The organism is Plantactinospora endophytica (genome assembly GCF_016862915.1).
In the GTDB taxonomy this organism is placed as follows: Bacteria; Actinomycetota; Actinomycetes; order Mycobacteriales; family Micromonosporaceae; genus Plantactinospora; species Plantactinospora endophytica.
The window spans coordinates 459,917-517,587 of sequence record NZ_BONW01000021.1 but is presented as its reverse complement, the minus strand read 5'-3'; the positions used below and the strand labels follow the sequence as shown (position 1 = coordinate 517,587).

At 73.2% G+C, this 57,671-nt stretch carries 47 protein-coding genes and 2 pseudogenes (1 of these 49 cut by a window edge); 29 read left to right on the top strand and 20 right to left on the bottom strand.

The features are described 5' to 3' along the window. Positions 1-303, top strand: the 3' end of a protein-coding gene (locus Pen02_RS23360) for a branched-chain amino acid ABC transporter permease (protein ID WP_203868279.1). Its footprint begins 831 nt before the window's first position; the window shows 303 of its 1,134 coding nt (coding positions 832-1,134); the start codon falls outside the window, past its left edge; the stop codon is at positions 301-303. A 44-nt stretch (positions 304-347) separates the two neighbouring features. On the opposite strand, the gene Pen02_RS23355 is transcribed toward Pen02_RS23360, so the two are convergent. Continuing rightward, entirely contained in the window at positions 348-602 is a 255-nt protein-coding gene (locus Pen02_RS23355) for a putative endonuclease domain-containing protein (RefSeq protein WP_203868183.1), read from the bottom strand. 789 nt (positions 603-1,391) lie between these two features. Further along, a complete protein-coding gene (locus Pen02_RS23350) occupies positions 1,392-2,813 on the bottom strand; it encodes a DHA2 family efflux MFS transporter permease subunit (protein ID WP_203868182.1) in 1,422 nt (473 codons plus the stop codon). Positions 2,814-2,988: 175 nt separating this feature from the next. On the opposite strand from Pen02_RS23350, the gene Pen02_RS23345 reads away from it, so the two are divergent. Together Pen02_RS23345 and Pen02_RS23340 are read left to right on the top strand one after the other, a co-directional pair. Further along, complete coding sequence (locus tag Pen02_RS23345; RefSeq protein ID WP_203868181.1) at positions 2,989-3,558, top strand: TetR/AcrR family transcriptional regulator; 570 nt, start codon at positions 2,989-2,991, stop codon at positions 3,556-3,558. Positions 3,559-3,669: 111 nt separating this feature from the next. Then, entirely contained in the window at positions 3,670-4,416 is a 747-nt protein-coding gene (locus Pen02_RS23340; RefSeq protein ID WP_203868180.1) for an SDR family NAD(P)-dependent oxidoreductase, read from the top strand. 223 nt (positions 4,417-4,639) lie between these two features. Here Pen02_RS23340 and Pen02_RS23335 read toward each other — a convergent pair whose 3' ends face one another. Then, entirely contained in the window at positions 4,640-5,440 is an 801-nt protein-coding gene (locus tag Pen02_RS23335) for a hypothetical protein (protein WP_203868179.1), read from the bottom strand. Positions 5,441-5,615: 175 nt separating this feature from the next. On the opposite strand from Pen02_RS23335, the gene Pen02_RS23330 reads away from it, so the two are divergent. Then, positions 5,616-7,751, top strand: a complete 2,136-nt coding sequence (locus Pen02_RS23330; RefSeq protein WP_239141119.1) for a BTAD domain-containing putative transcriptional regulator — start codon at positions 5,616-5,618, stop codon at positions 7,749-7,751. Here the strand turns inward: Pen02_RS23330 and Pen02_RS23325 are convergent. Then, on the bottom strand, positions 7,739-10,453 hold the full coding sequence (locus Pen02_RS23325; protein ID WP_203868177.1) for a type 1 periplasmic-binding domain-containing protein: 2,715 nt from the start codon (positions 10,451-10,453) through the stop codon (positions 7,739-7,741). The two genes, Pen02_RS23330 and Pen02_RS23325, sit on opposite strands and share 13 nt — an antisense overlap. A gap of 298 nt (positions 10,454-10,751) precedes the next feature. On the opposite strand from Pen02_RS23325, the gene Pen02_RS41930 reads away from it, so the two are divergent. Continuing rightward, on the top strand, positions 10,752-13,037 hold the full coding sequence (locus Pen02_RS41930) for a RecQ family ATP-dependent DNA helicase (RefSeq protein WP_239141156.1): 2,286 nt from the start codon (positions 10,752-10,754) through the stop codon (positions 13,035-13,037). A gap of 70 nt (positions 13,038-13,107) precedes the next feature. Here Pen02_RS41930 and Pen02_RS23310 read toward each other — a convergent pair whose 3' ends face one another. Further along, a complete protein-coding gene (locus tag Pen02_RS23310) occupies positions 13,108-14,079 on the bottom strand; it encodes a C40 family peptidase (RefSeq protein WP_203868176.1) in 972 nt (323 codons plus the stop codon). Between the two features lie 138 nt (positions 14,080-14,217). On the opposite strand from Pen02_RS23310, the gene Pen02_RS23305 reads away from it, so the two are divergent. After that, the gene (locus tag Pen02_RS23305) at positions 14,218-15,294 is read left to right on the top strand and encodes a DUF8832 domain-containing protein (RefSeq protein WP_239141117.1); all 1,077 of its coding nucleotides are present in this window, start codon (positions 14,218-14,220) and stop codon (positions 15,292-15,294) included. A 41-nt stretch (positions 15,295-15,335) separates the two neighbouring features. Here the strand turns inward: Pen02_RS23305 and Pen02_RS23300 are convergent, their stop codons facing one another. The 3 genes from Pen02_RS23300 to Pen02_RS23290 all read right to left on the bottom strand — a co-directional run bounded on the left by Pen02_RS23300 (position 15,336) and on the right by Pen02_RS23290 (position 18,812). Continuing rightward, complete coding sequence (locus tag Pen02_RS23300) at positions 15,336-15,758, bottom strand: helix-turn-helix domain-containing protein (RefSeq protein WP_203868277.1); 423 nt, start codon at positions 15,756-15,758, stop codon at positions 15,336-15,338. Between the two features lie 229 nt (positions 15,759-15,987). Beyond that, entirely contained in the window at positions 15,988-17,133 is a 1,146-nt protein-coding gene (locus Pen02_RS23295; RefSeq protein WP_203868175.1) for a class I SAM-dependent methyltransferase, read from the bottom strand. Further along, on the bottom strand, positions 17,133-18,812 hold the full coding sequence (locus tag Pen02_RS23290; RefSeq protein WP_203868174.1) for a DEAD/DEAH box helicase: 1,680 nt from the start codon (positions 18,810-18,812) through the stop codon (positions 17,133-17,135). Before Pen02_RS23290 ends, Pen02_RS23295 begins: the two co-directional genes overlap by 1 nt. A gap of 395 nt (positions 18,813-19,207) precedes the next feature. On the opposite strand from Pen02_RS23290, the gene Pen02_RS23285 reads away from it, so the two are divergent. Further along, complete coding sequence (locus tag Pen02_RS23285; protein ID WP_203868173.1) at positions 19,208-19,921, top strand: ferritin-like fold-containing protein; 714 nt, start codon at positions 19,208-19,210, stop codon at positions 19,919-19,921. A gap of 184 nt (positions 19,922-20,105) precedes the next feature. On the opposite strand, the gene Pen02_RS23280 is transcribed toward Pen02_RS23285, so the two are convergent. Then, entirely contained in the window at positions 20,106-20,333 is a 228-nt protein-coding gene (locus tag Pen02_RS23280; RefSeq protein ID WP_203868172.1) for a DUF3107 domain-containing protein, read from the bottom strand. A 66-nt stretch (positions 20,334-20,399) separates the two neighbouring features. Beyond that, positions 20,400-21,038, bottom strand: a complete 639-nt coding sequence (locus Pen02_RS23275; RefSeq protein ID WP_203868171.1) for a TetR/AcrR family transcriptional regulator — start codon at positions 21,036-21,038, stop codon at positions 20,400-20,402. Between the two features lie 1,933 nt (positions 21,039-22,971). On the opposite strand from Pen02_RS23275, the pseudogene Pen02_RS43225 reads away from it, so the two are divergent. The 8 genes and pseudogenes from Pen02_RS43225 to Pen02_RS23235 form a co-directional block, all read left to right on the top strand. Further along, positions 22,972-24,270 (top strand): annotated as a pseudogene (locus Pen02_RS43225) (hypothetical protein); the annotation flags it as partial. Positions 24,271-24,417: 147 nt separating this feature from the next. Then, the gene (locus Pen02_RS23265; RefSeq protein WP_203868169.1) at positions 24,418-25,383 is read left to right on the top strand and encodes an alpha/beta fold hydrolase; all 966 of its coding nucleotides are present in this window, start codon (positions 24,418-24,420) and stop codon (positions 25,381-25,383) included. Positions 25,384-25,668: 285 nt separating this feature from the next. Then, positions 25,669-26,568, top strand: coding sequence for a DUF3152 domain-containing protein (locus Pen02_RS23260; protein WP_239141113.1), 900 nt, complete (start codon positions 25,669-25,671; stop codon positions 26,566-26,568). A 100-nt stretch (positions 26,569-26,668) separates the two neighbouring features. Then, a complete protein-coding gene (locus tag Pen02_RS23255; protein ID WP_203868168.1) occupies positions 26,669-27,523 on the top strand; it encodes a DUF3152 domain-containing protein in 855 nt (284 codons plus the stop codon). 174 nt (positions 27,524-27,697) lie between these two features. Further along, positions 27,698-28,900: an adenylyltransferase/sulfurtransferase MoeZ gene (gene moeZ, locus Pen02_RS23250; RefSeq protein ID WP_203868275.1), complete on the top strand. Its 1,203-nt coding sequence runs from the start codon at positions 27,698-27,700 to the stop codon at positions 28,898-28,900. A gap of 212 nt (positions 28,901-29,112) precedes the next feature. Further along, on the top strand, positions 29,113-30,084 hold the full coding sequence (locus Pen02_RS23245; RefSeq protein WP_372445646.1) for an ABC transporter ATP-binding protein: 972 nt from the start codon (positions 29,113-29,115) through the stop codon (positions 30,082-30,084). Next, positions 30,081-30,932, top strand: coding sequence for an ABC transporter permease (locus Pen02_RS23240; RefSeq protein WP_203868167.1), 852 nt, complete (start codon positions 30,081-30,083; stop codon positions 30,930-30,932). Before Pen02_RS23245 ends, Pen02_RS23240 begins: the two co-directional genes overlap by 4 nt. Beyond that, positions 30,932-31,174 carry a helix-turn-helix transcriptional regulator gene (locus Pen02_RS23235; protein ID WP_203868166.1) on the top strand — a complete coding sequence of 81 codons (243 nt, stop codon included), beginning with the start codon at positions 30,932-30,934 and terminating at the stop codon, positions 31,172-31,174. Before Pen02_RS23240 ends, Pen02_RS23235 begins: the two co-directional genes overlap by 1 nt. 137 nt (positions 31,175-31,311) lie before the next feature. Here Pen02_RS23235 and proB read toward each other — a convergent pair whose 3' ends face one another. Then, complete coding sequence (gene proB / locus Pen02_RS23230) at positions 31,312-32,502, bottom strand: glutamate 5-kinase (protein ID WP_203868165.1); 1,191 nt, start codon at positions 32,500-32,502, stop codon at positions 31,312-31,314. Positions 32,503-32,571: 69 nt separating this feature from the next. Here proB and Pen02_RS23225 point away from each other — a divergent pair, with 69 nt between their 5' ends. Then, the gene (locus tag Pen02_RS23225; protein ID WP_203868164.1) at positions 32,572-32,880 is read left to right on the top strand and encodes an MGMT family protein; all 309 of its coding nucleotides are present in this window, start codon (positions 32,572-32,574) and stop codon (positions 32,878-32,880) included. A 65-nt stretch (positions 32,881-32,945) separates the two neighbouring features. On the opposite strand, the gene Pen02_RS23220 is transcribed toward Pen02_RS23225, so the two are convergent. Further along, complete coding sequence (locus tag Pen02_RS23220; protein WP_239141109.1) at positions 32,946-33,593, bottom strand: hypothetical protein; 648 nt, start codon at positions 33,591-33,593, stop codon at positions 32,946-32,948. Positions 33,594-33,727: 134 nt separating this feature from the next. Between Pen02_RS23220 and Pen02_RS23215 the strand changes: the two genes are divergently transcribed. Next, on the top strand, positions 33,728-34,708 hold the full coding sequence (locus tag Pen02_RS23215) for a TAXI family TRAP transporter solute-binding subunit (RefSeq protein WP_239141108.1): 981 nt from the start codon (positions 33,728-33,730) through the stop codon (positions 34,706-34,708). A 51-nt stretch (positions 34,709-34,759) separates the two neighbouring features. Here the strand turns inward: Pen02_RS23215 and Pen02_RS23210 are convergent, their stop codons facing one another. Further along, positions 34,760-36,136, bottom strand: coding sequence for a sensor histidine kinase (locus Pen02_RS23210; protein ID WP_203868163.1), 1,377 nt, complete (start codon positions 36,134-36,136; stop codon positions 34,760-34,762). A gap of 12 nt (positions 36,137-36,148) precedes the next feature. Further along, a complete protein-coding gene (locus tag Pen02_RS23205; protein ID WP_203868162.1) occupies positions 36,149-36,805 on the bottom strand; it encodes a response regulator transcription factor in 657 nt (218 codons plus the stop codon). 226 nt (positions 36,806-37,031) lie between these two features. Between Pen02_RS23205 and Pen02_RS23200 the strand changes: the two genes are divergently transcribed. The 4 genes from Pen02_RS23200 (at position 37,032) to Pen02_RS23185 (ending at position 43,028) form a co-directional block, all read left to right on the top strand. Then, a complete protein-coding gene (locus Pen02_RS23200) occupies positions 37,032-39,626 on the top strand; it encodes a M14 family metallopeptidase (protein ID WP_203868161.1) in 2,595 nt (864 codons plus the stop codon). 70 nt (positions 39,627-39,696) lie between these two features. Then, complete coding sequence (locus Pen02_RS23195; protein WP_203868160.1) at positions 39,697-41,088, top strand: MFS transporter; 1,392 nt, start codon at positions 39,697-39,699, stop codon at positions 41,086-41,088. A 77-nt stretch (positions 41,089-41,165) separates the two neighbouring features. Next, positions 41,166-41,432 carry a winged helix-turn-helix domain-containing protein gene (locus tag Pen02_RS23190; protein ID WP_203868159.1) on the top strand — a complete coding sequence of 89 codons (267 nt, stop codon included), beginning with the start codon at positions 41,166-41,168 and terminating at the stop codon, positions 41,430-41,432. A 126-nt stretch (positions 41,433-41,558) separates the two neighbouring features. Beyond that, positions 41,559-43,028: a pyridoxal phosphate-dependent decarboxylase family protein gene (locus Pen02_RS23185; protein WP_203868158.1), complete on the top strand. Its 1,470-nt coding sequence runs from the start codon at positions 41,559-41,561 to the stop codon at positions 43,026-43,028. Between the two features lie 85 nt (positions 43,029-43,113). On the opposite strand, the gene Pen02_RS23180 is transcribed toward Pen02_RS23185, so the two are convergent. The 3 genes from Pen02_RS23180 to Pen02_RS23170 all read right to left on the bottom strand — a co-directional run bounded on the left by Pen02_RS23180 (position 43,114) and on the right by Pen02_RS23170 (position 45,617). Then, positions 43,114-43,995, bottom strand: coding sequence for a hypothetical protein (locus Pen02_RS23180; protein ID WP_203868157.1), 882 nt, complete (start codon positions 43,993-43,995; stop codon positions 43,114-43,116). Position 43,996: 1 nt separating this feature from the next. Continuing rightward, a complete protein-coding gene (locus Pen02_RS23175) occupies positions 43,997-44,551 on the bottom strand; it encodes a SigE family RNA polymerase sigma factor (protein ID WP_239141106.1) in 555 nt (184 codons plus the stop codon). A 112-nt stretch (positions 44,552-44,663) separates the two neighbouring features. Continuing rightward, positions 44,664-45,617, bottom strand: a complete 954-nt coding sequence (locus tag Pen02_RS23170) for a hypothetical protein (protein WP_203868155.1) — start codon at positions 45,615-45,617, stop codon at positions 44,664-44,666. 268 nt (positions 45,618-45,885) lie between these two features. On the opposite strand from Pen02_RS23170, the gene Pen02_RS23165 reads away from it, so the two are divergent. The 6 genes from Pen02_RS23165 to Pen02_RS23140 all read left to right on the top strand — a co-directional run bounded on the left by Pen02_RS23165 (position 45,886) and on the right by Pen02_RS23140 (position 53,830). After that, positions 45,886-46,632 carry a lytic polysaccharide monooxygenase gene (locus Pen02_RS23165; RefSeq protein ID WP_203868154.1) on the top strand — a complete coding sequence of 249 codons (747 nt, stop codon included), beginning with the start codon at positions 45,886-45,888 and terminating at the stop codon, positions 46,630-46,632. A 103-nt stretch (positions 46,633-46,735) separates the two neighbouring features. Next, positions 46,736-47,368 (top strand): DUF305 domain-containing protein, encoded by a 633-nt coding sequence (locus Pen02_RS23160; protein WP_203868153.1) that lies wholly within the window; start codon positions 46,736-46,738, stop codon positions 47,366-47,368. A gap of 89 nt (positions 47,369-47,457) precedes the next feature. Beyond that, on the top strand, positions 47,458-48,036 hold the full coding sequence (locus Pen02_RS23155; RefSeq protein WP_203868152.1) for an NADH-quinone oxidoreductase subunit B: 579 nt from the start codon (positions 47,458-47,460) through the stop codon (positions 48,034-48,036). 142 nt (positions 48,037-48,178) lie between these two features. Continuing rightward, on the top strand, positions 48,179-50,038 hold the full coding sequence (locus Pen02_RS23150) for a carboxypeptidase-like regulatory domain-containing protein (RefSeq protein WP_203868151.1): 1,860 nt from the start codon (positions 48,179-48,181) through the stop codon (positions 50,036-50,038). 181 nt (positions 50,039-50,219) lie between these two features. After that, complete coding sequence (locus tag Pen02_RS23145) at positions 50,220-51,536, top strand: DUF2252 domain-containing protein (RefSeq protein WP_203868150.1); 1,317 nt, start codon at positions 50,220-50,222, stop codon at positions 51,534-51,536. Positions 51,537-51,640: 104 nt separating this feature from the next. After that, positions 51,641-53,830, top strand: coding sequence for an amino acid adenylation domain-containing protein (locus Pen02_RS23140; protein WP_203868149.1), 2,190 nt, complete (start codon positions 51,641-51,643; stop codon positions 53,828-53,830). Between the two features lie 72 nt (positions 53,831-53,902). Here the strand turns inward: Pen02_RS23140 and Pen02_RS23135 are convergent, their stop codons facing one another. Further along, positions 53,903-54,949: a glucose 1-dehydrogenase gene (locus tag Pen02_RS23135; protein ID WP_203868148.1), complete on the bottom strand. Its 1,047-nt coding sequence runs from the start codon at positions 54,947-54,949 to the stop codon at positions 53,903-53,905. A 102-nt stretch (positions 54,950-55,051) separates the two neighbouring features. On the opposite strand from Pen02_RS23135, the pseudogene Pen02_RS23130 reads away from it, so the two are divergent. Together Pen02_RS23130 and nuoH are read left to right on the top strand one after the other, a co-directional pair. Beyond that, positions 55,052-55,657: pseudogene (locus tag Pen02_RS23130) on the top strand (NADH-quinone oxidoreductase subunit C); the annotation flags it as partial. A 284-nt stretch (positions 55,658-55,941) separates the two neighbouring features. Beyond that, positions 55,942-56,907 carry an NADH-quinone oxidoreductase subunit NuoH gene (gene nuoH / locus Pen02_RS23125; protein WP_203868146.1) on the top strand — a complete coding sequence of 322 codons (966 nt, stop codon included), beginning with the start codon at positions 55,942-55,944 and terminating at the stop codon, positions 56,905-56,907. A gap of 152 nt (positions 56,908-57,059) precedes the next feature. On the opposite strand, the gene Pen02_RS23120 is transcribed toward nuoH, so the two are convergent. Together Pen02_RS23120 and Pen02_RS23115 are read right to left on the bottom strand one after the other, a co-directional pair. Then, positions 57,060-57,347, bottom strand: coding sequence for a hypothetical protein (locus tag Pen02_RS23120; RefSeq protein WP_203868145.1), 288 nt, complete (start codon positions 57,345-57,347; stop codon positions 57,060-57,062). Continuing rightward, positions 57,320-57,496 (bottom strand): hypothetical protein, encoded by a 177-nt coding sequence (locus Pen02_RS23115; RefSeq protein WP_203868144.1) that lies wholly within the window; start codon positions 57,494-57,496, stop codon positions 57,320-57,322. The genes Pen02_RS23120 and Pen02_RS23115 overlap by 28 nt, the downstream gene beginning before the upstream one ends. Positions 57,497-57,671: the final 175 nt, after the last annotated feature.

The following is a 57,671-nucleotide window of genomic DNA, read 5'->3' as shown; positions in this document are numbered from 1 at the left end:
GTGACCTCGTCCGAGTTGACGCTGTCGCTGCTGGTCATGGTGGTGCTGGGCGGGCCGGGTACCCGCTGGGGGCCGGTACTCGGCGGCGTGCTCTACATGTATCTCGACCACCGGTTGACCGCGTTCGGCACCTCGTCGGCGGTGGAGTCGCTGCCCGGCGTGCTGAGTGGGCCGCTGTCGCAGCCGCTCTTCGTGCTCGGCACGGTCTTCATCCTGGCGGTCTACTTCTTCCCCGGCGGCCTGACCAGCCTCTCCACCCGCCTAACCCCCTTCCGCCGCCTCCGCACAGACCGCTCTTCCTGATCACGTAGCGTCCGGCCGGCCAGGGCGAGCCGGACGCTACGTGATCACGGGTCGGTGAGCCGGCAGGTGGGGCCGCAGGGGTGGGGGGAGGCTCGCCAGCCGTTGTGGCGGAGGACGTTGGCGATCTGGCGGGCGACGTGGCAGGGGTTCTCGGTGGTGTCCGTCCAGCCGTACCGGAGGGTGGTCTCGCCGTCGACCGCCGCCGCGTTGTCCCGCTGTGCGTCCCGCCAGCGCCGCTCGGCCGGATGCGCGGCCCGGCCGTCCAACTCCACCCGGACGCGGTAGCCGGGATAGCGCACGTCGTCGTACCATCGGCCGCCGCGACGGGCGCGGGCAACCTGCCGGACGCCGGCCGGCAGGCCGTGGGCCCGTTCGACGTACCGCAGGTAGCGCAGTTCCAGCAGCGAGTGGCAGCCGTCCGCGACGTCGGCGAGCGCCGCCTCGCCCGCCGCCGCATCGCCCCGGCGATCAGGTGCGGCCGGGTCAGCCGGCGTCCGATCGCCCGGGCCAGCCAGCCCAGTGCCTCGTCCAGGCTGCCGGCCTGCTGAGTCAGGTCCAGCACCGTCTCCTCGACCCGGGTCTGCGGGAGCGACCGGGTCGGATGCCGGGCCGCCTCCGCCGTGCTGCTCAGGTGTACGACCACGCCGGCGATCCGCCGTATCCGCCGGTCGACCGGGAGAGTGAGGTGCACGGCGGGATGGCGCTGGTCGGTCAGGCCCTGCAACTCGGCTGCGGTCTGGTGGCTCAGCATCGCGTCCCGGCCGGCGCGCAGGAGTGCGGCCCAGAGCACGGCCGCCCGGGGTGGAGGGCCGGAGAAGGTGGCGAAGACCCGGCCGGCCATCGGCCGCCAGCGACCGGTACGCACCCGGTGCTCGACCTGCGCCTTCGTCAGCCCGCACGCGTACGCCTGCTGCCGGCTCAGCACCCCGTGCTGCCGACGAACCAACTCCTCGAACATGCCCACCGACCCTGCCCACCCACCACCACCCCCGCCACCCCCGCACACCCCCCTGTGGAAAACCCCCAGAGGGTCTTCCGGCATCGCGTAGCGTCCGGCCGGCCAGGGCGAGCCGGACGCTACGCGATCATCAGGGTCGGCGCCGGGGGAGGAGGAGGGCGATGAGGGCGCCGACGGCCACGACCACCGCGCCGACCAGGACGGCCGGGGTGAGACCGTCCACGAAGGACGTACGGCTGGTGTAGTCGCCGTTGGCGGCGAAGACCGAGGCGAGTACGGCCACCCCGACGGCCACCCCGAGTTCCCGGACGGTGTTGTTGGTGCCGGAGGCGACCCCACGGGATTCCTCGGGCACGCTGGCCATGGTGGCGGTGCTCATCGGTGCGAAGGTCAGGCCCATGCCGACCCCGGCCAGCGCCAGCGGTACGGCCAGCGCGGCGTAGTCGACGTCGGCGGTGCTGACCAGCGCGAGCCAGCCGAGTGCGACGGCCAGCATCGCCTGCCCGGCGACGACCAGGGTACGCACGCCGAGCCGGCCGACCAGCAGTCCGGCCAGCGGGGCGACCACCATCGGCGCCATGGTCCACGGCATCGTCCGGATGCCGGCGTCGAGCGGGCTGTGCCCCTGGGCCACCTGGAAGAACTGTGCCAGCAGGAAGACCGAGCCGAAGACGCCGACGGAGAAGGTGAACGCCACCACGTTCACCACGCTGAAGGCGCGGGACCGGAACAGTCGAAGCGGAAGCATCGGCTGCGGGGTCCGGCTCTCCCAGCCGAGGAACGCGCCGAGCAGCACACCGCCACCGATCAGCGCGGCCAGCACCCGGCCGGAGGTCCAGCCGTGCTCCTGCCCGTGCACGACTCCCCAGACCAGCGCGAGTACCCCGGTGGTGGAGAGGACCAGCCCGACCGGGTCCAGCCGGGACGCCGGCCCGTGCGACTCCCGCAGCACGGTCGCGGCCAGTACCAGGGCGAGCAGTCCGACCGGCACGTTCAGCCAGAAGATCCAGGTCCAGTCGAGTCCCTCGACGACCGCGCCGCCGACCACCGGGCCGACCGCGACGCCGAGTCCGCTGATCCCGCCCCAGATGCCGATCGCGGCGTCGCGGAGCCGGTCGGGTACGGCGGCGGCGAGCAGGGTGAGCGACAGCGGCATCACGGCCGCGCCGGCCATGCCCTGTACCGCTCGGGCGGCGGTGAGCATCCACGGCTCGGTGGCCAGGGCGCAGGCGGCGGAGGCGAGGGTGAACAGCGCGATCCCGGCGAGGAAGAGCCGGCGCCGGCCGACCCGGTCGCCGAGCGCGGCGGCGGTGAGCAGCAGCGCGGCGAACGGCAGCGTGTAGGCGTTGACGAACCATTGCAGGTCGGTCAGGGAGGCGCCGAGTTCGGTCCTGATCACCGGCAGCGCCGTGGTCACCACCAGGTTGTCCAGGGTGACCATGAACATCGGGATGCCGACCGCCGCGAGTACGGCAGCCAGTGGGCGGCCGGTGCCGGCCGGGCGTTCCGGCGCGGGTGGCCCGGCACCGTCGAGCACGGGTGCGCTGGTCATTGCGCGACTCCTTAGTTGTTATCCACTGATAACTTCACCGCTCCCAAGGTAGTTATCGACTGATAACATGTCAACGGCCGACCGCGAGGTCGACTGCTGACCACCAGGTCGACGGTTGAGCATCAGCGGGGAACGGCTGACCGGCAGCGGGGGATGGGAAGGAGTGGTACCGACCATGACCAGGACCCGGCTGACCGCCGCCGAGCGCGGCGAACAGCTTGTCGCCGCCGCCGTCAAGGCGTTCGCCGTCTCCGGCTACACCGGCACCTCCACCGACGACGTGGCCCGGCTGGCCGGCGTGTCGCAGCCGTACGTCATCCGGCTGTTCGGTGGAAAGCAACGGCTCTTCATCGCGGCGGTCGAGCACGCCGCAGCCCGGATCGAGCAGGTGTTCCGGGACGCCGCCGAGCGCTCACCCGACCTGGACAGCCTCGGCCAGGCGTACGACGAGCTGCTCGCCGAGCGGGACCTGCTCACCCTGCTCCTGCACGGCTTCGCGGCCAGCGCGGACCCGACGATCGGCGGCGCCGTACGCGAGTGTTTCGGAAGGATCTACCGGCTGGTCCGGGAACTCACCGGAGCCGACGCCGAGGAGGCCCGGGACTTCCTGGCCAGCGGGATGCTGCTCACCGTACTGGCCTCGATGCAGGTGCTCGGCCCCGGCGCGGTACCGCCCGAGCCGTGGATGGCGGAGCTGGCTGGATCGATCCACAAGTCGTGTGCGGAGCCGGAACCCGGCGGGTAGCGTGGCTCGCCGGCCCGGGCGGAGGACACCGGGCCGGCGGCGACCGGCGCCGGTCGGCGACGACCGACAGGGCGGCCGGAGCCGTGGGCGCGAGGGAAGCGGGGAGAACGGATGCCGGAACGACTCGCGGTGGTCAGTGGCGGCGCGACCGGAATCGGCGCGGCCGTCGCCGCAGGGCTGGCCGAGGACGGGTACGACATCATCGTGGTCGGCCGCCGCGCCGACCTGCTGGCGAAGGCGGCCGACCGGATCGGCGCGGAGTGCGGTCGGCCGGGCTCGGTCGAGGCGGTGCCGGCGGACCTGGCCGACCCGGCGCAACTGGGCCGGGTCGTCGAGGCGGTCGGCGGGCGCACCGTCGACGTGGTGGTGAACAACGCGGGCGGCTACCTGGGCGGCGACTCGTCCACACTGCACGGGGTGGCCGCGCAGTGGCGGGCCAACCTGGACAGCAACGTGCTCACCGCCGTACTGCTGACCGAGGCGCTCCGGCCGGCGCTGCGCCGCCCCGGCGGCCGGGTACTGCTGCTCAGCTCGATCGCCGCGCAGCGGGGCGGCGGAGGTCCCTACTCGGCGGCCAAGGCGGCGCTGCACGGCTGGGCGTACCACCTGGCCCAGGAACTCGGTCCGGAGCAGATCACGGTCAACGTGGTGAGTCCGGGGTACGTCGCCGACACCGAGTTCTTCGACGGCCGGATGACGCCGGAGGGGCACCAGCGGCGGGTCGACGCGACCCTGGTGGGCCGGGCCGGCGAGCCGGCCGACATCGCGGCGGCGGTCCGATACCTGGCCAGCCCGGCCGCCGGCTACGTGACCGGGCAGGTACTCGGCGTCAACGGCGGCTCGGTGTTCGGCCGCTGACCGGTCGGGAGCCGCCTGTGCCCAGCACGACGACGGCGTCAGCCGCTGAGCGGTCGGCGCCGCCCGTGCCCTGGCACGGCGACGTCAGGATCCGCGTCAGGATCTCCCTCCCCGCCGACACGGTAACCGGCCCGGGCACCGCGAGGCGGTGACCCGGGCCGGACGCGCGAGCGGGCCGGGTGGCGGTCCCCCGTGGCCCACCACCCGGCCCGCAGCCTCACCCTCAGCCGTTGAGCAACTCGTACGCCAGGGCCGGCGCGTTCTGTGCCTGCGTACCCGACGGCGCGGCGAGCTTCGGAGTGCTGCCGAAGTCCTGGTAGTTCACGACGTACTGGAACGCCTTGGCGCTGCCGGCCGCCGGCACGTCGAGGGTGAGCGAGGTCAGCCGCTCGTCGCCGTCGACCACCGCGTTGAACGGCACCTGCTTGGCCGCCTCGCCGAGCGCGGACATCTGCTCCGCCTCCAGCACCTTCGCCGCCTCACCCGAGGTGAGGTCGATGGTGCCGGAGTACTTGCCGGCGCCGTCCTCGTTGACCGTGGTCGCCGCCTGCACCAGCGGGCCGGCGTTGCCCGGATCGGTCCCCTCGTACGTCGGCACGTTCCCGGCGTCGGCGAGCTTCGTACGGTCCAGCTTCAGCCACTTGTTCGGCAGCTTGGGCAGCCCGGTCAGCCCCTCGGTACCGGTGAAGGAGATCTTCGTCCAGACGTCCTCGCCGACCACCCGGAACGCGATGTTCGTGGTGAAGCCGTGCTCCGGATCCTTGATCGCGGTGGTCAGCTCCAGCCCCTTCGCCGTCGGGTCCACCGAGCCGGAGACGTCCCCCGTGACGTCCTTGCCGGTGAACCGGAACGGTCCCTCGGTACCGTCCGGCACCGACTCCAGCAGCGTCTGCTTGGCCGTGACGGTGGCGACCTCGTCCTTCAACTGTCCGCAGCCGCCCAGCACGACCGCGACGCCGAGCAGTGCGGCCACCGGGCCGGCCGTGTGCCGGGCCCACCGTGCGGTGCGGGTATCTCTTCTCATTGCTTTCCCTTCTCGGGGTACTGCTGTTCGACGTCGGCAATGCTGCCGACCCGCACTGCCGCCGTACTGACCATCGGCTGCGCACCTGGGTCCGGCCACTGCCGATATGCTGCCGTCGGACTGCCGTGCGCTGGTCCGGGAGCTGTCGGGGGGTGAGGGGCGCATGGTGGAGGCGGTGCGTTTCGAGATCCTCGGGCCGCTGCGCGCCTGGCACGCCGACCGCGAACTCGACCTCGGTCCGGGCAAACAGCGGGCGGTACTCACCGTCCTGCTGTTGCAGGCGGGCCGGCCGGTGGGTACGGGTCGGATCGTCGACGCGGTCTGGGCCGAGGACCCTCCGGCGAACGGGCCCAACGTGGTGCAGAAGTACGTCGCCGGGCTCCGTCGGGTGCTGGAGCCGGACCGGTCGCCGCGTAGCCCGGGTCAGATGCTGCGCCTCACCGACGCCGGTTACCTGTTGCGGGTCGGCCGGGACGACGTCGACGCGCTGCGGTTCGAGCACGCGGTCCGGCAGGCGTCGGTGGCCCGGGACGCCGGCCGGCGGCCGGAGGCGGTGGCCGAGCTGCGGGCCGCACTCGACCTCTGGCGGGGTGAGCCGTTTCCCGGCCTGACCGGGCCGTTCTTCGACTCCGCCCGGCACCGGTTGGTGGAGATGCGTACCGGCGCCCTGGAGGTCTGGGCCGAACTCGAACTGCACCTGGGCCACCACCACGAGCTGGTCGGGGAGCTGGCCCGGCTGGTCGCGCAGTTTCCGGTACGGGAGCGGCTGCGCGGGCTGCTGATGCTGGCGCTGTACCGCGACGGCCGGCAGGCGGAGGCCCTCAACACGTTCCGTGAGGTACGCGCGCTGCTCCGCGACGACCACGGGCTGGAGCCCGGTGAGCAGCTCCAGGAGCTGCACCGTCGGATTCTCCGCTCGGATCCGACGCTGGTCGTCCCGGACCAGGGTTCGGGACCCGACGTCACGACGGCCGGCACCCCCGACCCGTCACCGTTGACGGTCCCGGTGTCCACGGACGGCCGCCAGGACACGATCCCGAACGCGCCGGACCCGACACCCGAGCCCTCGCCCCAGCCCTCGTCCGGGCCGCCGTCCCAGCCTTCGCCCCGGCCCTCGTCTGGGCCGCCGTCCACGCCGCCAGCTCCTGCCCCGACCACGCCGGCCCCACCGCCTGCACCTGTTACGCCGCCTGAACCTATTGCGCCGGCTGCACCTGTTACGCCGGCTGCACCGGCCCCGCTGGCTGCACCGGCCCCGCTCGGTGCGCCGGTTCCGCTCGGTGCGCCGGCTCTGCCGGGTGCGCCGATTACGCCGGCTGCGATGAGTGCGCCGCTGCCGCCGCCGGTGCTGCTTCCGCCGCCGTTGGTGCCGATCCCGCCGCCTCCGGCGGCCGGCCGGCGGGCGAGCGGCGAGCCGCACTGGACCAGCACCCTCGGCACGGTGCTCGGCGTGGTCGGCATCCTGCTCACCTTCGGCGTCCTCACCCCGCTGGTCGTCTACGTCTACGCGTGGCGGCGCCGGAGCTGGTGGCTGGCGGGAGCCGGCACCGGCTACGCCGGGATGATCGCCGGCTTCATCCTCGGAATGGAGAGCGGCGACCCGGACCCGGCCGCTCCGGCGACCACCGGGCAGGTGTTCGCGGTCCTCGGCCTCTTCCTGATCAACTGGCTGGGCGGCATCCTGCACGTGATCCTGATAAATCGCGGTGTCCAGCTCGTGCTCGGCGGCGGGCAGCGCCGACGCGTACCGGTTGTGCCACGCGATCCCGCCGAGCAGCGGGTACGCCGCGAGCACGCCCGGTACCTGCTCTACCACTATCCGGCGGCCCGGACCGGGCTGCGGATCGGCCGGCCCGACCTGCCACGCAACTTCGACGACGGCGGTCTGATCGACATCAACGCCGTCGCCGAACACGTCGTACTGGGGCTGCCCGGCCCGTCCCCGGAGCAGTGCCGGCACATCCTGGTCGACCGCTGGGTACGCGGACCGTACGCCTCGATCGAGGAACTTGTCGCACGGTGCCTGCTGCCGATGGACGTGGCCGACTCGCTCCGCGAGGTGCTGGTCTTCCTGCCGCCACTCGGCGGGCCGGGTCCCACCGGCCCGGTCCCACCGGCAGCGACTCCGCCAGCGGCGACTCCGCAAGGGCAGCAGGCGCACACCCCGCCGAGCCAGCCGGAGGCGCACGCCCCGCCTGCCCAGCCGCAGGCGCACACTCCGCCGGGCCAGCCGGGCACGCACACCCCGCCTGCCCAGCCGGAGGCGCACGCCCCGCCGGACGGGCAGCCGTCGCGGGCTCAGCCGACCTGACCGGTACGACCTGCCGGCTGGCAGCGCTGCTCGGCCGGGGCGTCGGCCGAGCCGCAGTGGAAGACCTCGACCGGCTCGGTGTCGACGTCGGTCACCCGGTCGACCCGGACCAGCGAGAGCCGCTTCGTCACCGGTTCGCCCGATTCGGCCGCGAACCGGATCAGGCCGCTGACCCCTGGATAGCCCTTCTCGGCGTTCTGCCGCAGCACCTCGGTGTGCACGCCGACCGGGTTGACAGCCCGGGGATTCCACGCGCCGCGCGGATTGCCGTGCCGCAGCCGGGCGGCCAGGCTCTCCACCGCGCGCACCACCATCGTCGCGGCGTCGTAGGCGAGGCTGACCCGTTCGCCGACCTGCGCGGCGGGGCCGCCGTCGTCCCGGCACCGGGGCGGGTCGAGCAGGTCGTCGGCCTGGATCCAGGCGAGGAAACTGGCGCGTACGTCGTCGCGTTGGTCCCGGGCGGTACGCAGCGCCGCGCAGGTGGCCAGGGCGGCCTTCGACACGTACGTGACCGGCAGGTTGCCCGGTGCACTGGCCCGCAACCCCGGATTGGCCATGTAGCGGTTGACCGAGTCGTCGCCGACCAGGTGTCGGGGTGGATTCGGCCCGCACTCCTTGAGCGCTCGGAGGAAGCCGTCGAACTCGGACCACCGGCCGGCGAAGATCAACACTCCGGGGTAGCCGCACTCCTGGGTCATCCGCTGGCCGGTACGCCACTCCTCGACCCGCGTCAGCCGGTTGCCGAACCGTTCGCGCAGGTCGCTGACGAGGGTGCCGACGTACAGGTCCTGTTCGAGGGAGCTGTTCTCGCCGGTCGTGTAGTAGGCGTGCGCGTCGCCGACCCGGAGCACCTGGCGGGCGTACTCGTCCATCAGCGCGGCCTGGTCCTGGTTGGGTGCGGAGATCTGGAGGTAGAGCTTGGAGTTCTGGTACATGCCGTCGGCGGAGAGCGTCGGCGCCAGTGCCGGCAGGCCGATCCGGTTCAGTTCGCGCAGCGCGGCGGCGGTGCTGGTGCGGCTCTCCACCAGCCCGACCACACCGAGTACCGTCGGATCGTCCCGGACCAGTCCTTCGAGCATCGCCACCGCCCGCCCGGCGTACCGCATCTGCTGTCCGGCGTTGGCGACCACCACCCGGAGCAGCGCCGCCCCGTCGGCAGCGGCCGACTCCTGGAGCAGCGCGTACTGCGCGGTCGCCATCCCCTCCAGCTCCTCGCGCTCGGAGACGTACGACTCCTCGTCGGCCCGGGTCCGGTTGCCGGTCAGGATGCCCAGGTAGACCAGGGTGACCAGTGGACGGCGCTGCGCGCTGCGCTGCCAGACCTGCTCGGCGGCGGCGTTCTGCCGGAAGATCCGGCGCTGCACGGCGCGGAGCCGGTCCTGCCCCGGGTCGCGGTTGAAGACGTGCCCCTCGGTGTCGCTGTAGCCGATGCACTCGCCGCCGACCAGTTCCACCGCGACCGCGCCGCCGAACGGCCGGGGATGGCAGTCCAGGTTCCACCGCGAGTTCACCCACACCCCCGTCCCGACGAGCAGCAGCAGGACGAGTGCGGTGGGCAGGAAGCGGCGGCTCCACCACGGCGGGCCCGGTGGGGTGAAGTTGAGCAGCCCGCCCCTCGGTTCCGAGCCGGCGCTCGGGTCGCCGAGCAGCAGGGCGATCAGCCAGGCAGCCGGCCGGCGCAGCCGCCGGGTCTCCGGCAGCACGTCCACCCACTCGTCGTACGCCTCCTCCGCGTCGACCAGGGCGTACGGCTCGGGCAGTTCCGGCGGGGGCTCGGCGCCGGCCGCCACCACCAGCAGCGGGTCGTTGCGCCCGGTCTCGTTGCGTACGTCGTTGACCAGCCGGACCAGGATGTGCCCCGGGCCACCGACGGTCACGCCGTCGAGGAGCAACACCGGATAGGCCGTCCGCCGCCAGCTCGACGGCCGCCAGAACCGCCGCCGGTACGCCTGCCGCAGGTCCTCCAAAAATGCGTGTACGAGCAGCTTGTTCACCTGGTCTGGCTGCTCGCCGTCCCGCCAGCCGGCGGTCAGCCGCTCGGCGAAGCCGAGGAAGGTCACCGACTGCCGGGGCGCGAGATACTGCTGGCGCATGAACCACCGGTAGTGCGGCCCGAGCAGCGGTACCCGGCCGGAGACCGCGACCCGGAAGACGGCACTCGGAATCGCCCGCCGGACCAGCCAGAACGCGAGCTGGTACGCGGTGGCGAAGAGGTCCCCGTCGCCGTTGCCGCCACCGGCCGGATCGTCGCCCGGCCGGGTGCCGCGCCGGTCCCGGAGCTGCCGGGCCAGCGCCGGACGGCGGTCCTCGCCCGCCTCCGCCGGCTCCGCCACGGGCCGGCTCAGCAGCCAGTCGGCCAGCGGATAGTGCCGGAAGCGCAGCCGCTCGCCGCCGAACGCCTCCAGCGAGAGCTGCCGGTGCACCTCCCGCAGCTCGGCGGCGATGTCGGTGCCGGGCGGCTCGGTCAGGTCGAGGACGGCGTGCGGGATGCGACGCTGCTGGCCCCGGCCCAGCACCCGGCGGAGCAGGGCGATCAGGTCCGGCGAGGCGGCCGAGCGGACCAGCCAGATCAGCGGCAGCCGCCGGTCGCCACGGCGTGGCCGGCGCAGCAGCCGGGCCAGCAGGGCGAGAAACTCGGAGCCGCCGGACGGCAGGCGTTCCCGTCCCGAGGTCGGCTGCCCCTGGGTCGCCACTCCGCGCATGCCCACCTCCGGCGGTTGCTTTGCGTGGCCCACAGATCACCACAGTGTCGTGGCAGGGACAAGAGTGCGCGTGCCGCGCCTCGGTAACGGTGCGACGGGTCCGGAGCACCCGGTCGGCGCCCGCTGGTAGAAAGGCCGAATGGGTGCTGACCGGAAGCCGGACGACGATCACGAGCCGGACGACGCTCGAATGCCGGACAACGCTCGAATGCCGGGCGGCGATCGCGAGCCGGACGACGCTCGGATGCGGGACGACGATCGCCAGCCGGACGACGCTCGGATGCCGAACGACGCTCGGATGGCGGTACGTGAGCGGGCCGAGGCGGTACTTCGCCGGCTGGCCGGTGAGCATGCCCGGCTTCGGGACGACCAGTGGCGGGCCATCGAGGCGCTGGTGGTCGATCGGCGCCGGGTGCTCTGCGTACAGCGGACGGGTTGGGGCAAGTCGGCCGTCTACTTCGTGGCGACCGCACTGCTGCGGCAGTCGGCCGAGCCCGACGCGAGGCGTACCGGCCCGACGGTGATCGTGTCGCCGCTGCTCGCGCTGATGCGTAACCAGGTGGAGGCGGCGGCCAGGGCCGGCATCCGGGCCCGCACCATCAACTCCGCCAACCTGGACGAGTGGGACGAGATCGTCGCCGAGATCGAGGCGGGCACGGTCGACGTACTGCTGATCAGTCCGGAACGGCTGAACAACCCGGACTTCCGGGACGGTGTCCTGCCGCAGCTCGCCGCCACCACCGGACTGCTGGTGGTGGACGAGGCACACTGCGTCTCCGACTGGGGGCACGACTTCCGTCCCGACTACCGGCGGCTGCGTACCTTCCTGGCCGGGTTGCCGGCCGGTACGCCGGTGTTGGCCACCACGGCCACCGCCAACAGCCGGGTCACCGAGGACGTCGCCGAGCAGCTCGGCAACGCGCTGGTGCTGCGTGGGCCGTTGGACCGGGAGTCGCTGCGGCTGGCCGTACTCGACCTGCCGAGCCCGGCGCACCGGCTCGGCTGGCTCGCCGACCAGCTCGACCGGCTGCCCGGCTCGGGGATCATCTACACCCTGACCGTGGCGGCGGCCGGCGAGACCGCCGAGTTCCTGCGCGGCCGGGGGTACCCGGTGGCGTCGTACACCGGGCAGGCCGACGACGCCGACCGCCGCGCGGCCGAGCAGGACCTGTTGGACAACAAGATCAAGGCCCTGGTCGCCACCTCCGCGCTCGGCATGGGGTTCGACAAGCCGGACCTGGGATTCGTGGTGCATCTCGGTGCGCCGCCGTCGCCGATCGCCTACTACCAGCAGGTCGGCCGGGCCGGCCGGGCCGTCGACCAGGCCGAGGTACTGCTGCTGCCCGGGGCCGAGGACCAGGCGATCTGGCGCTACTTCGCCTCGCTTGCCTTTCCGCCGGAGGAGCAGGTGCGGGCGGTGCTGCGCGCACTCGACCCGGACCGTCCACTTTCCACTCCCGCCCTGGAGCCGATCGTCGACCTGCGCCGGACCCGGCTGGAGCTGATGCTCAAGGTGCTCGACGTCGACGGCGCGGTACGCCGGGTCCGGGGCGGCTGGCTGGCCACCGGCGAGCCGTGGCACTACGACGAGCCCCGGTTGCGCCGGGTCGCCCAGGCCCGCACCGCCGAGCAGCAGGCCATGCGGGAGTACGCCTCGACCACCGGCTGCCGGATGGAGTTCCTGCGCCGCTGCCTGGACGATCCGGCGGCCACCCCCTGCGGCCGCTGTGACCGCTGCACCGCCGGCGGCACCGACAGCGGAGTGCGGTCGGATGGCGGTGCGCGGTCGGATGGCGGTGCGCGGTCGGATGGTGGTGCGCGGTCGGATGGTGGTGCGCGGTCGGATGGTGGTGCGCGGTCGGATGGTGGTGCTCGGTCGGACGGTGGTGCTCGGTCGGTTGGTGGGGTGCGGTTCGACGCCGAGGTCTCGGCGCCGGCACTCGCCGCCGCGCAGGCGTTCCTGGGCCGCCCCGGGGTGGAGATCCCGCCGAAGAAGCTCTGGCCGACCGGGCTGGAGGCGGTCGGCGTACCGCTGCGGGGCCGGCTCGGGCCGGGCGAGCAGGCGTACCCGGGGCGGGCCGTCGGGCGCCTCTCCGACCTCGGCTGGGGCGCCCGGCTGCGCGCGCTGACCGGGCCGGACGCGCCGGACGCGGAGTTGCCGGAGGACCTGGCGGGCGCCGTGGTCGAGGTGTTGAAGGCGTGGGCACACGGCAACGACCCGTGGCCGGCCCGACCGGTCGCCGTACTCGCCGTCGGTTCGCGCCGCCGGCCCCGGCTGGTCCGCGGGCTGGCCGACCGGATCGCCCAGGTCGGCCGGCTGCCGCTGCTCGGCGAGGTGCCGGCCAGGGACGGCGGAGCGGCCGGTGCCGGTCCGCGCGGCAACAGCGCCCAGCGGGTACGCACGCTGCACGGCGCCTTCGACCTGCCGGAACCGCTGGCCGACGCACTTGCCGGGCTGACCGGTCCGGTCCTGCTGGTGGACGATCTCGTCGACTCCGGCTGGACCATGACGATCGTCGCCCGCCTGCTGCGCCAGGCCGGCGCGCCCGGCGTGCTCCCGTTCGCGCTCGCCGTCGCAGGCTGACCTCGGCGAAGAACCCCCTCAGCGAGGACGGCCGAAGACTCCCCTCAGCGAGGGCGGCGGAAGAGTCCCCTCAGCGAGGGCGGCCGTAGCCGACGATCGGCTGGTAGTCGACCCGGTCGACCCGGATCCGCTGCCCGGTGCGCGGCGCGTGGATGATCTTCCCGCCGCCGACGTAGAGCGCCACGTGGTGCAGGTCGCGGTAGTAGAAGACGAGGTCACCGGGCTGCCGGGCGGCCCGGCTGATCCGGGTCACCGCTCGGTACTGCCGGGCCGCATTGTGCGGCAGTCGTACGCCGGCAGCCGCCCAGGCGGCCGAGGTCAGCCCCGAGCAGTCGTACCCGTCCGGCCCGTCACCGGCCCACCGGTACGGCTTGCCGAGCTGCGCGTACGCGAACCGGACGGCTCGACCGGCGGCCCCGGCGACCGGTTCGGGCAATTCGGGCAGTTCGGGTGCGGTCGAGGCGTACGGTTCCCCGTGCTCGGGTAGCTGGGCGAGCCGGGCCAGCTCGGTCTCGATCGCCAGCTTCCGCGCGGCGAGCTGGCGCTCCTGGCCGCGTTGCCGGGCGACCAGCGCGTCGACGGCACGCCGTGCCTCGGCCAGCCGCTCGTGTGCCTCGGTCAGCGCGGCGATCACCCGGTGCTGCTCCCGGGTCAGCCGGTCGAGCAGGATCAACGGGTCCACCAGGTTCTCCGGCGTGGCGGCGTTGAGCAGGGTACCCACCACCCCCAGCGCGTGGGTGTCGCCGGTCCGGTACGCCCGGGCGGCGATCAGGCTGATCTCGGTGCGGTGCTGCTCGATCGCCCGTTCCAACGGCCCCATCTCGGCGTGGATGGCCGCGCTGCTCGCCCGGGTCTCCCGCAACGCCTCGCGCAGGTCGTTGTACTGCTCGACGACGATCTCCAACTGCTCCGCCGCGTTGGCGATCCGTTCGGCGGGGTCGGCGGTCGGTGCGGCCCGGACCGGGGTGGGAGTGAGCGACAACGCCACGGTCATCCCGGCGGCGAGGGCGGCGGCGCGACGTGGCAATGCGGAGGTCGGCACGATTCGTCTAACGATCGATGCCGGACGGAGGCGACGCATCGAAGCTGCTCGGATGCGTACGGTGATGATCGTCGCTCTCCGGGAACGGTCGGTGACCGGCCTCGCGGCACCTCCGGGCCGGGGCGGTAACCTGCCGGCGTGACGCGTGAGCAGCCGGCATCCCCGGAGACCGGCCGGACCGAGCACCGGGACCGTCGCCCGGTCGACGGCCCGGTGGACGAAGTCGATGGCCCGGGGGACGCACTCGACGGTCCGGTGGACGAACCGGTCGAGTCCGCCGTGCCGGACCGGGCCACCGTGCGCCTCGCGCTCACCCTCGCCGGGCTGGTGCTCGCCCTGCTCGCCGGCTTCGGCCTCGGCCGGGTCGACACCGGCGGCACTCCGCCGCCCGGCGCTGTCGGCCCACAGCCGGCGACCAGCGTCGGCGACCACAGCCATCCACCGGGGATGGGCCCGCACGACCATCCGGCCGGCGGGGCCGGCAACCCGGGTGGCGTCAACAGTTCCGCCGAGCCGGGCGGGCTGAGCGTCAGCTCCGGCGGGTACACGCTGGTGCCGACCGCCACGACCTGGACCGCCGGCCGGAGCCAGGACCTGCGGTTCCAGGTGCGCGGGCCGGACCGCCGGCCGGTGACCGGGTACGCCGTGGTGCACGAGAAGCCGCTGCACATGATCGTGGCCCGCCGGGATCTCAGCGGTTACCAGCACCTGCATCCGACGATGGCGCTGGACGGCACCTGGAGCGTGCCGCTCACCCTGCCCGCCCCGGGCGTGTGGCGGGCGTACGCCGACTTCACCGCGCTGGACGGCACGGGCGGGCAGATCCCGCTGACCCTCGGGGTGGACCTGGTGGTCGCCGGTTCGTACGCCCCCCGACCGCTGCCGGCGGCGGCCCGGGAGGCGACGGTCGACGGGTTCACCGTCACCTACGAGGGCACCCCGCAGGTCGGGGCCAGCCAGCCGCTGCTGTTCCGGGTCTTCACCGGCGGCAACCCGGTGACCACCCTCCAGCCCTACCTCGGCGCGTACGGGCACCTGGTGGTGCTGCGCGAGGGCGACCTGGGCTACGTGCACGTACACCCGGAGACCGAGTTGGTGGGCGGGGCGGTGAAGTTCTGGCTCGCCGCACCCAGCTCCGGGCGCTACCGGATGTACTTCGACTTCCAGGTGGCCGGCACGGTGCACACCGCGGAGTTCACCCTGACGGTGCCCTGAGCCTCGGTCGCGATGGCCTCGCCGGTCAGCCGGCGCGGCAATCAGCCGGCTCGGCGGACCTGTCGGTGGGCGAGGTAGCGCAGCATGTCCCGGATCAGCTTCTTCTCCTCCGGCGGTACGCCGGGATCGCCGAGGCGAGTCATGATCACCCGGAGGTCGGCGTCCACCGGCGACTCGATCCGGTCCCGCCGGGGTGTGCCGGGTTGTTCGCCGTCGGGCAGGCCGAGGGCCCGGAACGCCACCCCGACCGGTACGTCCAGCGCGGTGCAGAAGCCGCGTACCTTGGCCAGCTCCGGATAGTCCTGCCAGTCGCCGGCGAGCCAGCGGAACAGGGTGGACCGGCCCACACCGGTGTGCCCGGCGACGTCGCTGACGGTCCAGCCACGTTCGCTCTTGGCGTCGTCGATGGCCCGTCGCACGAAGCGGGCGAAGGCCGCCTGCGGCGAGTCCTGTGCGGCACCGATGCTCAGCGGAAAACCCTTTCGCCCGGACTTCGGGTGGTGTTCCGAGCGTAATCCCGAAGCGGGGTCGGGAAACCCGACTGATCGAACCCACCCCGCCCGTACCAACGGTCGGCCGGCATCGCCCCCGGCTGTCCGATCATCCGGAGAGTTCCGCCGGTACGGCGGAGGAAGCCCCGGTGGGCGGGCCGCGCCGGACGGAGTCCGCCGTCGCCGGGGGCGTGGGTGTGGGTCAGCGGGTACCGAGCAGGGTCTGCAACCGTGGGGTGATCCGCCAGTCGCCGACCAGTGCCCGGTATTCGTCGCGCTGCCGGTCGGTCGGTTCGGCGCCGGTGTGCCGGGCCCGGAGCAGCAGGTTGCGTGGGGTGTGCTGGGAGTCGACGAACTCCACGACTTCGACCCGGTAGCCGTGCAGCCGGAGCAGGGCCGCCCGCAGCGCGTCGGTGAGTACGTCGGCGAAGCGTTCCCGCAGGATGCCCTGCCGGACCAGCGGCTCGTACGGCTCCGGGGCCGGTGCGGCCCGCAGTTGCGCGGCGAGGTCGTGGTGGCAGCACGGGGCGGCCAGCACCCAACGGGCGCCCCAGCGCACCGCCCGGGCCAGCGCCTCGTCCGTCGCCGTGTCGCAGGCGTGCAGTGCGAGTACCAGGTCGGGGGCGGGTTCCACGGTCGCGTCCAGGATGGTGCCGGCGACGAACCGGACCTGGTCGGCGTAACCGAGCTGCTCGGCGAGCGCGGCGTTGCGGCGGCGCTGGTCCTCGCGTACGTCCACGCCGACCAACTCGACGTCGACGCCCCGCCCGGCAAGGTAGCGGTACGCGGCGAAGGTCAGGTACGCGTTGCCGCAGCCGAGGTCGACCACCCGCAGCGGGCCGGTCAGCTCCGCCGGCAGGGTTGCCGCGAGGGCGCGCAGGAACGCGTCGACCTGCCGCCGCTTGGCCGCGCTGCCGCCGATCGCGTCGAACAGCGGGTCACCCGGGTCGAGCAGGTGCTCCCGGGGCCGGTCGTGCGAGGTGGTCGCCGGCTCCGCCCGCTGCGCGGCGACCCGGTGCAACTGTGCCTCGCCCCGCTTGGTCACCCGCAGTTGCAGGGTGGCGCCGGCCGTCTCGACGTGCCAGTTGCCGAACGGTTCGGCCAGCAACGCGTCGACGGCCGCGTCCGCCTCGGGGCCGGGCGCCACGTTCCGGGTGTACGGCCGGGCGCCGTCGTCGGTGACGATCTGCAACCGGGCACCGGACTTGAGGGCGACCGGTCGCAGTTCGGCGCGTACCACGGTGGCAAGCTGGCCGCGCCGTCGCCCGGCGGCGACGGCGCGGGTCAGCGCGGGATCGAGCAGCAGCGCGCGCACTTCGGCGAGCGCGGCGTCGAGCTGTTGCGGCATCAGTCGCCGGTGGTGGCGTCTCCACCGGCACCGGAACCCCGGCGACGGCGGCGCCGGCGGCGCGGTTTGGCGGACCCGTCGGCGTCGACGGCCGTCGGGGCACCGCCACCGGAACCGGCGTCGGTCGGCTCGGCCAGGCCGGTGCCGGACTCGGCGGCCTCGGTCACCGGCCCGGCGACGACCTCACCGGCCCGGCGCCGACGGCGCGGCCGGCGGGGCTCGGCCGACCCGGTGACCTCGGCCTCCGGGCCGGTCGGTTCGGCCGGTCCGGCGCTGCGGCTGGTGCCGCCGCGCCGGTTGCGGGTCCGTCCGGCGCCCTCGCCGCGACCCGGCCCGCGCCGGCTTCCGCCGTTGCGGGACCGGCCGCCGAGGTCCTCCTCGACCTCCGCCGAGAGCCCGACCCGGGTCCGCTCGGCGGACGGCAGGGTACCGGCGACGTCGGTCGGGATGTCCAGGTCCGTGTAGAGGTGGGCCGAGGTGTGGTACGTCTCCGGCGGCTCCGGCATCTCCAGCCCGAGGGTCTTGTCGATGATCCGCCAGCGGGGCATGTCGTCCCAGTCGACGAAGGTCACCGCGACCCCGGTCGCGCCGGCCCGACCGGTACGGCCGATCCGGTGCGTGTAGGTGTCCTGGTCCTCCGGGCAGTCGTAGTTGACCACGTGGGTGACGCCGGTGACGTCCAGTCCCCGGGCCGCCACGTCGGTGGCGACCAGGATGTCGATCTTGCCGGTGCGGAACGCCCGGAGCGCCCGCTCCCGGGCGCCCTGACCCAGGTCACCGTGTACGGCCGCGACCGCGAACCCACGGAAGTCGAGATCCTCGGCGACCCGGTCGGCGGCCCGCTTCGTACGCGTGAAGATCATCGTCAGGCCGCGTCCCCGCGCCTGCATGATCCGGGCGACGATCTCGATCTTGTTCATCGAGTGGGTGCGGTAGACCAGTTGCTCGGTCAGCGGCGACGGCCCGGTCTCGGCGGTGTGCCCGGCGTGGATGGTCACCGGGTGCCGGAGGAACCGGCGGGACAGCGCGACGATCGGGTCCGGCATGGTGGCCGAGAAGAGCATCGTCTGCCGGTCCTCCGGCAGCATCGCCAGGATCTTCTCGACGTCGTCCAGGAAGCCCAGGTCGAGCATCCGGTCCGCCTCGTCCAGCACCAGCGCGTGCACCCGGTCCAGCCGGAGCTGCTTCTGCTTGGCCAGGTCGAGCAGCCGGCCCGGCGTGCCGACCAGGATCTCGACACCCTTGCGCAGCGCGTCGACCTGCGGCTCGTACGCCACGCCGCCGTAGATCGGCAGCACCCGTACGCCACGGGTCTTGCCCGCCGCCGCGAGGTCCTTGGCGACCTGGAGTCCCAGCTCCCGGGTCGGTACGACGACCAGCGCCTGGGGCAGCCCGTCGCTGCCCTCGCCCGGCGCGAAGACCCGCTCCAGCAGCGGTACGCCGAAGCCGAGGGTCTTGCCGGTGCCGGTCGGCGCCTGGCCGATCAGGTCGGTGCCGCGCAGCGCGATCGGCAGCGCGTACTCCTGGATGGCGAACGCCCGGGTGATGCCCACCGCTTCGAGCGCGGCCACGGTCTCCGCCCGCGCGCCGAGCTCGGCGAAGGTGGGTGCCTCGGGGCGGACCGGTGCGTCGGCGGCCAGTGCCTGGCCAGCCATGATGTTCTCGATGTGATCGCTCATGTGGTTGTGGGGGTGCCCTCTCGTGGTGCGCCCCGTTCGTCGTAGGGCGCGATGTCGGTATGGCGCGGGCCACACGGTCGACGGCTGAACGCCGAGTAGGGACCGGGCCGCACGCGCGCGCCGCAGGGCAGATTTTCCGGAACGATTGACGGTCTTCCGGACCTCTGCCTCCTTCGGCAACTGATCCATGCTACCTGAGCCCGGCAAACGGCGTCCCGGTCCTGCAGTACGACCGCCGACCGGGGTCCGGGGATGTGATATCCGTTACACATCCTGAACTCTGGGTTACCGACAGGTAGAACGCCTCCCGTGGTCCACGGCATTCCGCACCCGGTGGCCCGGAATCCTCGTCCGGTGGGCGCCCGGGACGGCCTTTTGGGCGGTAACCTGCGGTCGTGTCCGCCCCCGCAGAGCCCGCCCCGACCCCGTCCAGCGTCCCGCCGCAGCCCACCGGCCCGGTCCCGACCGCCGCCTCCGGAGCCGTGGTCGACCTGCTCGGCCTGGTCGCGTACGGCGAACTGGTGGCCTTCGACCGGATGGCCGCCGACGCCCGGTTGGCACCCGACCTGGCCCGACGCGCCGTACTGAGTGAAATGGCCGCTGTCGAGATCACGAACTACCGGCGGCTCGCCGACCGGCTGACCGCCCTCGGCGTTGCGCCCGGCGAGGCGATGGCACCGTTCGTGCCGGCCCTGTCGTCGTACCACGACTCGACCGAGCCGAAGGACTGGCTGGAGGCGCTGACCAAGGCGTACGTCGGAGACGCCATCGCCGACGACTTCTTCCGGGAGATGGCCGTCTTCCTGGCCGAGCCCGACCGGCAACTCGTGCTCGACGTGCTGCACGGCTCCCGGTACGACGAGTTCGCCGGTGAGGAGATCCGGCTGGCCATCCAGACCGATCCGAAGGTCGCCAACCGGCTCTCGATGTGGGCCCGGCGACTGGTCGGCGAGGGGTTGTCCCAGGCGGGACGTACGGCCGGCGAGCGGGTGGCGCTGACCGCCCTGATCGCGACCGGCTTCGACGACCAGGCGGGGGTGCAGACGCTGTTCAAGCGACTCACCGCCGCACACACCGCCCGGATGTCGGCGGTCGGACTGAACAACTGACCCGGGTCGCCTACGACGACGACTGACCCGGTCACCTACGACAACTGACCCGGGTCACCTGCGCGGCATCGGCGCGGGCCCGGACCAGCCGCCACCGTCCGCGCCGCCGACGACGTCCCGGGCTGCGCGTTCCGAGTCCGTCGGCGGACCCGGAACGGTGCGGGGACCCCGGGGTGCGGTCGGGTCAGCGGGCGACGAAGCCGACCGCTCGGGGCGACGCCTCGGCGATCTCGACGTAGGCCACCTTGCCGACCGGGACGATGACCCGCCGGCCCTTCTCGTCGGTGAGCGACAGGGTGCCGTCGCTGCTGCCCAGCGCGTCGGTCACGATCTGCTCGATCTCGGCCGGCGTCTGCGCGCTCTCCAGGACCAGTTCGCGCGGCGCGTACTGCACGCCGATCTTGACCTCCACGTGACCTCCTCGTTCGGGGCGAAAGATCCGCCGTCGGAAAGGCTATCCGATCCGCACCGGTTACGTTCAGGCTGACTCGCCCTGCAACGGAAAGCTCGCGATTCCGCGCCAGGACAGCCCGGTGAGCAGCGCCTCGGCCTCGGCCTTCGGCACCTTCCGTCCGCTGGCCAGCCAGAACTGGGCGGCGGTCTCGGCCGCGCCGACCAGGCCGGAGGCGAGCAACTCGGCACGGGACCGGCTCACCCCGGTGTCCGAGATGATGGTGTCGGTGATCGCGGCGATGCAGCCCTGCTCGACCCGTTCGACCCGCTCGCGTACGGCCGGCTCGTTGCGCAGGTCGGACTCGAAGACCAGCCGGAACGCGCCGCTCTCGTGGTCGACGAAGTCGAAGTACGCCCGGACCGCCCCGCTGACCCGCTCCTTGTTGTCCACCGTCGCCGCCATCGCCTCCCGGACCTTGGCCACGATCGCGTCGCAGTGCGTGTCCAGCAGCGCCAGATACAGCTCCAGCTTGCCCGGGAAGTGCTGGTAGAGGACGGGCTTGGAGACGCCGGCCCGCTCGGCGATGTCGTCCATCGCGGCCGAGTGGTAGCCCTGGGCGACGAACACCTCCTGTGCCGCCGCCAACAGTTGCTTACGTCGTGCCGAGCGCGGCAGACGTGTTGGTCGGCCGGCCGTCTGCGCGCCGTTTCCCACCTGGGTCATGGTCACCTCCGCTTCGCCTCGCACGCCGTGGACCTTCTTCCGACCGGAGCAGGGGTACAGCACTCGACCGCCGAATTAGCCCGCCGCTGTAACTTATCGGCACTGCCACCACACGGTAGCCTCAGCGGGGGCGACCAAGGAGCGCACGGTGGACGAAACAGGGCAACCCGGAGCCCCCACACCGGGAGAGCACGGTAACGGGGCAGGTCCGCAAGGTGACCCGGCCCGCCCGGCCAATGGCTGGGCGGCCGACGCGGGCTGGTCCGGCGCGGAGATCGGTGTCGATCCGAACGGACGGCAGTGGCAACCGGCTGTCGAGCCGGCGGTGACCCGTGGTTGGGGCGACCGGGCGGCCTACACACCCCGGCCGCTGCCGGCCACACCCGGCATTCCGCTCCGCGAGATCCGGCAACCCGTCAACGGCGTACACCTGGGCGAGGCGCCCCCCGACCCGGAGCGCGGCTGGGGCGGCGGGCGCACGCTGCCCGGCGAGCCGGTCTACCCGTACGAGGCGGAGATCGTCGATCCGGTCGACCGGCGTGGGGCCGGTCCGGAGTTGTCGACCGGCGCCGTCGTGGACCGCCCGGGGCAGCCTTCCGGGCCAGTACTGCCGGGTGACGCCGATCTGGCCGGTACCGCCCGACACGCCTTCGGTGACCCCGGCTACGGAGAGCCGGAACGCGCAGGTCTCGGGCCGGCCGCCCAACCGCCGCGCTGGCGGGAGCCGCTGCCACCGGCGAACCCGGGTCCGATCTCCGCACCGCCGGCCGCCGTCTCCGGACCGCCCAGCGCCGTACCGATGCCTCCGGCCGTGGCGGGCCCGCCGGCCGCCGTCTCCGGGCCGCCGGCCATGACCCCCGGCCTGCCGGTCACGGCCTCCGGGCCGCCGGCCGCGTCACCCGGGCACCTGGGCGCCGCGCCGCCGGAGCATCTCGTGGCGGCTGACTTCGAGCCGGGCCGGAGTTTCCGGTCGCCGGCCGACTACGACCATCCGCCGGTCACCGAGATGACCGCGCTGATGCCCGCCGTACCCCGGCAACCGGACCGTCCCCCGGCCCAGCCACCCGCTCCGGAGCCGGTCGGCCCGGCGGGACCGGGCTGGCATCCGGCGGAGCCGGACGACCGGAGCCCGGCGCAGGCCGGGGCCGACGTCCGGAGCCAGGAGCCGACGAACTGGTCGTCCGGCTGGGCACCGTCGTGGGCGGCCAGCCCGGCCGGCCCGTCCCCGGAACAGGACGGCGTCCGGCACGTCGAGGGCCAGCAGGTAGCCGAGGCAGCCGCGCAGGCCGAGCCGGCCCGGGAGGCGGAGCCCGGCGGGCGCGAGCAGCACTGGTCACCGAGCTGGGCCGACCAGTCGGGGCATCGGGCGGCCGAGTCGCCGCCCGGGCCGATCACCCGGGAGGGGCACGCCCAGGCACCGACCGGCGGCGGCTATCCCGCGAATCCGGCGGCTGCCCGGAGTGCCCCGACGGCTCCGGAGAGTACCGGCCGGCGGGCGGCGAACGACCCGACCGGCTACCCCGGACCGGCCGCGCAGGGGCCGGACGCACCCGGCTACCTGCCGGGTCCCGGCGGGCTGTCCGGCCCGTCTCTCGGACTGCCCGGTCCGTCCGGGCCGGCTGCTCCGGAGCCGCCTGGATACCTCTCCGGTCCCCCCGGCGCTGGCATGTCCGGCCCAGCCGTTCCGGAACAGCCCGGTTACCTGTCCGGTCCGAGCGCTGGCTTGTCCGGTCCGGCCGTTCCTGAACAGCCCGGTTACCTGTCCGGTCAGAGCGGTGGCTTGTCGGGTCCGGCCGCTGCGGAGCCGCCCGGCTACCTGTCCGGCCCGGCCGGCCCGGCGCCGGGTGCGGAGCCGCCGGGTCGTCCGGCCGGGCCGCCGCCGGGCGCGGAGTCCGGCGGGCACCTGTCCGGGCCGCCCTCCGGCCCCGAGCCGTCCGGCTATCCGTCCGGGCCCGTCGGCCCGGCACCGGGCGCCGAGCCGGTGGGCTATCCGCCGGCGGGGCAGGCGCCCGGATATCCGTACCGCCGGGAAGCGCTGGCGCTGCCGACCGGGCCGAGCTACCCCACCTCGCCGTACCGGTACCCGGAGTCGGTCCCGGCGGAGCCCGCGCCCGCCGCCCGGCCGGGCGAACCGGCTGACGTGTTGCCGCAACGCGTCCCCGCCGAGCCAGACGTGCCCACGGTGCCGGAGCCACCCGCCGTGGAGCCGCCCGCCGAAACGCCCGAACTGGCCCGGATCGCCACCCATCTGCGTCGGGAGGACGGAGCGGCACAGCTGCGCGAGCGACCGGACGGCTTCGACGTCAACGCGATCCTGGACGCGGTCCGGGGAGTCGCCGGGGTACGCGACGCATCGCTGCGTACCACCCCGGCCGGGGCGCACAGCCTGCGCCTGGATCTCGCCGACGGGGCGGATCCCGCCGACGTGAGTCGGCACGTGGCGCGGCTGCTCCAGGAGCGGATGGGGCTGGCCGCCGCCCCACAGAACCTGCCCACCCCGCCACTCGCGCCGCCGCCGCCCGGGTTCGTCGGCGCCGCGGCGCCCGCCCGGCCCGCGCCGGCACAGCCCCGGCACGCTCCGCCGGCCGCCGAGCCGGAGCCGCACCCCGAGCCGGCGACCGAGGAGCCGCGTCGGCGGCACCAGGCGCCGGGCCACCGGGGTCGGGCAACCGTCGGCGAGCAGCCGTCGGCGCCGAGCGGGGAGGGCGGTCGGAGCGGGTCGCCGGTCGGCACGAGTCCGACTACCGCCGGCAGTTCCTACTCCGGCAGCCCGGTGACCACCACCGAGACCGCGCCGTCCCGGCCGCTGAACCCGGGCGCACCACCCGGCCCTCGGGTGATCATCGACCACGTGCAGGTGAGCACGTTCGGCCTGGACGCCACCGTCGAGGTACGGCTGGCCGCCGGCAAGCATCCGGCGGCCGGGCTGGCCACCGGTCCCGCCGTCGACGGGTACGTGCTGCGGCTCTGTGCCGTGGCGGCGGCCGCGGCCATCGACGAGCTGCTCAGCGCCTCCACCCGGGTCACCGAGCGGGGCCGGTGCTTCGTCGAGCACGCGGCGGTGGTGCCGTTCGGCAGTTGCGAGGTGGCCACCGTGGTGGTGCTGCTGGTCTGCGACGGCTGGGTCGAGCAGCTCGCCGGCTCGGCGCTGGTCTCCGGCGACCCGCGCCAGGCGGTGGTCCGGGCCACCCTGGCGGCGGTCAACCGCCGGCTTGAGGCGTTGCTCACCTAGCGCGCCCGGCGGAGTACGCCGATCGGCGGTGCAAACGGAACGAACCGGGGCGGAGGCATCCAGGTGATGCCCTCGCCCCGGCCCGTGGTCGCCCCGGTCTGCACCGGCTCGGGAGTGTGATCTTCGTACGGCCGGCACACTTGACTGATGAAGCGTGCGCTGTTGGCGGCGGACGAGTCGATCGCCCGGGACGAGGTGCCGCCGCCCTGGCCCGGCCGGGACGTACGGATCGACGGCTCGATCACCCACGTCCGGGAGACCCCGGCCACCCGGTCGGACGCCGAACCGGCGCTCTACGTGCACGGGCTCGGCGGTTCGGCGCAGAACTGGACGGACCTCGCCGGCCTGCTCGCCGACCGGCTCGACGGGCACGCCATCGACCTGCCCGGCTTCGGGCGGAGCGACCCCGGGCGGAAGTACACGATCCCGGCCTTCGCCGACCGGGTCGTCCGGTACATCGAACACTCCGGCCGGGGCCCGGTGCACCTGTTCGGCAACTCCCTCGGCGGCGCGGTCTCGGTACGGGTCGCCGGCCTCCGCCCCGACCTGGTCCGTACGCTCACCCTCGTCTCCCCGGCGATGCCGTTCCTGGACCCGCGCCGGTCGCTCCAGGGGCGGGTACTCCCGCTGCTGGCGGTGCCCCGGGCGGAGCGGTTCGCCTCCCGCTGGCTGACCAACCTGCCGCCGGAGGAGATGGCCCAGCAGGTGTTGGAGGCGTGTGTGGCGGACACCGCCCGGATCTGCGACCAGCGCCGGCAGGAGGCGGTGGAGGAGATCCGGATCCGGTACACCGCCGAGCACTACGCAGCGGCCTACCTGCGTACGCTGCGCGGCCTGGTCGGCAGTTTCGTCCGGGCGTACCTGCCGGGTGCCGGCTCGCTGTGGCGGATCGCCAGCCTGATCACCGCACCGACGCTGGTGATCGGCGGCGGGCAGGACCGGCTGGTCGACGTCCGGGTACCGGCCCAGGTGGCCCGGCTGGTGCCGGACAGCCGGCTGCTCCTGCTGGGCGGCGTCGGGCACGTCGCGCAGATGGAGGTGCCCCGGACGGTCGCCCGGGCGACGCTGGCCCTGCTGGACGAGACCAGTCCGCTGCCGGCCGCCCACCACTGAGCGCCACCGCCCACCGGCACGGGCGCCACGCACCGCCCACCGACCGGCGACCCCACGCCGCTGACCGGCGGGGCCCCCGCACCGCCCACCGGTCGGCGACACGCACCGCTGACCGGTCGTCGGCACGAACCGGCCCACCGGGAGGGGGCATGCGCCGGGCGGTAGGTGACGCGCCGTGCACCGTGGCGTGACCTCGCCCACAGGTGGGTGGCGGCACCGCTCTCCCGGGCAGGACACGAAATTACCGGTGCAACCAACCTGGCGGGTCAGGCGTACTAATAAGGCGTGTGGATCAGTGAGCGTGGCCCGACCCCGACGAGCGGGTCCGCGCCCGCGACCCCCGAACGGCCGCAGCGGCGCCGGGCCCGACGGTTCCGGCGGGGCCGGGTCCTGGCCGTGGTCCTGTTGGCCGTGGCCGGCGCGGTCGGGGTGGTCGGCATCCTGGTGCCGCCGGCCAACCGGTTGGCGATGGAGCAGCCGGAGGCCGCCGCCCAGCCGGTGGCGCCGACGACGCCGGCCGCCGAGGTGACGCCCACGCCCACCCCGTCGGCCACGCCGAGCCGGCCACCGGCGCCGGTGCTGCGGCTCACCGACCGGGTGCCGGCGACCGGGCCGGGCAGTTTCACGTACGCGACCGGGCGGGGCGAGGTGCTGGGCCGGGCCGGGACGCTGCGCCGGTACCGGGTGGCGGTGGAGCGCAACGTCGACGAGCACATGCAGGAGTTCGCCACGAAGGTGGACGCCGCGCTGGCCGACCCGCGCAGTTGGATCGGCAGCGGGCGGCTGCGGTTGCAGCGGGTACCGGACAAGTCCGGTCACGACTTCACGGTGTACCTGGTCACCGCCGGTACGGCCCGGGAGATGTGTGCGGCGTCCGGAGTGGACATCCGGGTCGGCGGCAAGCCGTACACCTCGTGCCGGGGTACCGGACGGGTGATCATCAACCTGGACCGCTGGATGCAGTCCGTGCCGCACTACGTCTCCGCCAAGGTGCCGCTGGACCGGTACCGGACGTACGTCGTCAACCACGAGGTCGGGCACGAGTTGGGACACGGCCACGAACGGTGTCCCCGGGACGGCCGGCCCGCCCCGGTGATGATGCAGCAGACGCTGTTCCTCAAGGGCTGCGTGGCGAACCCGTGGCCGTACCTGGACGGCGAGCGGTACGCCGGCCCGTCACTGTAGGTCGAAAACCGGGCCCGTCGCGGTAGGTCGAAAAACTGGTACAGGTCCGGCGTAAGCGGGCCTGGATTCTGGAACGTCGGCATGGCAGGCTGAGCCGGCCATGACGAATCCGGCAAACCCTCCCGACCACGGCCGTTTTCCCACCCGCCCCGGCGGCCGGCTCGAACGGGCGCGGATCGCCGCCGCGCAGGCCCGGCGACGACGTCGGCGTACCGTCGCACTCGCGCTGCTGTCGGTCGCGGCCGGCCTGCTCACGGTCGGGTTGGTGCACACCCGGCCGGGCGGGGCCGGGCCGGGTGTGGCGGCGGCCGGCCGGGGCGGCGTGGTGGCCGGCGCGGCCAGCACCGGGGCCGGGCGGAGCGGTCCGACGACCGACCCGGGCGCCAGATATCCGACCACCGGTCCGGGCACCTTCGGGTACGCCGCCGCCGGCCGGATGCTCGGCGCGGCCGGCACGGTACGCCGCTACCACGTCGCGGTGGAGCAGGGCATGGGGCAGGAGACGCCCACCTTCGCCGCCGAGGTGGACGCGGTGCTCGGCGACCCCCGGGGCTGGACGGCGTCCCGCAAGCTCCGGTTGCAGCGGGTCGGCAAGGCGACGACGGCCCAGTTCACGGTCTTCCTGGCCACGCCGGGGACGTCGGAGAAGATGTGCGCCACCGCCGGCCTGCACACCGAGCGGTACGGCTCCTGCCGGTTGCCGGGTCAGGTGGTGCTCAACGTCGCCCGCTGGCTGAGCGGGGTGCCCGACTACGGCGCGTCGCTGGAGGTCTACCAGGCGTTCGCGCTCAACCACGAGCTCGGGCACGAGTTGGGCGAGGAGCACCAGGGTTGCCCCCGGCCCGGCGCACCGGCCCCGGTGATGCTCCAGCAGACGTACGGGCTGCGCGGCTGCGCACCGAACGGCTGGCCGTACGTCGACGGTCAGCGGTACGTCGGTCCGCCGATCCCGTGACCGGCCCGAACGGTGGTGGTGGGGCTGGACGTCGGCGCAGGCTCCGGCCGGTCCGGTTATTCCCCGCTCCCGGATTTCGGGCAGGTGTTTCAGCTCATGGTCTATTCGTGGTCAGGCGAGGAACAATGGCCGGACATGCCACTGTCGATGCGCTCAGCCGCCGGCTGAGCGAGGATCCGAACCGGGGAGTCCACCGTGTCGCTGCCCCCGCTCGTCGAGCCCGCCGCCGAGCTGACCGTTGACGAGATCCGCCGCTACTCGCGCCACCTGATCATCCCGGACGTCGGGGTCGAGGGGCAGAAGCGGCTGAAGAACGCCCGGGTGCTCTGTGTCGGCGCCGGTGGCCTCGGCTCGCCCGCGCTGATGTACCTGGCCGCGGCCGGGGTCGGCACGCTCGGCATCATCGACTTCGACACCGTCGACGAGTCCAACCTCCAGCGGCAGATCATCCACGGCCAGTCGGACGTCGGCCGGCCCAAGGCGGAGTCGGCGGCGGCGAGCATCCGGGAGATCAACCCGCTGGTGCAGGTGGAGATCCACAACACCGCGCTGGACCGGGACAACGTGCTGGAGATCTTCGGCCAGTACGACCTGATCGTCGACGGTACGGATAACTTCGCCACCCGCTACATGGTCAACGACGCGGCGGTGCTGCTCGGCAAGCCGTACGTCTGGGGGTCGATCTACCGGTTCGACGGGCAGGCGTCGGTGTTCTGGGCCGAGCACGGTCCCTGCTACCGCTGCCTCTACCCGGAGCCGCCGCCGCCCGGCATGGTGCCGTCCTGCGCCGAGGGCGGGGTGCTCGGGGTGCTCTGCGCGTCGATCGGCTCGATCCAGGTGACGGAGGCGATCAAGCTGCTCACCGGGATCGGCGAGCCGCTGGTCGGCCGGCTGACGGTGTACGACGCACTGGAGATGTCGTACCGGAAGATCAAGGTCCGCAAGGACCCGAACTGCGCGCTCTGCGGGGAGAACCCGACGGTCACCGCGCTGCTGGAGGACTACGAGGACTTCTGCGGCGCGGTCTCGCCGGAGGCGGAGGAGGCTACCCTCGACGCCACCATCACGGCCCGCGAGCTGAAGGAGTGGCAGGACGCCGGCAAGGACATCTTCCTGGTCGACGTGCGGGAGCCGGCGGAGTACGAGATCGTCCGCATCCCGGGGGCGACGCTGATCCCGAAGGGCGACATCCTCTCCGGCGCGGCGCTGGCCTCGCTGCCGCAGGACAGGCAGATCGTGCTGCACTGCAAGTCCGGCGTACGTTCCGCCGAGGCGCTGGCGGCGGTGAAGGCCGCCGGGTTCCGCGACGCGGTGCACGTCCAGGGTGGGGTGCTCTCCTGGATCAAGCAGATCGACCCGTCGCTGCCTGCCTACTGATCCGACTTCCCGCCGGGCCCGGCCCGGCACCCGCGACGCGGGGCAGTTCCGTTCCGGAGCTGCCCCGCGTCGTCGTTCCCGGGAGCAGTCATCGAGTCCGGGAGCAGTCGTCGGCTCCGGGAGCAGTCGTCGGCTCAGAATGCACTCGTGCTTCCTTGTGTAGTAGATGTACTATCCCCTCGCGTAGTGATTAGACGAGGGGGTGTAGATCTATGACCATCGCCGAGACCCCGGGCCGGACCTCCGAGCCCGCCGGGGCACCGGTCGACCAGCCCGTGCTGGACGTCCGTGATCTGCGGATGCGCTACGGCAGCACCGACGTCCTGACCGGCGTCACGTTCACGGCCCGACCCGGCGAGGTGCTGGCGCTGCTCGGCCCGAACGGCGCCGGCAAGACGACCACCATCGAGATCCTCGAAGGCTTCCGGATGCGGTCGGCCGGCGAGGTCACCGTGCTCGGGATCGACCCGGCGCACGGCGACGAGCGGTGGCGGGCCCGGCTGGGCGTGGTGCTCCAGTCCTGGCGCGACCACGCCAAGTGGCGGGTACGCGAACTCCTCGCCCACCTCGGCGCCTACTACCGGCCCTACTCGACCGACCAGGTCCGGCGGCCGTGGGACGTGGACGACCTGATCGACGCCGTCGGGCTGAACCCGCACGCCGGCAAGCGGGTCGGCCAGCTATCCGGCGGCCAGCGGCGGCGGCTGGACGTGGCGATCGGCATCGTCGGCCGGCCCGAGCTGCTCTTCCTCGACGAGCCCACCGCCGGATTCGACCCGGAGGCCCGGCGCGAGTTCCACGACCTGGTGCACCGGCTCACCGACCTCGAACAGACCACGATCCTGCTGACCACGCACGACCTGGACGAGGCCGAGAAGCTGGCCGACCGGATCCTGATCCTGGCCGGCGGCTCGATCATCGCCGACGGCTCGGCCGACCAGCTCTCCCGGCGGATGTCCTCGGAGGCCGAGGTCAAGTGGAGCCGGGACGGCCAGCGGTTCGTGCACGCCACCACCGATGCCACCACGTTCGTCCGGGAGTTGTTCCAGCAGTACGGCGACGGCATCGCCGACCTGGAGGTGCGCCGGGCCAGCCTGGAGGACACCTACATGGCGCTGGTCCGGGAGTTCGAGTCCGGGCGGAGCATCGCCGCCCTGCGTGAGTTCGAGGAGGCGACCCGGTGAACCCGACGGTGACGGCGCTGCGGGCCGGCGTACTGCGCGGTGGGATCGAGGTTCGGCACACCCTGCGCAGCCCGCAGGACCTGTGGAACTACTTCTTCCCCAACCTCGCCTTCCTGGTCGTCATGTTCTTCATGCGCGACGCCACGGTGCCCGGCACGAACTTCTCGCTCGGCGCCCGTACCCTGCCCAGCGTGCTCGGCGGCGGCCTGGCGTTCGGGGCGCTGGTGACGATGATGATGGCGCTCACCGTCGAACGCGAGGACGGCACCCTGCTGCGGGCCAAGGCGATCCCGAACGGGATGCTCGGCTACCTGGTGGGCAAGGTGGTGCAGGTCTCCGGGATGCAGTTGGTCAGTTTCGTCCTGCTGGTGGTGCCCGGAGTGTTCCTTGTGGACGGTGTGGAACTGCGCGGCGCCGGCTCCTGGCTGACCCTGCTCTGGGTACTCGCGCTTGGGCTGGTCGCCTGCCTGCCACTCGGTGCGATCTTCGGCTCGCTCTTCGCCAACCCCCGCAACGTCGGCGTCATCATGCTGCCTATCATGGGCCTCGTCGCGACCTCCGGGATCTTCTATCCGATCACCAACTACCCGGTCTGGTTGCAGTGGATCGGCCAGGCGTTCCCGGTCTACTGGCTCGGCCTGGGGACGCGTTCGGCGCTGCTCCCGCCCGAGGTGGCGGCGGTGGAGATCGGCGGCTCCTGGCGGCACATGGAGACGTTCGGCATGCTCGCCGGCTGGGCCGTGCTGGGCCTGGTGGTGGCGCCGATCGTGTTGCGCCGGATGGCGCGGCGGGAGTCCGGTTCGAGCGTCGCCGCTCGGAAGGAGAAGGCGATGCAGAGGATCAACTGATGAGCGAGGCCATCTACAACCGCATCGCGGTGCTGCGGGCGGAGCGCGGGATCTCCCGGCGGGACCTCGCCGACGCGCTCGGCGTGCACTACCAGACGGTCGGTTACCTGGAACGGGGCGAATACAACCCGAGCCTGCACCTGGCGCTGCGGATCGCACGATATTTCGAGGTGTCGGTGGAGGTGGTCTTCTCCACCGAACCCTTCCCCCGGATCGGCGCCGCCGAACGCGCCACCGCCTGACCGTGCCCCGGCTGTGCACCCAGCTCTACAGTGCCGCGACCAGGCCGGTCCCGCCGGCCCCGCCAGCGGGACCGGGCGGCCCTACGGTCAGACCAGCAGGCCGGCCCTACGGTCATACCAGCAGGCCGGCCCCACGGTCAGACCAGCAGCACCAGGTCGTCGCGGTGCACGACCTCGCGCTCGTACCCGGGGCCGAGGGCGGCGGCGAGTTCCGAGGTGGAGCGGCCGAGCAGGCCGGGCAGCTCGACCGCGTCGTAGTTGACCAGCCCACGGGCGACCGCCGACCCCGCGTCGTCCACCAGGTCCACCGGGTCACCGGCGGTGAACGTGCCGTCCACCGCCGTGATCCCGGCCGGCAGCAGGGACTTGCGCCGGGCCACCACCGCCTGCACCGCACCCGGGTCCAGGTGCAGCCGCCCCCGGGGCGAGGTGGCGTGGGCCAGCCAGAAGAGCCGGGCCGTCGGGCGTTGACGTACCCGGTGGAAGAAGGTGCCGACCGGTGCGCCGGCCAGCGCCTCCGGGGCCAGCGGCGTGGCGGTCAGCACCACCGGGATGCCGAATCCGGTGGCGATCCGGGCGGCCTCGACCTTGGTGACCATGCCGCCGGTGCCGACCCCGGCCCGACCGGCCCGGCCGATCGTCACGTCGGCGAGGTCCTGCTCGTCGCGTACCTCCTCGATCCGCACCGTGCCGGGCCGGGCCGGATCACCGGTGTAGAGGGCGTCCACGTCCGAGAGCAGGATCAGCAGGTCGGCGTGGACCAGCGCGGCCACCAGCGCGCCCAGCCGGTCGTTGTCACCGAACCGGATCTCGTCGGTGGCCACCGTGTCGTTCTCGTTGACGATCGGCACCGCGCCGAGGTCGAGCAGTTTGCGCAGGGTGCGGTAGGCGTTGCGGTAGTGCGCCCGCCGGGTCACGTCGTCCTGGGTCAGCAGCACCTGGCCGACCGTGCGGCCGTGCCGGGCGAAGCCGGCCGAGTACCGGCCGATCAGCAGCCCCTGCCCGACGCTCGCCGCCGCCTGCTGGGTGGCCAGGTCCCGGGGCCGGCGGGGCAGCCCGAGCGGCGCCAGGCCGGCGGCGATCGCCCCGGACGACACCAGCACCAACTCCCGCCGGTCCGCCGGTCCGACCCGCTTACGGCCGGACCCGGGCGGTCGGTGGCCGGGCTCCGTCGCCGGCTCGCCGGCCGGACCGTCGGCCAGCCAGTTGGCGAGTACGTCGGCCAGCGCGTCGACCCGCACCGCGTCCAGGCCCCCGGCGGCGGTGGTCAGCGAGGACGAGCCGACCTTGACCACGATCCGCCGGGCTGTGGTAACTGCTTCCCGCACCCGCCCATTCTGCTCGGCCGCCCGGCCCGCCCCGCCGGTACGCCCGCCGCTCCCATATCGTGGCAGCTCATGACGCCCGAGGAGTACGTCGAAGAGGTGCTCGCACTGGTCGAGCGGATCCCGCCCGGCCGGGTCATGTCGTACGGCGGAATCGCCGACTATCTGGCCGACCGGTCCGGCCGGGCGTCGGCCCGACTGGTCGGCACGATCATGGCGCGGCACGGTGGCGGCGTCCCCTGGCATCGGGTGGTCAACTCGGCGGGCCGGCTGCCGCCCGGACACGAGTCCGAGGCCCGTGCCCGGCTCCGCGCCGAGGGCGCCCCGTTGCGCGGCGCCGGGGTCGACATGAGGTCGGCCGACTGGCTACCGCCGGACTGACGCGCCGCCGACTCAGGACCGGATGTGCGTGGCGGTGGTGCCGGCGGCGGCGAGCCAGCCCGGGTTCAGCTCGCCAGCGACACCGGATGGGCGCTGCGGCGCAGGATGCGCTCCTTGTCGGGGCCGCCGGGCACGGTGACCAGCAGGCAACCCGAGCGCGGCGCGACCGAGGCCGGTGAGCCGAGCAGTTGGGCACTGCGTACCAGCACGGCGGCGAGTTCGGTGTCGCAGATGCGTACCCCGAGGATGGTGGTGCGGACGTGCCGGCCGGCGGCCAGCAGCGCGGCCCGCCAGGCGGCGGCGGCCAGCGCCTGCCGGCGGGCGTTCCGGGGCGCGGAGGCGCCGACGGCGGCCGGGTCGAGCAGCGCGGTCCGGCCCTGCCGCCAGCCCATCGACAGCACGGCGGGCTGGCCGGGCTCGGTGAGGTGCAGCCGGTGCAGCTCGTACCGGCGGCGGACACCGGCGGTGATCCGCTCCGAGCGGGCCGGGGTGCCGAGCCGGACCAGCAGGTCCGCCAGGCGGGTGGCGGCGGCCTCCGAGCTGAACTCGGCAACCATGCTGGTCGGCTGCCGCATCCGCTCCACCTGGGTACACCGGATCAGGCACGCCGCCTCGAAGGCGTCCGCCAGTGAGGCCCGGTCCAGCAGGCTGGTACTGCCGGACGGCCGCAGGGGCGGCCGAATGGGGGCGTACGCCCCGGTGCTCCAGACCATCTCTGTCGCCCCCCGTGTTCGCGACGACCAACTACTTTCAACGGTGGCCGTTACCGCGCTCAGGCGGTAGACATCGGTTGAAGGCTTGAGCAAAATTTGCGCTGAGTGTGGATCATCGCCGGGATGGTGGTGGGGTGGGCGGGGCACGGTGGCACCGACGCACCGGCCGGGGATTGCCCGGCCGGCGGTTCGGCACGCTCGCCGTGGCGCTGGCCGTGGTGACGATCGCGCTGCCGGCGACCGCCGGCTGCACCTCGGAGTCGGCCGAGCCGACCCGGCTGCGCATCGCGACCGGCAGTGCGACCGCGGTCTACTACGCCGTCGGTCAGTCGTTGGCCGGCATCCTCAACCGGGAGTTGCCGGACGTGACGGCGAGCGTGGTGGTCACCGCCGCCTCGGCGGAGAACGTGTCGCTGGTCTCCACCGGGCGGGCCGAGCTGGGCTTCACCCAGGCCGACATCCTGGCCGCCGAACCGGGGCCGGGCACCGGGCTCAGTGCCGTCGCGCGGGTCTACGACGACCTGCTGCACCTGGTCACGCTGACCCAGGAGCCGATCCGGCAACTGACCGACCTGCGCGGCAAGCGGGTGGCGATCGGCGCGCCGGGCTCCGGCACCGCGATCACCGCCGAGCGGCTGCTCGACGTGGCCAAGGTCGGCGACAACCTGGCCGAGACGCTCCGGCTCGGCATCGACGACTCGGTGGCCGCGCTGCGGGCCGGTCAGATCGACGCGTTCTTCTTCTCCGGCGGCCTGCCGGTGAAGGCGGTGGCGGACTTCGCCGCCGAGACCCGGGCCCGCTTCGTCGACCTGGGACAGTGGGTCGAGCCGCTGCGCCAGTCGTACCGCGAGGTGTACGTCCAGCGGGACATCCCCGCCTCGGCGTACGGGACGGCGCCGGTGACCACCGTGGCGGTGCCGAACTACCTGGTGGTGGCCACCAGCATGCCGGAGCAGCTCGTCTACGACGTGACCCGGTTGCTGATGCAGCGCCGGGACGAGCTGAGCAGCGCCCATCCGGCCGCCGCCCGACTCAACGTCCAGTCGGCGATCACCACCAGTCCACTCGCCCTGCATCCGGGCGCCGCCCGCTACTACCAGACGCACAAGCCCTGACCGAGAGGCGTATCGGGGGCGGCTCACAGCTCACGGCTGACGGTGCCCGGCTCACGGCTCGCCGGGGCGGAACCAGACGTCGGCGGTCAGGCCGGTCGGCTCGGCGGGGCGCATGGTGAGCCGCCCGCCGGAGGCGTCGACGAGTACCGCGACGATGGTCAGGCCGAGCCCGGCACCGTCGATGTTCTGGGTGTCCGGGGCCCGCCAGAAGCGTTCGGTGGAGGATTCGAGCTGCGCGCCGGTCATCCCCGGACCGTCGTCGGTGACCCGGACGACCACGCCGTCGTCGGCGCGGTGCACCGAGACCGTGACCCGGCCGCCGGAATGGCTGAACTTGACCGCGTTGTCGACAAGCGCGTCCAGCACCTGGTCGACGGCGGTACGGACGGCTCGGGCGTGCACCGGGCCGGTGACCGGTTCGAGGCGCAGGGTGATGCCCCGGTGGTTGGCCAGCGGTTGCCAGGCGGCCACCCGGGACCTGGCCATCGCCGCCGCGTCCACCACCACCATGGTGTGCTGGGCCCGCTCGGTGCGGGCGAGGGTGAGCAGCCCGTCGAGTACCTGGGCCAGCCGGTCGGTCTCCTCCAGTGCCAGTTTGTGCTCTTCGCGGCCGTACTCGTCGGTCAGGGTCGGCCCGAGTTCCTCGACCCGCAGCCGGAGCGCGGTCAGCGGGTTGCGGAGCTGGTGGCTGGCGTGCGCGACGAAGGCCCGTTGCCGTTCCAGCGCGTCCGCGACCGCGTCGGCCATCTCGTTGAAGCTGGTGGCGAGCCGGCGCAGCTCCGGCGGACCCTGCTGGGTCGGCACCCGGGCCTTGCCGTCACCGGCCGCGATGTCGTGGGTCACCACGTCCAGTACGGTCACCGGGCGCAGCACCCAGCCGGCCAGCCGGAACGCGGTCATCACCCCGGCGGAGACGGCCAGCAGCCCGATGGTGGCCAGCGCCGCCCACCAGACGGTGACGGTACGCCGGGCCCGCTCGGTGGCCGAGACGATGACGACGGCGCCGATCACCTCACCGCCGTCGTTGACGGGTACGGCCACCACCAGCGGGCCGACCTGCCAGGGCCAGAGCACCTCCGGAACGGTCAACTGCCGGCCGGCCAGCGCACCGAAGATCGCCGGATCGGTCAGTTCGGAGTCCAGCGGCGGGCCGGTGGGCGCGGCCACCTGACGCCGTTCCCGGTCGAGTACGACGGCGGTGATCCCGTACAGGTCCTGGTAGCGCTGGAACTCGTCGTTGATCGCACTGACCGCGCCGGTACGCAGCGCCGGGCCGGAGAGCGAGGCGAACCGGTTGGCGTCGGCCAGCCGGTCGGCCCGGATCCGTTCGGTCTCCCGGTTGGCGAGGGTGATCGCCAGCGGGGTCTCCAGGGCGAGCAGGACCAGGATCATGAGCAGTGAGTAGCTGAAGACCAGGCGGCGGCGCACGGAGGGCTCCGGTCACTCGGCCCGGAGCCGGTAGCCGACACCACGGACGGTCTGCACCAGGTCGGGGTCGCCGAGCTTGCCGCGCAGCGAGCCGACGTGCACCTCCACGGTGTGCCGGGCGGCGCCGGTGGTCGGCCAGACGTCGAGGACGATCCGCTCGTGCGGCACCACGACGCCCGGCTGCCGGGCCAGCGAGACCAGGATGTCGAACTCCTTGCGGGTGAGCGCGACCCCGGCGCCGCCGACGGTGACCAGCCGGGCGGCCACGTCGATCCAGATCGGGCCGACCTCGATCACCTCCGGGCGGGGCGCACCGGCCCGGGCCCGGCGGAGCACCGCGACGATCCGGGCCTCCAACTCGGCCATCGAGAACGGCTTCACCACGTAGTCGTCGGCGCCCATCCGCAGCCCGATCACCCGGTCGCGTTCCTCGCCGCGTGCGGTGACCGCGATGATGCCGAGCTGCGCGCTGCGCTGGCGCAGGGCCCGGCAGACCTCCACGCCGTCGCCGTCCGGCAGGGTGAGGTCGAGCAGCACCAGGTCGCAGGGGGCGGCGGCGAGGGCTGCGGCGGCGGTACCGGCCCGCTCGACGTCGTACCCGCGCCGGGACAGGGCGGCGGCCATCGCACCGGCCACCCGGGCGTCGTCCTCGACCAACAGGATCCGCATGCCGGCCGCTCCTCGTCTGTCGTACCAGCTGGTGCGAATCATCCCGCATCGACGCGGCCGAACACAGCGGAGCCGATCTCCGGCACACTCAAGATTGGCTCAATTTCCCTGTTTCGATGTTCCGTGAGCTGCGGGCGCAGGCGTTAGATCAACATCATCCGAGTTGGCGCGGCCGCCCCTGCCGGACCCTTTTCCGTCGTACATCGTCGTATGAAGGGGTTTGCTGGTGAACCGAAGACTCTCCGGAATCGCCATGCCCACCGCGATCGCGGTGGCGCTGCTGGGTACGCCGTTGCTCAGTACGGCGACCGCGGGCGGGGCCACCGCCGCCGCCAAGGTACCCAAGCCGCAGTCGGTGCTCGGCTGGGTGCCGTGCGCCGACTACAAGCTGGCCACCTACGAGCAGATCGCCGACTACTACCGCAAACTGGACCAGGCCAGCAACCGGATGAAGCTGGTGGAAATCGGCAAGACCAGCGAGGGTCGGCCGCAGTTGATGGCCATCGTCTCCTCGGAGGAGAACCTCCGGGCCGAGAACCTGGAGCGGTACCGGCAGACCTCGGTGCGGCTCTCCCAGGGCGACGGGCTCTCCGAGTCGGTGGCCCGGGGCCTGTCGCAGAGCGGCAAGGCGGTCGCCTGGGTCGACTTCGGCATCCACTCCACCGAGGTCGCCGGGCACCAGACCGCGCCGCAGTTCGCGTACGACCTGGTGACGAGTGAGACGCCGGAGGCGCGGGCGATCCGGGACAACGTCGTCACGCTGCTGGTGCCGAACACCAACCCGGACGGCGGCACCAGGGTCGCCGAGTGGTACCGGCAGAACCTCGGCGGCCCCTACCAGGACGCCGGCTACCCGGAGCTGTACCAGAAGTACGCCGGGCACGACAACAACCGTGACTGGTACATGTTCAACCTCCAGGAGACCCAGAACGTCGGCAAGCAGCTCTTCCACGAGTGGCTGCCGCAGGTGATGCACAACGTGCACCAGACGGCGGTCTTCCCGGCCCGGATCAGCATCCCGCCGTTCGAGGACCCGCTGAACCCGAACATCCACCCGCAGGTGGTGCGGGGCGTCAACCTCGTCGGCGACGCGATGGGGCAGCGGTTGGAGCGCGAGGACAAGGGCGGCGCGCTGGCCCGGCAGTCGTACGACATCTGGTGGAACGGCGGCGCCCGGACCGCGCCGTACTACCACAACCAGGTCGGCATCCTGACCGAGACCGCGCACGCCTCGGCGACCCCGAGGGTGTACGACCCGAAGGACTTCCCGGCGACGTTCGCCGACGGCACCTCGACCAGCAAGCCGTCGGTGTTCTACCCGAGCCCGTGGCAGGGTGGCGAGTGGCACCTGTCGCAGAGCTGCGACTACATCAAGACCGCCTCCTGGGCGATGCTCCGGCTGGCCAGCGACGACCGCGAGGGCTGGCTCTACGGGGCGTACCAGATGGCCCGGGACGGTGCCCGCGACGGTGCCGGCACCACCTACGTGATCCCGGCCGACCAGGCGGACTTCCCGACCGCGACGAAGCTGGTCGACAAGCTGCGCTGGAACAACATCCGGGTCGAGCAGGCGCTCGCCTCGTTCAAGGTCGGCAGCCGGACCTACCCGGCCGGCAGCTACCTGGTCCGGGAGGCGCAGCCCTACCGGGCGGCGGTGCTGGACCTGCTGAACCCGCAGGTGTACCCGGACCGGCGGCTCTACCCGGGCGGCCCGCTGGAGCCGCCGTACGACATCACCGGCTACACGCTGTCGTTCCAGATGGGCGTCACCGTCGACAAGCTCGACAGGAACATCCGGGTCAGCGCCACCGAGGTCGGCTGGCCGAAGGTACCGACCGGGGTGGTGGCCGGAGCGCCGAAGCACGCGTACGCGCTCGACCCTCGGGTCAACGACAGCGCCACGGCGGTGAACGCGCTGCTGGCGGCAGGGGAGAGCGTCTCCCGCAGCACCGGTGAGGTGACCACCCGCACCGGCAAGCTGCCGGCCGGTACCTTCCTGGTGAAGGCCGGTCGGGACACCGGGGACCGGGTCACCGCGCTCGCCACCGAGCTGGGCCTCAGTGTCGCGGCGGTGGACGCCAAGCCGGCCGGTACGAAGGCGCTCGCCGCGCCCCGGATCGGCCTGTACGACGGCTTCAACAACTACGACGAGGGCTGGACCCGACTGATCCTGGACCAGTTCCGGTTCGGGTACGCCAAGCTGACCAACGCGCAGGTGCGGGCCGGTGACCTGCGGGCGAGGTACGACACCATCGTGCTGCCCGACGCCACCTACAACTCGATGCGCAACGGTCGGGCGGCCGGCTCGCTGCCGGACGCGTACACCGGGGGCATGACGGACGCGGGCATCGCCAACCTCAAGGCGTTCGTCGAGGCCGGCGGCACCGTCGTCACGCTGAACCGGGCCGCCCAGTTGCCGATCCAGGCGTTCGGGGTACCGGTCAAGGACGTCACCGCCGGAGTCGAGGAGACCGAGCTGAACATCCCCGGCTCGGTGCTGAACCTGAACGTCGACAACACCGACCCGGTCGCGGCCGGCTTCGCCCCGACCGCCTCGGCGTTCGTGGCGGACGGCCCGGCGTTCGAGGTGACCGAGGGCGCCAAGGGCGTCACGGTGGCGGCCAGCTGGCCGACCGACAACCTGTTGAAGAGCGGCTTCCTGCTCGGCGAGGACGTCATCGGCGGCAAGGGCGCCGTGGTGACGGCCAAGGTGGGGCAGGGTCAGGTGGTGATGCTCGGCTTCAAGCCGCAGCACCGGGCCCAGTCGCACGGCACGTACAAGCTGTTGTTCAACGCGATGTACCTGGGCGGTCAGCGCTGACCTGACCCGGGTGCGCGGTGGCCGGTCGGCGGATACGTCGACCGGCCACTCTCGCGTACGTTCCCGGGCCATGGACGTCGTGCCCGACACCCGCGCCGGTTCCGCCGATTCCGCCGAAACCCCTGGGTTGCCGCGCCGGGTGCACGCCGGGTACGCCCTCGGTTCGCTGGCCACCGGCGCCTTCGGCACGGTACCCGGGCTGGTGCTGCTGCCGTACCTGACCGACACCCTGGGCGTGGCCGCCGGGCTGGCCGCCCTGCTGGTGCTGCTGCCGAAAGCCTGGGACGTGCTGGTGAACCCGGTCGCCGGCCGGATCTCCGACCGGACCCGGTCGCGCTGGGGCGCCCGCCGGCCGTACCTGCTCGGCGGTGGGCTCGGCCTCGCCGTCCTCTTCGCCGCCATCTTCGCGGCACCGTTCCCGCCCGGCCCGGCCGCCGCCGGCTACGTCGCGGTGGCGTTCCTGCTCACCGCGACCGCGTTCGCCTTCTTCCAGGTCCCGTACGTCGCCATGCCGGCCGAGCTGACCGACGACTACACCGAGCGGACCCGGCTGATGACCTGGCGGATCGCGGTACTCGCGCTGGCCATCCTGGTCTCCGGCGCGCTCGCCCCGGTGGTGGTGACCGCCGGTGGCGACGGGGTGGCCGGGCACCGCTGGCTGGGACTCTTCGTGGCGGTGCTGATCGTGGTCGGTGCGGTCGGCGCGTTCCTCGGCACCCGGGCCGCCCCGACCGGAACGGTGGTGGCCAGCGAACCGAGCCTGCGGGCCCAGCTCGCGATCGTCGCCGCCAACCGGCCGTTCCGGCTGCTGCTGATCTGTTTCGTGATCCAGGCGGCCGGCATCGCGACCGTGCTGGCCGGGGTCAACTACTTCGCCGAACATGTGCTGCGCGATCCGGAGACCGGGCCGACGCTGCTCTTCGGCTGCTTCGTCGGGCCGGCACTGCTGGTGATGCCGCTGTGGAGCCGGGCCGGTGCCCGGCTGGGCAAGCCCCGGGCGTTCGCGTACGCGTCGCTGCTCTTCGCGGCCGGCGCGCTGGCCCTGGCCGCCGCGCCGGTACTGCCGGCCCCGGCGGTCTACCTGGTCGTCGCGGCGATCGGCTGCGGGTACGCCGGTCAGCAGGTCTTCGGGATGGCGATGATGCCGGACTGCGTCGCGTACGACACCGCGCGTACCGGCCGCCGCCAGGCGGGAGTCTTCACCGGGGTGTGGACGGCCGGCGAGACCTTCGGGCTGGCCCTCGGGCCGGGCATCTACGGCCTGGTGCTGCAACTGTCCGGATACGTCTCCTCGTCGACCGGTGAGGCGGCGGCCCAGTCCGGTACCGCCCGCGCCGGGGTGCTGATCGGCTTCTCCGTGCTGCCCGCCCTGCTGGTCGGGCTCGCCCTGCTCGCCATGCGCAACTACGACCTCACCCCGGAACGGCTCGCCGCCGCGTCGGATCCCGGTACCGAGCGGTAGCGGGGTCACTTCCGCCAGTCGGTGGCAAGCCGGTCGTACGCCACCCTGGCGGCCCAGCACCTCCCGGTGGGTAGTCGATGCTTCCCTCTGGTGATTCCCTAGAGGTGCCGACCGGAGGGATCACCGTGCCACCGCGCTACCGCTATGAGGAAATAGCCGATGACCTGGAGAAACGGATCGAGGCGGGAGAGTTCCCGCCCGGTTCCAGGCTGCCCAGCCGACGGGAGTTGATCGAGCACTACGGCGTTACGGAGCCGGTGATCGACCGGGCCATGCAGAACCTTCGCGCCAAGGGCATCACGGAGACGCTGCCCGGCGTCGGGGTGTACGTCCGGGAACGCTGACCGTCCCGCTTCGGCCTTCAGCCCGCCACCCCCGCGCGAATCTCCGCGACGACGGCAGGGAACCGTGCCGTGGTCTGCGTGTTTGACGGGCTCGTACGCCATGTTTCGACTGTTACGGTGGCCGCCATGATCGAGGCGTTACCGGCGGAGGGCGTACCCGCAGACAAGGTGCTGGCCGAACTTCGCGACCTGCGCGCCGCGGACCTGCCGACGCACGGTGGCCGGCTCTTCGCCTACGTCTACGACTCGGCCGTGCCGGGGCTGGACGAGTTGGCGAACGCGGCGTACGCGCTGTCGGCGCACGTCAACGGGCTGGACCCGACCGCGTTCCCGTCCCTGCTGGCGTTGGAGAACGCACTCGTCGGCGCGGCTGCCCAACTGCTCGGCGGCGGGCCGGGCACGGCGGCGCCGGGGGTCGTCGGCAGTGTCACCGGCGGCGGCACCGAGTCGCTGATCCTGGCCGTCAAGGCGGCCCGGGACGCCCGCCCCGAGGTGGCCCGGCCCCGGCTGGTGGTGCCGACCAGCGGGCACGCCGCGTTCGCCAAGGCGGCGCACTACCTCGGGGTCGTCCTGGACCAGGTGCCGGTGTCGCCGGAGACGCTGCGCCCCGCGCCCGGGGACGTCGGCGCCGCGATCGGCCCGGAGACCGTACTGGTCGCCTGCTCGGCGCCGTCGTACCCGTACGGGGTGGTGGACCCGGTCGCCGAGATTGCCGAGGTGGCCGCCACGGCCGGGGTGCGCTGTCATGTGGACGCCTGCTTCGGCGGCTGGACGCTGCCGTACCTGCGCCGGCTCGGTGTGCCGGTGCCGCCGTTCGACTTCACGCTGCCCGGGGTCACCTCGATCTCGGTGGACCTGCACAAGTACGCGTACGCGCCGAAGGGCGTCTCCGTGCTGCTGCACCGCGATCCGGAACTGCGCCGGTCGCAGTACTTCGCCTTCGCCGGCTGGCCCGGCTACACCATGGTCAATCCGGTGATCTCGTCCACCCGCTCCGGCGGCCCGATCGCCGCCGCGTACGCCACCCTGCGGCACCTCGGCGACGCCGGTTACCTGACCCTGGCCGAGCAGGCCCTGACGGCGGTACGCGGACTGGCCGGCGCCGTCTCCGAAGTGGACGGTCTGCGGCTGGTCGCCGAGCCGGAGTCGACGGTGGTCTGCTTCACCAGTACCGACCCGGGGCTGAGCCTCTTCGTCCTGGCCGACGAGCTGACCCGGCGCGGCTGGCACACCCAGCCCCAGTTGTCGTACGGCGGCCTGCCGGCCAACATCCACCTCTCGGTGACCGCCTCGGTGGCGCCCCGGGTGGCGGAGTTCGGCGCGGACCTGCGGACGGCGGTGGCGGACGCCCGACGGCTCGGGCCGGTGGAGTTGCCTGCCGAACTGCTGGGCACGCTCGGCGCGCTGACTCCGGAGCAGCTCACCCCGGAACTCGTCGCCGGGGTGGCCGGCGGGCTGGGCCTGGACCCGGCCGCCGCCGGCCGGCCGCCGGAGCGGATGGCGCCGGTGAACACCCTGCTCGACGCCGCACCGATCCCGGTCCGGGAACGGCTGCTCGCCGAGTTCCTCGGCCTGCTCCAGCGCCCCGGCTGGTGAGCGGACGACCGGGCCGAGCCGACCGACGGGGCGGGCCGGTGAGCGGGCCACCGGCTGGCCGAGCCGACCGACGGGAGCCGGTCGGTCAGCCGCCGGTCAGCCGCAGCCGTACCGTGATGGTGTTGTTGCCGGGAGTCTCGTCGGTCAGGAACCTGCCGTCGAGGTTGCTGCGTATGGTCAGTCGGTAGCCGTCGATCGTCCGGGTGCCGGGCGTCGGCGCCACGTCGACGGTGATCGCGAAGGTGCTGGTCTGTGAACCGCCGGACGGGACCCGGCTGAAGCCGGTGCACTCCGAGGTGCGGGTCCGGCTGTCCTGGTCGGTGAAGAAGCAGCCGCCGAACTCGCTGTCGTCGAACCGGGTCTCCACCTCCAGCGGCTCCACCATGGTCAGCCCGTTCGCGTCGTACGGCTGCTCGCCCCGGTTGCGGACCACGATCTGGAGGGTGCCGGCGTACCTGCCGTTGGACGGGGTGAGGGTCACCTCGGCCGGGCCGGTCAAGACCAGGTCCGTCGGCCGGTCCGGCTCGTCCGGTTCCGGGGCCTGGCCGGGGTCCGGGCGGGTCGGCGCCGGATTGGCCGGGGTGTTGCGCGGTGCCGTCGGGCTGGGCGTACCGCTCGGCGTGCCGCTAGCGCCCGGGGACGGCGAACCCGACGGGGTGGCCGACGGCGAGCCGGACGGCGAAGCGGACGGCGCAATGGTCTCCGGCCCGGCGGTGTGGCTCGGGGTGCTGGCGACCGGCGGGTCGGGCGGTCCGGTGCCGTTGGTGCCGAGGATGCCGATCACGCTGCCGGCCACCACCGCCACGGCGAGCGTTCCGGCGGCGGTGACCCGGTTGCGGGTACGCCGGTAGGCGATCCGCCGGGGGGCGTCCGGGTTGGGCTCGACGACCCGGTCGAGCGCGTCGCTGCGGAGGTCGGCGAACGCCGCGTCGAGTCGCCGGATCGTGTTCGGGTCCAGCTCGTCCACGTCAGATCACCTCCATCCGGCTGGTCGGCTCCGGCGGTTTCGGGCCGGTCCCGGCGCTGGCCGGGCGATCGGCACCAGTCTCGCCCAGCCGGGCGGCGAGCGCGATCCGCGCCCGGTGCAGCCAGGACTTGACGGTGCCGGGCGCGACCTCGCACTCCAGGGCGATCTCGTTGATCGACAGGTCCGCCATGTGGTGCAGCACCACGGCCCGGCGCTGGTTCGCCGGCAGGGTCGCCAGCGCCGCCGCCAGGGCCACCCGGTCCGGGCCGGGTCCGGGTACGTTCTCCGGCCGTTGCCGTTCCAGGTATTTCCGGGCGGTACGCAGTCGGCGCCACCGGCTGGTGGCGGTGTTCCAGGCGACCCGGCGGACCCAGGCGACCGGGTCGTCGTACTGGGCGATCTTGTCCCACCGTGGCCAGGCGCGGCTGAACGCCTCCTGCACCAGGTCCTGCGCCTCGGTCATGTCCCCGACGTACGCGTAGAGCTGGACCACGAGGGTCTGGAAGTGGGCCCGGTAGACGTCGTCGAACCGTGGCGCCAACTCCTCAGCCTGCACATTCGTCTCCCCGTGAGCGTTCCGCGTGCCCGCCGGGCGGGTGACCGGCCGGGTTACGACGGAGCCGCCCGGCCCCTGGAGTGCCAGGGGCCGGGCGTCGACGACCGTCATACTAGGCAGCGCCGTCAACGGCGGTGATGGTGAATCCGGTCGTGTTGTCGGAGGGGTCCACATCGGACACCTCGGTGAAGTAGCTGCTGTGCAGCACCACGGAGCCGGTACCGAGGTCACCGGCGGTGGTGCCGACCGGTGCGGTGAACACCAGCTCCACCGAACGCTCCTCGCCCTGCATGAACTCGCCGCCCGGGACCGAGCACCACGGGTAGGCGCAGACGTCCGAGGGCTCGATGCTGTCGAGCTGCACCCCGGCCGGCAGCACCGATTCGAGCTGGAGACCGTCGTGCGGGGCGTCGCCCTCGTACCGGACGGTGACCGGGAGCCGGCCGAGGTAGCTGCCGTCCGGCTGGCGTACCAGGGTGGCCGAGCCGGCGGCGACCGACGCGTCGGTCTGGGTGTCCTGCACGTAGGGCCTCGGGTTGCGCAGCGAGCCGGTGGTGGACCGGAACACCGTGTCGAAGCCCTTGGTGATGGTGAGCGGCTGGGAGTCGGTGGTGGTCACGGTGACCGCGCCGCCGGCCGCCGACATCGCGTACGCCTGGGTCTCGGTCAGCACCTCGAACTCGATGGTGTGCGTACGGTGGTCGCCGCCCTGGATCTGGTCCCAGCAGTCGATGTTCCGGCGCAGCTCGCCCGGCCGCTCCCCGTAGAAGCAGGGCATGCCGAAGTCGATGTCCTCGAAGGCGCCGGCGACCGGCTCGACGATGCTCACCGACAGGTCCGCCGTCCCGGTGCCCCGGTAGGAGATCGTCAGCGGCACGCTGCCCCGGTAGCCCCGGTCGGTCGGTTCGAGCACCAGCCGGCCGACGGTGACCGAGGTGTCCCGCTGCTGCGGCAGCAGGCCGTCCCGGGGCGCGGCCTGCGCGGCCGGCGCCATGGCGAGAGTGGCGACGGCGGTCGCGGCACCGAGTACACCGGCGGTCAACCGGCGGGTCCTGTTGCTGCTCATGACTGTCCTCCAATTCCACATTGGACGGGCGGTCGGTCCCCCCGTTCCCTGTTGCGGGCAAGACACGTCGATCCCCGGAGACCGGTTGCACCCCGGTTCCTGTCGGCTGGCCGACACCTCGCAACCGGGCCGGGGGACGCCGGTCGCCGGGTCGGCGGGTGACCCGGGTTGCCGGCAATCCATCGACGAATGTTGCCGGTGGGTATTTACTGTTAAGAATCTTTCTTTTATGTTGAGGAGACCTTCCCGATGAAGTAAGGAGCCCACGATGCGAAGAACCGTGGTCCTGGCGGTGACGACGGTGGCGACCGTCCTCTCCGCCCTCCTCGTGGCCCCGCAGGCCGCCCAGGCGCACGGGTACATCTCGTCGCCGCCGAGCCGTCAGGCCCTCTGTGCGCAGCGGGCGGTGTCGTTCGACTGCGGTCAGATCCAGTGGGAGCCGCAGAGTGTCGAGGGCCCGAAGGGGCTGCGCAACTGCCACGCCAACATCGGGCACTTCGCGGTGCTCAACGACGACAGCCGGCCCTGGCCGGCCACCTCGGTCGGGCAGACGGTCAACTTCAACTGGGTACTGACCGCCCGGCACGCCACCAGCCTCTGGGAGTACTACATCGGCGGCTCCCGGATCGCCGTCTTCGACGACGGTGGTCGCCAGCCCGGCGCGACCGTCCAGCACACCGTCAACATGGGCGGCCGGAGCGGCCGGCAGAAGCTGCTGGCGGTCTGGAACGTCGCCGACACCGCGAACGCCTTCTACGTCTGCGTCGACCTCCAGATCGGCGGCGGTGGAGGCAACCCCAACCCGAACCCCACCCCCACCCGGACGAACAACCCGACCACCCCGCCGCCCACCACCGCACCGCCGCCGGCCGGCGGAACCTGGCGGGCCGGTACGGCGTACCAGGTCGGCAGCCAGGTGACCTACGGCGGCGCGACGTACCGCTGCCTCCAGCCGCACACCGCCATCGCCGGCTGGGAACCGCCGAACGTCCCGGCGCTCTGGCAACGCGTCTGACGCCACCCCGGCGGGACGTACCCGTCGCGGATACGGACCCGTACCCCCTGCGGGTCCGTATCCGCCACAGGTCCGCTGCCGGGCCGTACCTGGAGACGAGGGCATGAACCGCTTCCGCCGTACCCTGATCGTCGCGACGCTGGTGCTGCTCGGCGGCTGCGCGCCCGGTCCGGCCGGGACCGGTGTCCCGGTCGCGGCCCCGGCCCCGCCCCCGCCCGGCGCCACCCCGACCGGAGCCGCCCCGGCGGCGACCGCGCCGAGCGGCGAGTTCAACGACACCGACGTGATGTTCCTGCAGATGATGGTGACCTCGCACGGCCAGGGGCTGGCGCTGGTCCGGCTGGCGCCCGAGCGGGCGGAGCGGGAGGAGTTGAAGATCCTCGCCGCCGCGATCGACGTCACCCAGGAGTCCGAGCAGCGGACCATGCGGGACTGGCTGACCGGCTGGGGCCGGACCACCTCGGCGGACCCGGACGCGAACGTGCACGCCGAGCACGGCGGCCTGCCGGTACTCGGGCCGGCGCAGCTCACGGCACTCTCCAAGAGCAGCGGCACGGCCTTCGAGACCGACTTTCTCAACCTGCTGATCGGACACCAGCACAGCGCCGTCGAACTGGCCCGGATGGAGACCAAGTCCGGCGTGCACCCGGAGGTACGCGAACTGGCCCGGCGGATCGACGTGTCCCGGACCGCCCAGATCGACCAGATGCTGGGGATGCTGCCGAAGGCCGGTTAGTCCGGGTGGGATCACCCGGTCGGCGCCGGTCCTGCGGTCCCCGGTCCTGTGGTTCACTGTCGGGTGGGCGACGGGGAAGGAGGCCGGCCGTGCAGCTACCCGCGGTGCTCGGTGAACCGATCCGGTTCGTGCTCAACTGGGGCCGGCGCTACTCGCTCTGGGTCTTCAACTTCGGGCTGGCCTGCTGCGCGATCGAGTTCATCGCGACCAGCATGGGCCGGCACGACTTCATCCGGCTCGGCGTGATCCCGTTCGCGCACGGTCCGCGCCAGGCCGACCTGATGGTGGTCTCCGGAACGGTCACCGACAAGATGGCCCCGGCGATCAAGCGGCTCTACGACCAGATGCCCGAACCGAAGTACGTCATCTCGTTCGGCGCCTGCTCGAACTGCGGCGGCCCGTACTGGGACTCGTACTCGGTGACCAAGGGCGTCGACCAGATCATCCCGGTCGACGTGTACGTGCCGGGCTGCCCGCCCCGCCCGGAGGCGCTGCTGCACGGGATCCTGCGGTTGCAGGAGAAGATCGCTGCCGAGCGCTCCGGCATCGGCGGGGGGGCCCGCCCCGACGAGCTGGCGTCGCCGGTCGACCGGCCCGACGCGCCGTCCCCGCGCAGCGCCGCGTCGCTGACCGCGCCACCGGTACGACCGCCGGCCGCCGATCGCTGAGGCCCGACCGAGCCACGCATCGGTACCGATAAGTGCCTGATCTGCCGGAATTCGCAGGTTGACCGATTGAGGCCCGTCGAGGCCGTTTTGGTGATTACTCTCCCGGCTCATGGGAGTGCGTTGGGTAACGGGTGGGGCTGGAGTGCTGGCAGTGGTCCTCGGCCTGCCAGCCGTACCGGCGGCGGCCGTACCGACGGTGACCTCGCCGTCGGCCGGCTACACCGGGACGGTCAGCAACGAGGACGGTCGGCCGGTGGCCGGCGCCTGCCTCGCCCTGCTGCGCGGCGAGACCGAGGAACAGGCGACCTTCTGCACGGACGCCGCCGGCCGGTACACCATCGCCGGGGTGCCGACCGAACTCGGCTACCGGGTCCGGGTGACCGCGTCCGGCTACCGCACGCACTGGTGGCCCGACGCCCCGGACTACCCGAACGCCGAAACCGTCTACCTGCCCGACAGCGCCATGGAGCGGCGGGACGTGCTGGTCGGCCTCGGTGCCGGCATCGCACGGGGCCGGGTGGTGGACGCGGCCGGAGCCCCGACCGACGCCACGGTCGGCGTCTGGGCCGTCGACCGGGACTGGCACGCGCTGGCGTACGCCACGGCGGCCGGGGACGGTCGGTACGAGATCCGCAACCTGGCGCCGGGGCGCTACCAGGTCTCGATCTTCAACGACCTGTACGGCACCCAGTGGCTGCCCGGCCAGGAGAGCCGGGCGGGCGCCGGCACCTATCCACTGGCCGACGCCGAGGTGCTTACCCTGGACGAGGACTGGCTGCCGCTCGGCACCGTCGAGGTCCGGCTCACCGACCGGGCGACCGGGGCGGCCGTACCCCGGCCGTGCGCCCGGATCGAGACCACCGCGCGGACGCTGGAGAGCTGCGGCGCCGCCGGGCTGGTCCGGCTCGGTCAGGTCCCGCCCGGCCGCTGGACGGTGGCCGTCACCGCCGCGCCCTCGCACTTCCCGCCCGCCGAGCCGGCACCTGTCGAGGTGACCCGGGGCGCGGTCACCGGACTGACACTGGCGCTGGCACCCGGTGCCGGGCTGACCACCACGGTCCGGGACGCGGTCGGCGGCGGACCGCTCGACCGGGTCTGCGTCCGGCTGGTGGCGCCGAGGTGGGGCGGCCAGTCCGCCGGCCAGGACGGCTACTGCTCCGACGGTACGGGCTGGCTGGCGATCGGCCCGCTGACCGGCTCGGCCGCCGTGCAGCTCTACGCGTACCGGGCGAACGACCCGTACGACCGGACCACCCGGCGGTACGGCGCCCAGTGGGTCACCCCGAGCGGCGGTACCGGCGACCAGCGGCTCGCCTCCCTGTTGCAGATCCGGGCCGGCCGGACCGACGCCATCCCGCCGATCCTGATGGACCCGCCCGGGGCGATCAGCGGCACCGTCACCGACGCGGTGACGGGTGCGCCGGTGCCCGGGGTATGCGCCTACCCGTACGCGTTCCGGCCCGACCAGGGCAGCGGGCACGGCCGGCACTGCTCGGGACCGGACGGCCGCTACACGATCGACGAACTCGGCCCGTACTCCTGGCCGGTGCAGTTCGTCCCGCCGGTCGGCAGCGGGTACGCCTGGCAGTGGTCCGGCGACGCGGCCGACCGGTTCGGCGCCCGGCCGACCCGGGTACCCGTCGACGGTACCGCCACGGTGCCGGCCCGGCTGGTGGTCGGCGGCACCCTGACCGGCACGGTCGCCCAGGACGGCGCCGCGACCGGGGCCGGGTACGTCTGGACCTACCACCACCGCACCGGGGACGTCGCCGGGGCGGGACCGGCGTACCCCGGCCCGGACGGCCGGTTCACCCTGCCCGGTCACCGCGACCAGCAGGTGTACGTCGAGTACGGCGAGTCCGGCCGCACCTGCTGGTACGGCGCACCGTCCGGCGGCAACAGCGCACCGGCCGTCGCCAGCGCGGTCGGGGTGACCGCCGGGCGCGCCACGACGGTCGCGTTGGACCTGGTCAGCACGTGTGCGCCCCGGCCCGGAGGTTAGCCGCGCCAGAGCGGGCCGGCCGATCCCGCGCCGGCTGATCCACGGCTCGGAGCCGGCCTGGACGCGGCCCGTGCGGCACCGGCGCCGTCAGCCGCGCGGGACCAGGTCCGTTAGCCGCGCCACAGCGGGGCGGTTACCGGGACCACAGCCAGGGGTGGCGGGCCGGAACTAGCCTTCGATCATGGCAACCAACCCCGGCCGGCGGGCAGAGTGGCTGGTCGACGTGCTGACCGCCGAGTTCGGCGAGTCGATGGCCGTCGACCCGGCCGCGTTCCGGCGCAAGTTCCGGAAGATGGCGGCGTCGCCCTTCGCGTTCTACCGGGGCAGCGCCTCGGTCTTCTACGCCGACCTCGTCGAGGACTTCGCCGACGACCGGTTCCTCGACGGCCGGACCAGCCGGGTCTGGATCCACGGCGACCTGCACGCCGAGAACTTCGGCACCTACATGAACGGCTCGGGGCAGCTCGTCTTCAACGTCAACGACTTCGACGAGGCGTACGTCGGGCCGTTCTCCTGGGACCTGAAGCGGTTCGCGGCCAGCGTGGCGCTGCTCGGGTACGGCAAGGCGCTCTCCGACGACGCCATCGGCGACCTGGTCACCCGGTTCGCCACCGCGTACCTGACCGAGCTGCGGGCGATCGCGGCCGGCGGTGACGACGCGATCGGGTCGATCCGGCTGGACAACGCCGACGGGGTACTGCGCCGGGTGCTCCAGCAGGCCCGGCTGCGTACCCGGGTGGACCTGCTCGCCCAGCAGACCACCGTCGACCAGTACGAGCGGCGGTTCTCGCTCGGCGAGGGCGTGTACGAGGTCGACCGGGACGTCCGGGATGCCGTGCTGACGGCGTTCGAGCACTACCTGGACACGCTGCCGCCGGTCAATGCCGAGCACCGTCCGGTGACCATGCAGATCAAGGACGTGGTGCTGCGCAAGGGCGTGGGGATCGGGTCGGCCGGGCTGCCGTCGTACAACCTGCTGCTGGAGGGGCACACCCAGGCGCTGGAGAACGACGTCGTGATCTACATGAAGCGCGCCCAGGTGCCGGCGGTGGCCCGGCACGTCACCGACGAGGGGGTACGCGGCTACTTCCGGCACCAGGGACACCGGACGGCCGAGTCGCAGCGGGCGTTGCAGGCACACGCCGATCCGTGGCTGGGCTTCACCGAGCTGGACGGGCACGGCCAGCTCGTCGCCGAGGTCTCCCCGTACGCCGCCGACCTGGACTGGTCGGACGTGAACGAGCCGGAGGAACTGGCCGGGGTGCTCGGCGACCTGGGTCGGGCAGTGGCCCGGATGCACTCGGTGGCGGACGACGAGTCCAGCCACGATCTGGTCGACTTCTCCACCGAGGAGGCGATCGTGGCGGCGGTCGCCGCCGACGAGGCCGGGTTCGTCGCGCACCTGGTCGACTTCGCCCACGCGTACGGCGACCGGGCCCGGCAGGACCACCAGATCTTCGTGGACCTGTTCCGCAACGGCCGGCTGCCGGGACTGTAGCCGGACCGCCGCCGAGTCGATTCCGTCGGTCGGGGTGGTTAGGCTCCGGCCCGGGTTTCCGCCGACGAGCGGCGGGGCGGCGACCGGAACGGGGGCGGGGCGGCGTGTTCGCGGGACTCGACGAGATCGACTGGGCTGGCATGTCCCACGCGTACGGGCCGGCGGTGGAGGTGCCGGAGCTGCTCCGGGGACTGGTCTCCGCCGACCCGGCGACCCGGGAGATCGCCCTCGACGGCATGTACGGCGCCGTGCACCACCAGGGCGACGTCTACGCCTGCACACTCGCCTGCGTGCCGTACCTCTTCGAGGTGGCCACCAGCCCCGGCGGCCCGGACCGGGGACCGGTGGTGACGCTGCTGGCCAGCATCGGCGGTGCCGAGGTCGACGACCTGGACGAACTCCTCCGATCCTACGAGGACGAGGACGGTGAGGACGGCGACGACGAGGACGGCGACGACGAGGACGGTGAGGACGACGGCGACGACGAGGAGGACGAGGCGGAGAACTACCGCCTCGCCCACGCGGCGGTGGCCGCCGGGTTCCCGGTCTTCCTCGACCTGCTGACCGACCCCGATCCGGCGGTACGTCGGGCGGTGCCGGAGGCGATGCTGGTGTGCCGGGCCGAGGCGGCCCGGGTACTCGACGTGCTGCGGCACCGACTGCCCGCCGAGCCGGATCCCGAGGCCCGGACCGCGCTGGTCGAGACCGTCGGCACCCTGGTACGCCGGGCCGCCGCCGGCCACCTGCCCGGGGTGGGCGAGTCGACGTTGCGTTCCGCCACCGGTTGGCTGCTGGACCTGGTCGACGACGGCTCGGTCGCGCCGGCCCTGCGCCTGACCGCGCTCACCTCGGTCAGCGCGGGTGCGCCGAGCCTGCTGCCGGCCGACCTGGTGCCCCGGGCCCTGACCCTGCTGGACGGGGCGTACCAGACACCGGCTCCGCCGCCCGAGCCGGCCGGATTCTCCACCGACACCCTGCTCGGCGCCGTACGCGAACTGCGCGAACAGGCCGACGCCGGTCGGCAGGGACCACGGCTCGGGCCGGCCGTCGGCAGCCTGAGCCGGGCTCTCGGCGACCGGGTCGAGGACCGGCTCCGGCTGGTCGGCACCCTGCTGCGCGGGTCCGACCGGGAACGCAGGCTGGACGCGCTGCCCGCCGCTGCTCAACTCGTCGACGGCTGGCGGGGCGACTACCGGGAACTGGTCGTACTGCTCGCAGCGCAGTTGGCCGACCCGCACCCGAAGTTGTCCCGGGCCGCCGCGCGGCCCCTCGTACACCTCGGCGAGCTGAACCGGCCGGCGGCCGACGCGCTGGCCGAGGCGGTGACCGGCGCGGCGCGGGAGGAACCGCACGACAGTGCCGCCGGCCCGCCGGCCTGGTTGATGGTGTGGCCGAGTCACGGACCGACGGTCGGCGGCACGCTCACCGCGCTCGCCGGGCTCGGCGACCTCCGGGCGCTGCCGCCGCTGCGGTGGGCGCTGGAGCGGGACGATCCACCGAAGGACGTCGGCGCGGTACTGAGCGGGCTCGGCCCGGCCGCCGTCGAGCTGCTGCCGCTGGTCCGGCGAGAGTTGCGGCGGCTCACCCCGGAAAGCCGGGACTTCCAGGAGCGGCGTGGCGGGCTGGCCCGGGCGGTCGGCGCGCTCGGCCCACTGGGTGTGCCCGCCCTGCCCGAGCTGTTGCCGCTGGCCACCGACCCGTGGGTGATCCGCGAGATCGGCCGACTCGGTCCGGCTGCCCAGGAGGCCGTACCGGTGCTCCGGCCGCTGCTCGACGCGCCGGAGCGCGGGCCGGCGCTCGCCGCCGGATCCGCGCTGTACCGGATCACCGGGGATCCGGGGCCGGTACTGCCGGTGCTCGGCCGGTTCCTCGACGGCGACGGCTACGACGCCGCCGACGCGGCCGAGGTGGTCGCCGAGATCGGTCCGGCCGCCGTCGGGTGGCTGCCCCGGCTCCGGGACCTGCTCCGGCAGCCGGACCCGAACACGTGGCTGCACCTGCGGGCCGCCCGGGCGATCTGGCGGGTGGCCGGCGACGCCGGGGCGGTGCTGCCGGTGCTGTCGCGGATCTGGGACCGCAACGTGTACACCCGGTCGGACGTGGCGAAGATCTGGGCCGAGATCGGCCACCCGGCCGCCGCCGCGCTGCCGCTGCTCCGGGCCGAGCAGGCCCGGCCGCGCCGACACACCGCCCGGGACACCGGTTGGGGCAGCGGACAGGTCACGGGGGACGAGGAACTGCTCCGGCTGATGGCCGGCGCGGTGACCGCCCTCGGCGGTGACGATGCCGGCTGAGCCGGCACGGCCCGGCTCGGCCTGGCCGGGTAGCCGATCGGCGCCAGCGATCGGCGGCCGGGGCATCGGCGGTCAGCCGGAGAATTCGAGGACCACCTTCACGTCGTCCGGCTCCGGCTGGTAGGCGTCGAGATACCGCTCCACCGGTACCCGCCGGGTGATCATCCTGGCCAGCCAGTCCCGGTCGGCGGCGGCCAGCGCGTCGGCGGCGAGTTCCCAGTGCCGGCGGTTCGCGTTCACCGTGCCGAAGACCACGTTGTTCTCCAGCACCAGCGCCCGGTTGAGCGCGCCCGCGTCGAAGTCGATCGTCCGGCCGCCGGAGGAGACGCCGGTCAGGCAGACGATCCCGTTCGGGGCCGCCTGACACATCGAGTCCAGCACCACCGCCGGGACGCCGGTGCACTCCAGCACGATGTCGAACTCTATGCCCAACTCGGGGACGGTACCTGTGTGGAACTGCCCGCCGAGCGCCTCCACCAGGGCGGGCTTCTCGCCGTTCGCCGAGCGGTTCAGCACGTGCACCTCGTAGCCGCGCTGCGCGGCGAGCAGGGCGGCCAGCAGGCCGATCGGCCCGGCCCCGGCGACGAGTACGGTCTTCGGCTCCCAGGCGGCCCGGGCGCCGATCCGCTCGATGTGCTCCCACGCCTTCGCCACGACGCTGGTCGGTTCGAGCAGCATGCCGAGGCCGGCGAGTTCCGGGTCGAGGCGTACGGCGTACTTCGGCGGGATCCGCCAGCGGTCCCGGGCGAAGCCCTGGAGGCACTTGATGCCGTGCTCGGTGTAGAGCCCGTTGCGGCACATGTCCCACTCGCCGGCCGCACAGTTCGAGCACGGTACGGGGTCGGGGTGCCGGACGATCCCGGCGACCAGGTCACCGGGGGAGAGGGAGCCGCTCGGGTCGTCGAGTACCCGGCCCAGCGACTCGTGTCCGAGTACCAGCTCGGTGGCGCCGGGTGGCGGCTCGCCGTACCGGCCGTCGATGATCTCGCGGTCGGTGCCGCAGATGCCGACCGCGACCGCCTCCACCAGGACGGCGCCCTCGTCGGGGCTCGGCTCCGGGAAGTCCTCGGCCAGCCGTAGGGAGTCGGCCCGGCCCGGGGTCACGGTAATCGCGCGCACCTGGTCATTCTTCCCCGGCGACCGGTCCGACAGGCCCGGAGTCGCCGAATAACCGGTCCGCGACCCGGCGTACCGCCCATGGATGGCCCTAGGATCGCGGACATGACCCCGGAACAGGTCGGCGACCGGTTCGGCACACTGCTCGCGGACGCGGAGGTGACCGTCGGGCAGTCCGGCGGCCAGGCGTACGCCCGGACGACCGTGGACGTGCCGTCCGGCAGGTGGCGGGACGCCGTCCGGGTGGCCCGGGACGACAGCGAGCTGGCCTGCGACTTCTTCGACTGGCTCTCCGCCGTCGACGAACTGGCCGAGGGATTCGACGTGGTGGTGCACCTCTGGTCGACCACGCTCCGGCACGGCGTACTGCTCCGGACCCGGGTACCCCGGGAGGCGGCCTCGGTCGGGTCCGTGGTGGACCTGTTTCCCGGTGCCGCCTGGCACGAACGGGAGACGCACGAGATGTTCGGCATCGACTTCGCCGGTCATCCCGACCTCGCGCCCCTGCTGCTGCCGCCGGAGTTCGAGGGGCATCCGCTGCGCAAGGAGTTCGTGCTCGCCTCCCGGGTGGCCAAGGCGTGGCCGGGTGCGAAGGAACCGGGCGAGTCCGAGGCCGGCACCGCCCGTCGACAGGCGATGCGCCCGCCGGGCGTACCCGCGCCGGGCGAGTGGGGGGTGGCGGCGTCCATGCCCGTCTCCGCCGCGCCGGCCTCCGGCCCGCCGGCCCGTACCCGACCGGCCAGGCGTCCGCCGACCGCGCCCACCTCGGGTACGCCGACCGCGCCCACCTCGGGTCCACCGGCCGCCCCCGCCTCAGGGCCGCCGGCCGCCGACACCGCCCCCGCCTCCGCCCCGCCGGCTGACGAAACCGCCGCCACCTCCGGCCCAGCGGCCGACGCGGGCCGGCCGGCCGGAGAGACCGGGTCAGCCGCGCGACCGCCGGCCGACGGGGCCGACGGGTCCGGGGCGGCCGGGGGCAGCGGGGGAGGTGCCTGATGCCGCTCTGGCTGGAGCTGCTGGTCCGGGTCGTCGGGGTGGTCGCGGCGTTCCTGGTGCTGCCGCTGGTCGTCGGGCAGGCCGAGCACAAGGTGATGGCACACATGCAGGGCCGGCTCGGCCCGATGTACGCGGGCGGGTTCCACGGCTGGGCGCAACTCATCGCCGACGGCGTCAAGTTCGTGCAGAAGGAGGACGTCACGCCGCGCGAGGCGGACCGGGCGGTGTTCCGGCTCGCCCCGGTGGTGGCGCTGGTGCCGTACCTGCTGGCCCTGCTGGTCATCCCGCTCGGGCCGAACGACCTGGTCGGGCAGCCGCTGGACATCGGGCTCTTCTTCGTGCTGGCGGTGGTCGGCGTCGGGGTGGTCGCGGTACTGATGTCGGCCTGGGCGTCGGCCAACAAGTACAGCCTGCTCGGCGGGATCCGGGGCGCGGCCCAGTTGCTCGGCTACGAGCTGCCGCTGGTGCTGGCGGCGGCGAGCGTGGCGATGGCGGCCGGCACGTTGAGCCTGCCCGGCATCGTCGAGGCGTGGCAGCCGTGGTGGCTGCTCTGGCAGGCCCCGGCGATGGTGGTCTTCTTCGTCGCCGGGCTCGCCGAGATCCGCCGCCCGCCGTTCGACATGCCGATCGCCGACTCGGAGCTGGTCTTCGGGTACATGACCGAGTACACCGGCCTCCGGTTCGCCTTCTTCCTGCTGGCCGAGTACGTCGGCATCGTGGTGATCGCCGCGCTGACCACGGTGCTCTTCCTGGGTGGCTGGCAGGGGCCGTTCGGCGACGACTACCTCGGCTGGCTCTGGACGCTGATCAAGGTGTTCGCCGTCTCGTTCGTGATCATCTGGTTCCGGGTGACGTACCCCCGGCTGCGTGAGGACCAGTTGCAGCGGCTCTGCTGGCTGGTGCTGGTACCGGTGGCGCTCGGCCAGCTCGTGCTGACCGCCGGGGTCAAGCTCGCGATCGCCTGACCCGGCCGTCCACCGTCGCGTCGCCGCCCCGGGGCGCCGTCCCTGCCCGGGCGGCGGGATCGCGGCGGGACTTCGGGTTCGGCAACAGGCTCGCGGGGTCCGGGAAGGGAATCGTCGTTGCCGCGACGATCCCCTTCCGAGACCCCGGATCCTCACTGCTCCGGCGGGTACCCGTGCGCCGCCGGGCGGTCGTCGGGTAAGACCGCCGTGAATGGCAGCGGGTTTTGCCGGCACCATTCCACCGCCACCGCGCTCCGGAAGCACCGGCCCTCCGGACCGGCCCGCTCGCCACATGCCTGGCACAATCCGCCGATCATCCGATGCAGCCGGATTGTTTCGACAAGGCGTGTCCAGACAACCTCGGGCGGTAGCGGCTGGCCGCTCGCGGCGACGTCCAGATGACCGCTGAGGATCAGTGCCTCGCGTGCGTCGAGTTCCACCGCCAACCCCTCATCTGCTCGTCGCGGTGCGCCCAGCGGTGACCGGGCGGCAGTACGCAGGTGCGCCCGTCGGCCGGGTGGACCGCCCCGCACTCCGGATCGGGTGCGATAGGGCGGTCGGCACCCTCGACCATGTCGCCAGAGGTCACCCGGATTCCTTCCGCAGGGCGTTCCAGGGAGCAGTGTGCGAGCCTTCGCCGCCCCCACCCCACCCTCGGTGTCCGTCGTCGACGGTCCGGGTCCGGCATTGTCCGGTCAGTGGCAGGGATCGGACCGGGGGTGCACGAGACAATCCGAGCCGGGATGGACGGACACCGGCCCAGC

What these genes read in the sequence shown, in the direction of transcription:
- Pen02_RS23145 (WP_203868150.1), top strand. Translation starts at nt 50,220, where the DNA reads ATGGCAACCAACCCCGGCCGGCGGGCAGAGTGGCTGGTCGACGTGCTG.
- Pen02_RS41930 (WP_239141156.1), top strand. Translation starts at nt 10,752, where the DNA reads ATGGCGGTACGTGAGCGGGCCGAGGCGGTACTTCGCCGGCTGGCCGGT.
- nuoH (WP_203868146.1), top strand. Translation starts at nt 55,942, where the DNA reads ATGCCGCTCTGGCTGGAGCTGCTGGTCCGGGTCGTCGGGGTGGTCGCG.
- Pen02_RS23205 (WP_203868162.1), bottom strand. Translation starts at nt 36,805, where the DNA reads ATGCGGATCCTGTTGGTCGAGGACGACGCCCGGGTGGCCGGTGCGATG.
- Pen02_RS23295 (WP_203868175.1), bottom strand. Translation starts at nt 17,133, where the DNA reads ATGCCGCAACAGCTCGACGCCGCGCTCGCCGAAGTGCGCGCGCTGCTG.
- Pen02_RS23290 (WP_203868174.1), bottom strand. Translation starts at nt 18,812, where the DNA reads ATGAGCGATCACATCGAGAACATCATGGCTGGCCAGGCACTGGCCGCC.
- Pen02_RS23165 (WP_203868154.1), top strand. Translation starts at nt 45,886, where the DNA reads ATGCGAAGAACCGTGGTCCTGGCGGTGACGACGGTGGCGACCGTCCTC.
- Pen02_RS23190 (WP_203868159.1), top strand. Translation starts at nt 41,166, where the DNA reads ATGCTTCCCTCTGGTGATTCCCTAGAGGTGCCGACCGGAGGGATCACC.
- Pen02_RS23255 (WP_203868168.1), top strand. Translation starts at nt 26,669, where the DNA reads ATGACGAATCCGGCAAACCCTCCCGACCACGGCCGTTTTCCCACCCGC.
- Pen02_RS23350 (WP_203868182.1), bottom strand. Translation starts at nt 2,813, where the DNA reads ATGACCAGCGCACCCGTGCTCGACGGTGCCGGGCCACCCGCGCCGGAA.
- Pen02_RS23275 (WP_203868171.1), bottom strand. Translation starts at nt 21,038, where the DNA reads ATGACCCAGGTGGGAAACGGCGCGCAGACGGCCGGCCGACCAACACGT.
- Pen02_RS23225 (WP_203868164.1), top strand. Translation starts at nt 32,572, where the DNA reads ATGACGCCCGAGGAGTACGTCGAAGAGGTGCTCGCACTGGTCGAGCGG.
- Pen02_RS23220 (WP_239141109.1), bottom strand. Translation starts at nt 33,593, where the DNA reads ATGGTCTGGAGCACCGGGGCGTACGCCCCCATTCGGCCGCCCCTGCGG.
- Pen02_RS23195 (WP_203868160.1), top strand. Translation starts at nt 39,697, where the DNA reads ATGGACGTCGTGCCCGACACCCGCGCCGGTTCCGCCGATTCCGCCGAA.
- Pen02_RS23160 (WP_203868153.1), top strand. Translation starts at nt 46,736, where the DNA reads ATGAACCGCTTCCGCCGTACCCTGATCGTCGCGACGCTGGTGCTGCTC.
- Pen02_RS23335 (WP_203868179.1), bottom strand. Translation starts at nt 5,440, where the DNA reads ATGAGAAGAGATACCCGCACCGCACGGTGGGCCCGGCACACGGCCGGC.
- Pen02_RS23340 (WP_203868180.1), top strand. Translation starts at nt 3,670, where the DNA reads ATGCCGGAACGACTCGCGGTGGTCAGTGGCGGCGCGACCGGAATCGGC.
- Pen02_RS23235 (WP_203868166.1), top strand. Translation starts at nt 30,932, where the DNA reads ATGAGCGAGGCCATCTACAACCGCATCGCGGTGCTGCGGGCGGAGCGC.
- Pen02_RS23345 (WP_203868181.1), top strand. Translation starts at nt 2,989, where the DNA reads ATGACCAGGACCCGGCTGACCGCCGCCGAGCGCGGCGAACAGCTTGTC.
- Pen02_RS23185 (WP_203868158.1), top strand. Translation starts at nt 41,559, where the DNA reads ATGATCGAGGCGTTACCGGCGGAGGGCGTACCCGCAGACAAGGTGCTG.
- Pen02_RS23325 (WP_203868177.1), bottom strand. Translation starts at nt 10,453, where the DNA reads ATGCGCGGAGTGGCGACCCAGGGGCAGCCGACCTCGGGACGGGAACGC.
- Pen02_RS23265 (WP_203868169.1), top strand. Translation starts at nt 24,418, where the DNA reads ATGAAGCGTGCGCTGTTGGCGGCGGACGAGTCGATCGCCCGGGACGAG.
- Pen02_RS23170 (WP_203868155.1), bottom strand. Translation starts at nt 45,617, where the DNA reads ATGAGCAGCAACAGGACCCGCCGGTTGACCGCCGGTGTACTCGGTGCC.
- Pen02_RS23245 (WP_372445646.1), top strand. Translation starts at nt 29,113, where the DNA reads ATGACCATCGCCGAGACCCCGGGCCGGACCTCCGAGCCCGCCGGGGCA.